The 57,671-nt window shown below is 71.4% G+C and carries 44 protein-coding genes and 1 pseudogene (1 of these 45 cut by a window edge); 24 read left to right on the top strand and 21 right to left on the bottom strand.

The features are described from left to right. Positions 1–78: 78 nt before the first annotated feature. Positions 79–858, bottom strand: a complete 780-nt coding sequence (locus tag ACZ49J_RS17825; protein ID WP_467449064.1) for a GntR family transcriptional regulator — start codon at positions 856–858, stop codon at positions 79–81. A gap of 18 nt (positions 859–876) precedes the next feature. Between ACZ49J_RS17825 and ACZ49J_RS17820 the strand changes: the two genes are divergently transcribed. Continuing rightward, positions 877–1,341 (top strand): NUDIX hydrolase, encoded by a 465-nt coding sequence (locus tag ACZ49J_RS17820; RefSeq protein ID WP_467449063.1) that lies wholly within the window; start codon positions 877–879, stop codon positions 1,339–1,341. 11 nt (positions 1,342–1,352) lie between these two features. On the opposite strand, the gene ACZ49J_RS17815 is transcribed toward ACZ49J_RS17820, so the two are convergent. Together ACZ49J_RS17815 and ACZ49J_RS17810 are read right to left on the bottom strand one after the other, a co-directional pair. Beyond that, on the bottom strand, positions 1,353–2,204 hold the full coding sequence (locus ACZ49J_RS17815) for a nuclease-related domain-containing protein (protein WP_467449061.1): 852 nt from the start codon (positions 2,202–2,204) through the stop codon (positions 1,353–1,355). A 494-nt stretch (positions 2,205–2,698) separates the two neighbouring features. After that, positions 2,699–4,015 (bottom strand): hypothetical protein, encoded by a 1,317-nt coding sequence (locus ACZ49J_RS17810; protein ID WP_467449060.1) that lies wholly within the window; start codon positions 4,013–4,015, stop codon positions 2,699–2,701. A 258-nt stretch (positions 4,016–4,273) separates the two neighbouring features. On the opposite strand from ACZ49J_RS17810, the gene rlmN reads away from it, so the two are divergent. From rlmN to ACZ49J_RS17785, 5 genes are all read left to right on the top strand, one after another. Next, positions 4,274–5,380, top strand: a complete 1,107-nt coding sequence (gene rlmN / locus ACZ49J_RS17805) for a dual-specificity RNA methyltransferase RlmN (protein ID WP_467449058.1) — start codon at positions 4,274–4,276, stop codon at positions 5,378–5,380. Positions 5,381–5,627: 247 nt separating this feature from the next. After that, positions 5,628–6,686 carry a thiamine ABC transporter substrate-binding protein gene (locus tag ACZ49J_RS17800; protein ID WP_467449319.1) on the top strand — a complete coding sequence of 353 codons (1,059 nt, stop codon included), beginning with the start codon at positions 5,628–5,630 and terminating at the stop codon, positions 6,684–6,686. 62 nt (positions 6,687–6,748) lie between these two features. Continuing rightward, the gene (locus ACZ49J_RS17795) at positions 6,749–8,350 is read left to right on the top strand and encodes an ABC transporter permease (RefSeq protein WP_467449057.1); all 1,602 of its coding nucleotides are present in this window, start codon (positions 6,749–6,751) and stop codon (positions 8,348–8,350) included. 42 nt (positions 8,351–8,392) lie between these two features. Beyond that, the gene (locus tag ACZ49J_RS17790) at positions 8,393–9,427 is read left to right on the top strand and encodes an ABC transporter ATP-binding protein (protein ID WP_467449318.1); all 1,035 of its coding nucleotides are present in this window, start codon (positions 8,393–8,395) and stop codon (positions 9,425–9,427) included. 10 nt (positions 9,428–9,437) lie between these two features. After that, positions 9,438–10,235 carry a maleylpyruvate isomerase family mycothiol-dependent enzyme gene (locus ACZ49J_RS17785; RefSeq protein WP_467449056.1) on the top strand — a complete coding sequence of 266 codons (798 nt, stop codon included), beginning with the start codon at positions 9,438–9,440 and terminating at the stop codon, positions 10,233–10,235. A gap of 128 nt (positions 10,236–10,363) precedes the next feature. Here ACZ49J_RS17785 and ACZ49J_RS17780 read toward each other — a convergent pair whose 3' ends face one another. The 8 genes from ACZ49J_RS17780 to ACZ49J_RS17745 form a co-directional block, all read right to left on the bottom strand. After that, a complete protein-coding gene (locus ACZ49J_RS17780; protein ID WP_467449054.1) occupies positions 10,364–11,032 on the bottom strand; it encodes an LAETG motif-containing sortase-dependent surface protein in 669 nt (222 codons plus the stop codon). A 185-nt stretch (positions 11,033–11,217) separates the two neighbouring features. Then, a complete protein-coding gene (locus ACZ49J_RS17775; RefSeq protein WP_467449051.1) occupies positions 11,218–12,339 on the bottom strand; it encodes an LOG family protein in 1,122 nt (373 codons plus the stop codon). A 187-nt stretch (positions 12,340–12,526) separates the two neighbouring features. Beyond that, the gene (locus ACZ49J_RS17770; RefSeq protein WP_467449049.1) at positions 12,527–12,934 is read right to left on the bottom strand and encodes a VOC family protein; all 408 of its coding nucleotides are present in this window, start codon (positions 12,932–12,934) and stop codon (positions 12,527–12,529) included. A gap of 164 nt (positions 12,935–13,098) precedes the next feature. Further along, positions 13,099–14,589 (bottom strand): hypothetical protein, encoded by a 1,491-nt coding sequence (locus ACZ49J_RS17765; protein ID WP_467449048.1) that lies wholly within the window; start codon positions 14,587–14,589, stop codon positions 13,099–13,101. Next, positions 14,571–15,308 carry an ABC transporter ATP-binding protein gene (locus ACZ49J_RS17760; protein ID WP_467449047.1) on the bottom strand — a complete coding sequence of 246 codons (738 nt, stop codon included), beginning with the start codon at positions 15,306–15,308 and terminating at the stop codon, positions 14,571–14,573. Before ACZ49J_RS17760 ends, ACZ49J_RS17765 begins: the two co-directional genes overlap by 19 nt. Before the next feature lie 184 nt (positions 15,309–15,492). Continuing rightward, on the bottom strand, positions 15,493–15,627 hold the full coding sequence (locus ACZ49J_RS17755) for a hypothetical protein (RefSeq protein ID WP_467449046.1): 135 nt from the start codon (positions 15,625–15,627) through the stop codon (positions 15,493–15,495). Then, a complete protein-coding gene (locus ACZ49J_RS17750; protein ID WP_467449044.1) occupies positions 15,624–17,006 on the bottom strand; it encodes an aspartate aminotransferase family protein in 1,383 nt (460 codons plus the stop codon). The genes ACZ49J_RS17755 and ACZ49J_RS17750 overlap by 4 nt, the downstream gene beginning before the upstream one ends. A gap of 19 nt (positions 17,007–17,025) precedes the next feature. Then, positions 17,026–17,565: an Lrp/AsnC family transcriptional regulator gene (locus ACZ49J_RS17745; protein ID WP_467449042.1), complete on the bottom strand. Its 540-nt coding sequence runs from the start codon at positions 17,563–17,565 to the stop codon at positions 17,026–17,028. Between the two features lie 191 nt (positions 17,566–17,756). Between ACZ49J_RS17745 and ACZ49J_RS17740 the strand changes: the two genes are divergently transcribed. After that, positions 17,757–19,193 carry a gamma-aminobutyraldehyde dehydrogenase gene (locus ACZ49J_RS17740; RefSeq protein WP_467449041.1) on the top strand — a complete coding sequence of 479 codons (1,437 nt, stop codon included), beginning with the start codon at positions 17,757–17,759 and terminating at the stop codon, positions 19,191–19,193. A gap of 109 nt (positions 19,194–19,302) precedes the next feature. Here the strand turns inward: ACZ49J_RS17740 and ACZ49J_RS17735 are convergent, their stop codons facing one another. Both ACZ49J_RS17735 and ACZ49J_RS17730 read right to left on the bottom strand, forming a co-directional pair. Then, complete coding sequence (locus ACZ49J_RS17735; RefSeq protein ID WP_467449039.1) at positions 19,303–20,367, bottom strand: hypothetical protein; 1,065 nt, start codon at positions 20,365–20,367, stop codon at positions 19,303–19,305. Then, the gene (locus tag ACZ49J_RS17730) at positions 20,364–20,957 is read right to left on the bottom strand and encodes an RNA polymerase sigma factor (protein WP_467449036.1); all 594 of its coding nucleotides are present in this window, start codon (positions 20,955–20,957) and stop codon (positions 20,364–20,366) included. The genes ACZ49J_RS17735 and ACZ49J_RS17730 overlap by 4 nt, the downstream gene beginning before the upstream one ends. Positions 20,958–21,183: 226 nt before the next feature. Between ACZ49J_RS17730 and ACZ49J_RS17725 the strand changes: the two genes are divergently transcribed. The 4 genes from ACZ49J_RS17725 to ACZ49J_RS17710 all read left to right on the top strand — a co-directional run bounded on the left by ACZ49J_RS17725 (position 21,184) and on the right by ACZ49J_RS17710 (position 24,414). Next, positions 21,184–21,678, top strand: a complete 495-nt coding sequence (locus ACZ49J_RS17725) for a hypothetical protein (protein WP_467449034.1) — start codon at positions 21,184–21,186, stop codon at positions 21,676–21,678. A 167-nt stretch (positions 21,679–21,845) separates the two neighbouring features. After that, complete coding sequence (locus ACZ49J_RS17720) at positions 21,846–22,811, top strand: hypothetical protein (protein ID WP_467449032.1); 966 nt, start codon at positions 21,846–21,848, stop codon at positions 22,809–22,811. Positions 22,812–22,862: 51 nt separating this feature from the next. Continuing rightward, positions 22,863–23,552 (top strand): hypothetical protein, encoded by a 690-nt coding sequence (locus ACZ49J_RS17715; protein WP_467449029.1) that lies wholly within the window; start codon positions 22,863–22,865, stop codon positions 23,550–23,552. Further along, positions 23,515–24,414: an inositol monophosphatase family protein gene (locus ACZ49J_RS17710; protein WP_467449028.1), complete on the top strand. Its 900-nt coding sequence runs from the start codon at positions 23,515–23,517 to the stop codon at positions 24,412–24,414. Before ACZ49J_RS17715 ends, ACZ49J_RS17710 begins: the two co-directional genes overlap by 38 nt. Positions 24,415–24,420: 6 nt before the next feature. Here the strand turns inward: ACZ49J_RS17710 and ACZ49J_RS17705 are convergent, their stop codons facing one another. Beyond that, positions 24,421–25,776: an SLC13 family permease gene (locus ACZ49J_RS17705; RefSeq protein WP_467449027.1), complete on the bottom strand. Its 1,356-nt coding sequence runs from the start codon at positions 25,774–25,776 to the stop codon at positions 24,421–24,423. 137 nt (positions 25,777–25,913) lie between these two features. On the opposite strand from ACZ49J_RS17705, the gene ACZ49J_RS17700 reads away from it, so the two are divergent. Further along, positions 25,914–31,928, top strand: coding sequence for a WD40 domain-containing protein (locus ACZ49J_RS17700; protein WP_467449026.1), 6,015 nt, complete (start codon positions 25,914–25,916; stop codon positions 31,926–31,928). On the opposite strand, the gene ACZ49J_RS17695 is transcribed toward ACZ49J_RS17700, so the two are convergent. Further along, positions 31,925–33,091: a serine hydrolase domain-containing protein gene (locus ACZ49J_RS17695; protein ID WP_467449024.1), complete on the bottom strand. Its 1,167-nt coding sequence runs from the start codon at positions 33,089–33,091 to the stop codon at positions 31,925–31,927. The genes ACZ49J_RS17700 and ACZ49J_RS17695 overlap by 4 nt on opposite strands. A gap of 472 nt (positions 33,092–33,563) precedes the next feature. Between ACZ49J_RS17695 and ACZ49J_RS17690 the strand changes: the two genes are divergently transcribed. Then, positions 33,564–35,264 carry a sigma-70 family RNA polymerase sigma factor gene (locus ACZ49J_RS17690; protein ID WP_467449023.1) on the top strand — a complete coding sequence of 567 codons (1,701 nt, stop codon included), beginning with the start codon at positions 33,564–33,566 and terminating at the stop codon, positions 35,262–35,264. 31 nt (positions 35,265–35,295) lie between these two features. On the opposite strand, the gene ACZ49J_RS17685 is transcribed toward ACZ49J_RS17690, so the two are convergent. Together ACZ49J_RS17685 and ACZ49J_RS17680 are read right to left on the bottom strand one after the other, a co-directional pair. Then, positions 35,296–35,979, bottom strand: coding sequence for a glycerophosphodiester phosphodiesterase (locus tag ACZ49J_RS17685; RefSeq protein ID WP_467449021.1), 684 nt, complete (start codon positions 35,977–35,979; stop codon positions 35,296–35,298). 61 nt (positions 35,980–36,040) lie between these two features. Further along, positions 36,041–37,191: pseudogene (locus tag ACZ49J_RS17680) on the bottom strand (adenosine deaminase). Between the two features lie 591 nt (positions 37,192–37,782). Between ACZ49J_RS17680 and ACZ49J_RS17675 the strand changes: the two are divergent. Continuing rightward, the gene (locus ACZ49J_RS17675) at positions 37,783–38,517 is read left to right on the top strand and encodes a DUF4190 domain-containing protein (protein ID WP_467449020.1); all 735 of its coding nucleotides are present in this window, start codon (positions 37,783–37,785) and stop codon (positions 38,515–38,517) included. Here ACZ49J_RS17675 and ACZ49J_RS17670 read toward each other — a convergent pair. Further along, the gene (locus ACZ49J_RS17670) at positions 38,514–39,065 is read right to left on the bottom strand and encodes an NADAR family protein (RefSeq protein WP_467449019.1); all 552 of its coding nucleotides are present in this window, start codon (positions 39,063–39,065) and stop codon (positions 38,514–38,516) included. The genes ACZ49J_RS17675 and ACZ49J_RS17670 overlap by 4 nt on opposite strands. A gap of 200 nt (positions 39,066–39,265) precedes the next feature. On the opposite strand from ACZ49J_RS17670, the gene ACZ49J_RS17665 reads away from it, so the two are divergent. From ACZ49J_RS17665 to ACZ49J_RS17635, 7 genes are all read left to right on the top strand, one after another. Further along, positions 39,266–40,804 carry a gamma-aminobutyraldehyde dehydrogenase gene (locus ACZ49J_RS17665; protein WP_467449015.1) on the top strand — a complete coding sequence of 513 codons (1,539 nt, stop codon included), beginning with the start codon at positions 39,266–39,268 and terminating at the stop codon, positions 40,802–40,804. 91 nt (positions 40,805–40,895) lie between these two features. Continuing rightward, a complete protein-coding gene (locus ACZ49J_RS17660; protein ID WP_467449014.1) occupies positions 40,896–42,143 on the top strand; it encodes a polyamine ABC transporter substrate-binding protein in 1,248 nt (415 codons plus the stop codon). Between the two features lie 507 nt (positions 42,144–42,650). After that, the gene (locus tag ACZ49J_RS17655) at positions 42,651–43,805 is read left to right on the top strand and encodes an ABC transporter ATP-binding protein (RefSeq protein WP_467449011.1); all 1,155 of its coding nucleotides are present in this window, start codon (positions 42,651–42,653) and stop codon (positions 43,803–43,805) included. Beyond that, the gene (locus ACZ49J_RS17650) at positions 43,805–44,740 is read left to right on the top strand and encodes an ABC transporter permease (RefSeq protein WP_467449010.1); all 936 of its coding nucleotides are present in this window, start codon (positions 43,805–43,807) and stop codon (positions 44,738–44,740) included. The genes ACZ49J_RS17655 and ACZ49J_RS17650 overlap by 1 nt, the downstream gene beginning before the upstream one ends. Next, the gene (locus ACZ49J_RS17645; protein WP_467449008.1) at positions 44,741–45,550 is read left to right on the top strand and encodes an ABC transporter permease; all 810 of its coding nucleotides are present in this window, start codon (positions 44,741–44,743) and stop codon (positions 45,548–45,550) included. It begins immediately after the preceding gene. 30 nt (positions 45,551–45,580) lie between these two features. Further along, a complete protein-coding gene (locus ACZ49J_RS17640; protein ID WP_467449007.1) occupies positions 45,581–47,008 on the top strand; it encodes an NAD(P)/FAD-dependent oxidoreductase in 1,428 nt (475 codons plus the stop codon). A 233-nt stretch (positions 47,009–47,241) separates the two neighbouring features. After that, positions 47,242–47,703 carry a hypothetical protein gene (locus ACZ49J_RS17635; protein ID WP_467449006.1) on the top strand — a complete coding sequence of 154 codons (462 nt, stop codon included), beginning with the start codon at positions 47,242–47,244 and terminating at the stop codon, positions 47,701–47,703. A 35-nt stretch (positions 47,704–47,738) separates the two neighbouring features. On the opposite strand, the gene ACZ49J_RS17630 is transcribed toward ACZ49J_RS17635, so the two are convergent. Next, on the bottom strand, positions 47,739–48,551 hold the full coding sequence (locus tag ACZ49J_RS17630) for a phosphatase PAP2 family protein (RefSeq protein ID WP_467449003.1): 813 nt from the start codon (positions 48,549–48,551) through the stop codon (positions 47,739–47,741). 303 nt (positions 48,552–48,854) lie between these two features. Further along, complete coding sequence (gabT, locus tag ACZ49J_RS17625) at positions 48,855–50,189, bottom strand: 4-aminobutyrate--2-oxoglutarate transaminase (protein ID WP_467449002.1); 1,335 nt, start codon at positions 50,187–50,189, stop codon at positions 48,855–48,857. Positions 50,190–50,460: 271 nt separating this feature from the next. On the opposite strand from gabT, the gene ACZ49J_RS17620 reads away from it, so the two are divergent. The 3 genes from ACZ49J_RS17620 (at position 50,461) to ACZ49J_RS17610 (ending at position 56,753) form a co-directional block, all read left to right on the top strand. After that, positions 50,461–52,593 (top strand): ATP-binding protein, encoded by a 2,133-nt coding sequence (locus ACZ49J_RS17620; RefSeq protein ID WP_467449000.1) that lies wholly within the window; start codon positions 50,461–50,463, stop codon positions 52,591–52,593. A 295-nt stretch (positions 52,594–52,888) separates the two neighbouring features. Further along, complete coding sequence (locus ACZ49J_RS17615; RefSeq protein WP_467448999.1) at positions 52,889–54,604, top strand: PucR family transcriptional regulator; 1,716 nt, start codon at positions 52,889–52,891, stop codon at positions 54,602–54,604. Between the two features lie 703 nt (positions 54,605–55,307). Next, entirely contained in the window at positions 55,308–56,753 is a 1,446-nt protein-coding gene (locus tag ACZ49J_RS17610; RefSeq protein WP_467448996.1) for an aldehyde dehydrogenase family protein, read from the top strand. Positions 56,754–56,956: 203 nt separating this feature from the next. On the opposite strand, the gene ACZ49J_RS17605 is transcribed toward ACZ49J_RS17610, so the two are convergent. Continuing rightward, on the bottom strand, positions 56,957–57,671 hold the final stretch of the coding sequence (locus ACZ49J_RS17605) for a glycoside hydrolase family 3 C-terminal domain-containing protein (protein ID WP_467448994.1). Its footprint extends 2,132 nt past the window's final position; the window shows 715 of its 2,847 coding nt (coding positions 2,133–2,847); its start codon lies off the right edge, out of view; its stop codon occupies positions 56,957–56,959.

The raw sequence follows: 57,671 nt of genomic DNA, 5'->3' as shown, positions 1-57,671 counted from the left end.
AGAGTGCATGACTCCTATACATGAGTCAACCCGTCGCGAAGAAGAACTCACGACGGGTTGAGGGGAGTTGAGCGGGGGTCAGTCTGCGGCGGGGATCCTGTACTCGAAAACGAACTGGTCAGCGGCCATGAGAGTGTCGCAGACCTCGACCACGCGCCCCTCGGCCGTACGGGCCTCACGGACCAGGTGCACCACGGGAGCTCCGGGGCTGAGTGCCAGCTCCGATGCCTCGGCTTTGGAGGCCGTACGTGCTTGCAGGGTCTCGACGAACTCGGCGAACTCGTGCCCGTGGTCCTCGAGTCGGGCGTAGATGCCACCTCCGCCGGGGTTCTCGGCGAAGAGTTCGGGGATGTCCTTGACGACGTCCCATGGGAGGTACGAGGTCGCCGTTTCGACGGGGGTGCCGTTGCGGAAGTAGAGGCGACGCCGGGCGAGCACCTGAGTGCCGGCGGGGACGCCCAAACGCTGGGCGGCATCCTCGGGGGCCTCCAAGGGGCCGATGTAGAGGACGCTCACCTTGGCTGTGGCGCCGGACTGCGCGGACTCCGCAAGGTACGCGGCCTTGCCGCCTCGGCGGTGCGAGCGCCGGAAGCGGTCGGAGGACCGCTGCCGTACCGGGGGGCGATCCTTCACGATCGAGCCCTTGCCGTGCCGAGTCTCGACGAGCCCGCTCGCGCGTACCTCGACCATGGCCTTTCGGATCGTGCCGCCCGAGACGCTGTAGCGTTCGACCAGCTCCGACTCGCTGGGCACCATGTCACCGGGCTTGAGGACACCAGCCCGGATCTGCTGCACGATCTCGTCGGCGATCTGTACGTACCTGGGTACGGACCTCTCACCTCCTACCACTGTTCCCATAGTCCTTCTCTTCCTCCTATGCTCCTGTACATGAGTAACAGTGCCCAGGAAGGCCAGTCAACGCCGAAGCACTCCGTCTCTGTGGCCGGGGTGGTGGTGCGCGAGGACGGGCGCCTGCTGGCAATCCGTCGCGCCGACAACGGCACGTGGGAGCTCCCCGGCGGCGTGCTCGAACTCGACGAGTCCCCTGAGACCGGGGTAGCCCGCGAGGTCCTGGAAGAAACAGGCATCCACGTCGAGGTGGACGAGCTCACCGGGGTCTACAAGAACACGACGCGAGGCATCGTTGCCCTGGTCTTCCGCTGCAAGCCCTCGGGCGGCACCGAGCGCACGTCGAGCGAGTCAACCGCGGTCGACTGGCTCACACCCGAAGAGGTCAGCGAGCGCATGGCCGAGGTCTTCGCGATTCGTCTCCTGGACGCCTTGGACGGCAACGGGCCGCACGTACGGAGCCATGACGGCCGCAGGCTCATCAAGGCCTGACGACTCGCGACTCAGGCCGCATGCCATGCCTGACGGTGCCGGGCAACGTTGTAAATCTGCTCAACCTGCTCTGTGGTCAGCGCCCCCGTGAGAGGTGCCAGGGCTGAGATCTCGCGCTCGCGGTACACCCTCACCGTCAGCTGGGTAGCCACCACCTTCAAGTCCGTGACTCCGACGAAGACCAGCACTGGCTCCACGGGCACAGCGAAGCCGCAGTAGCGCTCAAGCACTCGCTGTACCCGTCGGGCTTCAGCCCGGCTCTTGCGGGCGTAGGGCTCGGGAGTGCCATGGTTGACCTTGACGGCATCATCGCCGACCCACACGGCCTTGTTGGAATGGTTCTTGGTGTTGATGCTGAACACGCCACCTGGCCCGATCAGGAGGTGATCAAGATCCACGTCCCTCGGCAACGGTATGGAGTGCAGCACCCGCCACCCATGGCGCCGCAACCGTTCGAGCTCGGCTCCGACGCGTTGTTCTCCTGCCAGGCCCTTGCGCCAGGAGTCCCCTTCGACCGGGCGCCGCAGTAACCAAGCGACCAGCCGGGCGAAGGGGCTGACCCCGGCTGCGGCGACCTGCGGACGCAGAGCATCACCGGGCGTGTTCGAGGCGAGGTCATCAGCGGGAGTAAGCGGCGGTAACGGCGGCCGGTCAGACTCCGCCAAAGCAGAGGCGGACACCGAAACGATGCCGGATAAGCGCTGGGTCAGGATGACGGTCACCGGATCGCGATACTCGGCCCGCAAGACTGTGATCGCGCCCGTCTTGCAGTCGGCCCAGCCCACTGCCGTCCCGTCCGGAAGATTGGCGTAGAGGCGATCGTGCCCGTACCGCTTCCAGCGCACGACTACCAGCTCGTTCATGGCTCCCCCTGTCCCGTGAGCGGCGATGCCGCCATGGCAACAGCAGGAGCGACACGGCACAAGACCGCGAGCGCGGTACAACTTTCCCTACGTCCATCAAGGCCCGCGCACGGCGCGGGCGCGCGCCGCCTCTGCGGCGCGGCCTGCCTCCTGTCTGCGCCCCGGCTGGCCGCGCCCGGCGGCGCGCTACGTGCTGCGGGCAGAAGCGAGGGAGTCACCCGCGGGTCAGAGACATGCCTCCGGCGGGGGCGCTCAGGCTCCGAGATGGCGGGGGCGCCGCTCGCGAGTGAGGCCGTGAGTGGCTGGTGCGGGGGCTCCCATCCCGTCTGCCGTCGACCCAGGCAGAGCCGAGCAGACGCGGCCCATGGCGTCCAGGTCGTTCGTACAGTGGCGCGCTCCACCTGGACGCCATGAACCACGCCCGCTCCACGGTGTGTGGGTCGACGGCAGACGGGATGGGAGCTGGGGGAGTCGTCGGCGGGCCGCCGTAAGCATTATTCGGCGGACAACTCCCGGGGAGGTTTGTCATCAGCATTCGATTCCGTATCCCTTCGTTCGTCAACGAGATCCAGGACTCCTTCGTACAACGGATTATGCGCAAGTTCGAAGGTCGTAAGTTCGCCGCTGTTGAGGAGCTCTTCGACTTCACTCGCTGCAGATTCGGGATCCAGAAGAATCTTCTTCCGAAGAGTAAGATTTGGCGCAAGCCCACTTACATCCCAGGCCTCAATCTCTTCCTCGATCGACTCCTTCCCATGCACTGCCCGGCGCGCCAGCCAGTTGAAGGTCTGGACCTCGATGCGTTGCCTTCTGGTTGCTGGACAGGTGAGCGCATGACTAGAGATCCAGAGCGAAGCGTTCCAGTGGCCCCGTCGAGCGCATTCCTCCGCTTCCTCTATAAGCATATTCACTACAGAGTCGGAGTCTTTCTTGTGTAGCTTACGCACGACCTCTGAAGTGAGAATTACTCCCAGCGCCGTGATTCTTTCTGCAGACTCCAGGAGATACTCTGACGAAACGGTCAACTTTTCACCAATGTCCGGCAATTCGGCGCGAGGGATCTTAAGGGTGGCAATTGTGTCCAGGTAGATCTGATTTACTTGCGATTCGGCATGCACAATCAAATTTCTTCTGGCGAATAGCTCCCGAATGCCAGTCCAGTCGACAGGGAGATCGGTCATGGTCAGTCCGCCACATGCTCGCGTCAGCCACTTACTCCAGCCGTCGATGCTGTCGCGGAGTAGAGCGGAAAGGCGACGGTCAATTAGGAAATCTCTGGCATCTTGGATTGATTCAAATTCCCCCAATTGCTGGAGTGTAAAGGAGTAATCTGATTCGTTGAGCGCCGCCCTGTTTTTTTCGTAAATAGCTCTAGCGAGTCTCCCGAAAAGGACCTCGAAGTGTGAAACTAGTGAGACAGTAAGGGCTCGCCTTGTCATATCCTCGTGTGATCCTATATGGGCGTATCTTGTAGCGGATCGCACGAAGTGAGCCAGGGCTAGGCCAGCAGCTGGTGGCATGTCGAGCGTTAGAGAACTACTCGACCTTTCTTTCTTTAGTAGTTCGTCAATAAACTTTTTGGCCCCCTCTGAGAATGATTCCCGCTCTCCTTCCTTCAGGTCTCTATAGATTTTTTCGCGCAGATTTTCCATATGCTTGAGTCCTTTCCTCTCAAGCTCCGGTATCACCGTTTCGCTAATATCCACAATTGCGGACACTTGCGCCGCGAACCGTGACGCAAGTGTGTTGAGGTTATGCGGAGAGCTTCCGGCCCAGCTGGCTATTACGATGTGTTTATCGCGTTCGGTCACTGTCTCCCCTTCAGCTCCGGTTGCTACAGACTGCCACGACCTTTCCCCGCCCGTCTGTGCTTTCAGAGAATTCTCAGGGCGGTACTGCCGGTCACTGTGAGGGTGTACCGATCGATACTCCTGCAGAGGCACCGACCTCCCGGGCCGTCCCTGGGCCGTCCGAGGCCGACCAACGCTGACAGTCGGCACCCATGGGTGACCACTCCCACCCCGCTCTGGCCTGGGCCCCCGGAGTTGATCTGCCACACTGGGACAGTTATGCCTGCACCCGGAGAACTCACTTTCGTCGCGCCGCGCGGAGCCAAGAAGCCGCCGCGGCATCTCGCTGATCTCACGCCCGCCGAGCGCAAGGAGGCGGTGGCCGCGGTCGGGGAGAAGCCGTTTCGTGCGAAGCAGCTGTCGCAGCACTACTTCGCGCGGTACGCGCACGACCCGGAGCAGTGGACCGACATCCCGGCCGGTTCGCGCGCAAAGCTGCGGGAGGCGCTGCTTCCTGAGTTGATGACGGTCGTGCGGCATCTGTCGACGGACCAGGACACGACCCGCAAGACCCTGTGGCGGCTCTTCGACGGCACGCTCGTCGAGTCCGTGCTGATGCGTTATCCGGACCGGGTGACCATGTGCATCAGTTCGCAGGCCGGGTGCGGGATGAACTGTCCCTTCTGTGCCACCGGGCAGGCCGGGCTCGACCGGAACCTGTCCACCGCGGAGATCGTGCACCAGATCGTGGACGGGATGCGGGCGCTCAGGGACGGGGAGATCCCCGGGGGCCCCGCGCGGCTGTCCAACATCGTGTTCATGGGGATGGGGGAGCCGCTCGCCAACTACAAGCGGGTGGTGGGGGCGATCCGCGCGCTCACCGACCCCGAGCCGGACGGGCTCGGGCTGTCCCAGCGCGGCATCACCGTGTCCACCGTCGGGCTCGTGCCGGCCATTCACCGGTTCGCCGACGAGGGATTCAAGTGCCGGCTCGCCATCTCGCTGCACGCCCCGGACGACGAGCTGCGCGACACCCTCGTACCGGTCAACACGCGGTGGAAGGTGCGGGAGGTGCTGGACGCCGGGTGGGAGTACGCGGCGAAGTCCGGGCGGCGGCTGTCCATCGAGTACGCGCTGATCCGGGACATCAACGACCAGGCGTGGCGCGGTGACCGTCTCGGGCGGCTGCTCAAGGGCAAGCCCGTACATGTCAATCTCATTCCGTTGAATCCGACGCCCGGGTCGAAGTGGACCGCCTCGCGGCCCGAGGACGAGAAGGCGTTCGTCGAGGCGATCGCCGCGCACGGTGTACCGGTGACCATCCGGGACACCCGTGGTCAGGAGATCGACGGGGCCTGCGGTCAGCTGGCGGCCACCGAGCGGTAGTCTGAGCCCGTAAAGCGTCGTACTTGTACATCTTCATATTCCGACAGGGGAGCGCCACAGCGCTGAGAGTGCGGCACGGGCCGCAGACCCTCTGAACCTCGCCCAGGTCATTCTGGGTAGGGAGATCGGTCACCACTCGAGCTGTTGCGCCCTGCCCGGGACTCCCAGGGAAAGTCCCGGGCAGGGCCGCGTCTCTTCCTGGTCACCCCCAGGAGGAATCCAAGTGAGCACCACCAAGAAGAAGGCCATGGCCGTCGCTCTCGGGCTCGGGCTGGCCACGTTGTCCGCGTGCGGGTCGTCCGGTTCCGGGGGAGACAGCGGCGGCTCCAGGACCGTCACCCTCGTCAGCCACGACTCGTTCGCCGCCTCCAAGGACGTCCTGAAGGCGTTCGAGAAGGAGTCCGGGTACCAGGTGAAGGTCCTCAAGGACGGCGACGCCGGTCAGGCCGTCAACAAGGCCATCCTGACCAAGGGCAACCCGCAGGGCGACGTCTTCTTCGGCGTCGACAACACGCTGCTGTCCCGTGCGCTGGACAACGGGCTGTTCCAGCCGTACGAGGCGAAGGGCGCCGACCAGATCCTGGCGCGGTACCGGGCCGACCAGCACCAGCACCGGGTCACCCCCATCGACTCCGGTGACATCTGCGTCAACTACGACAAGGCGTACTTCAGCGAGAACAGGCTGAAGCCGCCGACCTCCTTCGAGGACCTCGTCGAGCCGGAGTACAAGAACCTCCTCGTCACCGAGAACGCCTCCACCTCCTCGCCCGGCCTCGGCTTCCTGCTCGGGACCGCCGCCAGGTACGGCGACGGGGGCTGGCAGGACTACTGGAAGAAGCTGAAGGCGAACGGCGTGAAGGTCGTCGACGGCTGGGAGCAGGCCTACAACGAGGAGTTCTCCGGGTCCGCCGGCGGCAAGAAGGCGAAGGCGGACCGGCCGCTCGTCGTCTCCTACGCCTCCTCGCCGCCCGCCGAGGTCGTCTTCGCCGACCCGAAGCCGAAGACCGCGCCGACCGGTGTCGCGACCGGCACCTGCTTCCGGCAGGTCGAGTACGCGGGGCTGCTGAGCAACGCGAGGAACACCGAGGGCGGCAAGGCGCTCATCGACTTCCTGGTCGGCAAGCGGTTCCAGGAGGACATGCCGCTCAACATGTTCGTGTACCCGGTGCGAAAGGGCGCGCAGGTGCCCGAGGAGTTCGTGAAGTACGGTCCGCAGGCGGAGGACCCGGAGACCATGGCGCCCCAGAAGATCGCCGACAACCGTGACCAGTGGGTCAAGTCGTGGACGTCACTCGTACTGAAGTAGGAGCTGAGGCCGGCGAGGTGGCGCGTCCTGGCCTGCGCGGGAGTGCGGCGCGGCTCGGGCTCATGGCCGTGCCCGTCGCGTTCTTCGCCCTGTTCTTCGCCTACCCCGTCGCCGCGATCGTCGCGCGCGGTCTGAAGGTCGACGGGGCCTGGCGGTTCGGGCGGATCTGGGACGTGCTGGCCCAGTCCGACATCCGGCACGTCCTGTGGTTCACCACCTGGCAGGCGCTCGCCTCCACCGCGCTCACGCTGCTGATCGCGCTCCCCGGCGCGTACGTCTTCGCACGCTTCGATTTCAGGGGAAAGCAGGTGCTGCGGGCGGTCGTGACCGTCCCCTTCGTGCTGCCCACCGTCGTCGTCGGGACCGCCTTCCTGGCGCTGGTCGGGCGGGGTGGGCTGCTGGACGAGCTGTGGGGCGTACGGCTCGACACCACCGTCTGGGCCATCCTGCTCGCCCATGTGTTCTTCAACTACGCGGTGGTCGTACGGACCGTGGGCGGGCTCTGGGCGCAGCTCGATCCCCGGCAGGAGGAGGCCGCGCGGATGCTCGGCGCCTCGCCGCTGAAGGCCTGGCGGAAGGTCACCCTGCCCGCCCTCGCGCCCGCGGTGGCGGCGGCCGCGCTGATGGTCTTCCTGTTCACCTTCACCTCCTTCGGTGTGGTGCAGATCCTCGGCGGGCCCACCTTCTCCACCCTCGAAGTCGAGATCTACCGGCAGACCTCGGAGATCTTCGACCTCTCCACGGCCGCCGTGCTGACGCTCCTGCAGTTCGCCGCGGTGGGCGCGATCCTCGCCGTGCACGCGTGGACCGTGCGGCGGCGGGAGAGCGCGCTGCGGCTGGTGGACCCGGCCGTGACCGCACGCCGGCCGCGCGGGGCGGGACAGTGGGCCCTGCTCGCGGGCGTCCTCGGGACCGCCCTCCTCCTGCTCGTGCTGCCGCTCGCCGTGCTCGTCGAGCGGTCGTTCGACGCGCCCCGGTTCACGTACTACGAGGAGCTGACCCGCGGCGACAGCGGGATCTTCCTCGTCGCGCCGATCGAGGCCGTGGGGAACTCGCTGGAGTACGCGGTCACGGCCACCGCCATCGCCGTGGTGGTCGGCGGCCTGGCCGCGGCGGCCCTCGCCCGGCGTGACGCCGGGCGGCTCGTGCGCGGCTTCGACGCGCTGCTCATGCTGCCGCTGGGCGTGTCCGCGGTGACCGTCGGCTTCGGGTTCCTGATCGCGCTGGACGAGCCGCCGCTGGACCTCAGGGCGTCCTGGATCCTGGTGCCGCTCGCGCAGGCGCTGGTGGGCGTCCCCTTCGTCGTACGGACCATGCTGCCCGTGCTGCGGGCCGTGGACGTACGGCTCAGGGAGGCGGCGGCCGTGCTCGGGGCGTCGCCGTGGCGGGTGTGGCGGGAGGTCGACCTGCCGATGGTGCGGCGGGCGCTGCTGATCGCGGCCGGGTTCGCCTTCGCCGTGTCGCTCGGGGAGTTCGGGGCGACCGTGTTCATCGCCCGGCCCGACAACCCGACGCTGCCGGTCGCCGTGGCACGGCTGCTCGGGCATCCGGGCGCCCTCAACTACGGGCAGGCGATGGCCCTGTCGACGATTCTCATGGTGGTGTGCGCGGTGGCGCTGCTGGTGCTGGAGCGGCTTCGCACCGACCGGAGCGGGGAGTTCTAGATGACGACCGCGGAGTCCAGGACGGCAACGGGGGAGTTCGGGATGCTGCTGAGCCTTGAGGGCGCGACCGTGCGGTTCGGTGGGAGGGCCGTGCTCGACGCCGTGGACCTGGGCGTTGCCGAGCACGAGATCGTGTGCGTCCTCGGCCCCAGCGGCAGCGGCAAGTCGACGTTGCTGCGGACGGTCGCGGGGCTCCAACCCCTGGACTCCGGGCGGGTGTTGCTCGACGGGCGGGACCAGAGGGGTGTGCCCGCGCACAAGCGGGGCGTCGGCCTGATGTTCCAGGACCACCAGCTGTTCCCGCAGCGGGACGTGGGCGGGAACGTGGCGTTCGGGCCGCGGATGCACGGTGAGTCGAAGGGCGAACGGGCCGCACGGGTCCGGGAGTTGCTGGAGCTCGTCGGGCTGCCGGAGGCCGAACGCCGGGCCGTGGCCTCCCTCTCCGGCGGCGAGCAGCAACGCGTCGCGCTGGCCCGCGCCCTCGCTCCGAGGCCGCGGCTGCTGATGCTCGACGAGCCCCTCGGTCAGCTGGACCGGTCGCTGCGCGAGCGGCTCGTGGTGGAACTCCGCGAGCTTTTCGGCGAGTTGGGCACCACCGTGCTGGCCGTGACACACGACCAGGGTGAGGCGTTCGCGCTCGCCGACCGGGTCGTGGTGATGCGGGACGGGCGGATCGCCCAGTCGGGCACGCCCCTTGAGGTGTGGCAGCGGCCGGCGGACGAGTTCGTGGCGCGCTTCCTCGGCTTCGACAACGTGGTGGCGGCGACCGTGAGCGGCCAGGCCGCGGACACCCCGTGGGGCAAGGTGCCCGTCCCGGAGGACACGCCCCCGGGGTCGGTCGCGCTGCTGGTCAGGCCCGCCGGCGTACGGCTCGTGGAGCCCGCGGAGGGGCTGCGCTGCACGGTGGCGGCACGGGCCTTCCGGGGCACCCACGTCACCGTCCACCTGCAGCCGGAGGACGCGCCGCGACTGGAGGCCGCGTGTGCCCTGCGGGAGGCGCCGGAGCCGGGGGACGAGGTCGGGGTGGCGTTCGACGCAGCCGAAATTGTCGTGCTCGGAGCGACGTCCGCACCCTAGGGTCAGGACCATGACGCTGCTTGGACATGACCGCTACTGCGACGAGATCGACACCCAGGTACGGCAGTTGAGAGCCGTGGTGACCTCCGGCGCCGACCTCTCGGCGGCCGTGCCGACCTGCCCCGACTGGTCCCTGGAGCAGCTGGTGCGGCACACCGGGGGCGCGCTGCGCTGGGTGGACCACATCGTCCGCTCAGGGGCGCGGGAGGAGGTGCCCGAGGAGGACGTACCGCACGCGGACGGCCCCAAGGAGCAGGGTGATCCGGCGGCACTGGACGCGTGGCTCGCCGAGACCGGAGCTTCGGTCGTCGAGGCGGTGCGCGCGGCGGGGCCCGACACACCGGTGTGGACCTGGGCCTGGGAGCAGAACACCGGCTTCTGGGCCCGGCGGATGGCCCACGAGATCACCATCCACCGCGCGGACGCGACGCTCGCGGCCGGGCTGCCGTACGAGGTGGCGCCGGAGATCGCCGCCGACGCGATCGACGAGTGGCTGCAGATCGTCGAGTACGCGCAGCGGGCGATGCCGGACGATCCGGCGAGGGAACTGCGCGGTCCGTACCGCAGCATCCATCTCCACGCGACCGACGCGCCGGACGGGGTGAACGCCGAGTGGCTCGTCGAGCTCACCGAGGAGGGCGTCGTCTGGCGCCGGGGTCACGAGAAGGCGACGGTCGCGCTGCGCGGGCCGCTCACCGAGGTGCTGCTGGCCTTCTACCGCCGGCTCCCGCTCGACGACGGGCGGCTGGAGGTGCTGGGGGAGCGGGAACTGCTGGAGTTCTGGCTGGAGCGGGCGACCTTCGGCTGAGCGCCTCGCACCTCCACGGCGCCGGGACTCGTGCGTGCCGGGCGTGCGAAGGCCCGCCCCCTGGTCGAGAGGGCGGGCCAACAGAGCCGTACACGGCGGCCGTACGCGGCGTACGACCCGGCGAGGCGTCAGCGGGACGAGGTCCCGCGGCGGCGTGTGCCGTAGTAGATGGCGCCACCGCCCACCGCCAGGAACGCGGCGGCGACCCCGGTGATCACCGGGGTGTTGGAGTCGGCACCGGTCTCGGCGAGGTTCGATTCGCCCTCGGGTGCCGGGGCGTTGCCGTCCCCGGCGGGAGCCGGGCTGGTGCTCTCCGATTCCGGCTCCGACGGCGCCGGCGTGTCGGTGTCGGTGTCCGCGGGGGTGGACGGCTCGTCCGACGGCTTCGGGGTCTCCGACGCCGGCGGAGGGGTGTCCGAGTCCTTCTTGCACGTCTCGGACGGCGTCACCAGGTTCGGCGTGATGTCCTCGTCGACATAGCCCTCGGCCTTGACGTGGATGCGGTACTCGGCGTTCGGCTTCCAGTTCTCCGAGAACGTGACGGTGACGCCCTTGGCGGTCGAGTCCTTGATCGTCTGGGTTCCTACCAGCCGCTCGTCCGCCCCGTTGTTCTCCAGGTAGACGGAGACCTCGGCGGTGACGCCCTTCGGGTCCACGTCGGTGACGCTGATGACGCCCTTGCCCTTGGCGTCGCACTCGGCCTTGGCCGAGAAGTCACGGATGGTGCAGGCCATTGCGTTGCTCGCGACGCCGAGCACGAGGGCTGCGGACGCGGAGACAACACCCAGGAATCGCACCGATCGTGCGGTGCGCGGAGATATGGACACGGTTGCCCTTCACGGGAATTGCGGGGGGTGTGGGCTACGTGTGTGACAGCTGTAACCCATGTGGCACACAGGTTTATAAGCGCGGCATAAGTACTGTCAATCCGGAGGTTCGTCTCCCCAGTTGGCTTTGCCGCTTCGTTAACCACGTCGATGTTTCAGGCGCCCAGACGTTCGAGGGCCTCCGGGGCCTCCTCGATGCGGTCGACCAGCGCGATCCGTGACTCCATCGAACGCTCACGGGCCAGGGCCTGCAGCAGGGGCCAGGTGGGGAGGCGGTCCGTCCAGTGCTCGCGGTTCACGAGGACCATGGGGGTGGGCTCGCCACGGGACTCGTAGTAGTTCGGGGTCGCGTTGTCGAAGATCTCCTGGACCGTGCCGGCGGCGCCGGGCAGGAAGACGACACCCGCGTTCGAGCGGGCCAGCAGACCGTCCTCACGGGTGGCGTTGGCGAAGTACTTGGCGATGTGGGAGGCGAACGCGTTAGGCGGTTCGTGGCCGTAGAACCAGGTGGGGATGCCGACCGAGGTGTTGCCCTTGGGCCAGCGGGCGCGCACCTCGAAGGCGTACCGCGCCCACTCGGTGATCGAGGGAGTGAACGAGGGCGCCCCGGCGAGGAGTTCGCACGCCTCCTTCAGCATGGCGTCGTCGTACGGCGCCGCGTACGCGCCGAGGTTCGCGGCCTCCATCGCGCCCGGGCCACCGCCGGTCGCCACCGTGAAACCGGCGCGGGTCAGGGCGCGGCCGAGGCGGGCCGCGCCCTGGTAGTCCTCGGTGCCGCGGGCCATCGCGTGGCCGCCCATCACGCCCACCACCCGCGCCCCCCGCAGGAGTTCGTCCAAGGCGTCGGAGACGGAGTCGTCGTGGACGGCGCGCAGCATCGACGCGTAGACGTCGCCGTCGGCCTTCGTGCGCTGGAACCAGGCGTACGCGAGAGCGTCCGGTGTCTCCTCGTAGCCCTTGCCGAGCGAGGAGAACAGCTCGTCGGGCGTGTAGACATGACCGCGGTAGGGGTCGAAGGGCAGGCCCGGGACGGGCGGGAAGACCAGGGCGCCGTCGGTGCGTATCTTCGCCGCCGCGTTCTCCCGCATCGGGCAGCCGAGGAAGACGGCGCCCGCGGTGTCCGTGGCCAGCAACTCCTTCGTACGGTTCGTCAGGTCGACGGCCTGGACGCGGTACCCGGCGAGCGTGTCGCGGGCCGCGACGGTCGCGTCGAACTCCTCCAGCGTCTCGATCTCACGGTCGTTGTGGTGGGCCGCGTGGGCGGGGCTCGTCTGCACCCACCCATGCTAGGACCCCTCTGATGCGGTGGCAGGCAGCGTTCGCCCCCTCGCGGGACGCCCGGCACGCCCTCTCGCGGCACCGGCCGAAAGCCCGAGTACATGGAGTACGAGGGCTTCCGGCAGGCGAGGTCCCCCAGTCTCCGGCCGGGGGGCCTCGCCTGCCGCGGCACCGGGCACGGCCGGGTCAGCCCTGGATGGCTTCCGGGTTCATCCACATGACTTCCCAGGTGTGGCCGTCGAGGTCGTCGAAGGCGCGGCCGTACATGAAGTCCATGTCCTGGACCTTGTCCGACGCCGTGCCGCCGGCGGCCACGGCCCTGTCGACCAGCTCGTCCACCTTCTCGCGGCTCTCGGCGCTCAGACAGAGCAGGACCTCGCTGGTCGTCGTGGCGTCCGCGATCTCCTTCTTGGTGAACGTCGCGTAGAACGGCTTGGTCAGCAGCATCGCGACGATCGTGTCGCTGATCACCACGGAGGCCGCGTTCTCGTCGCTGAACTGCGGGTTGATCGTGTAGCCGAGCTCCGTGAAGAACTTCTTCGAGGCGTCCAGGTCGTTCACGGGCAGGTTCACGAAGATCATCTGCTGGTACATGCGCGGTCTCTCCCGTCGGTGTCGGTCCGTTCGGTGGGGTAGACCGGGGTGCCGCGCGGAACTCATCGCCGGGCGCGGACTTTTTCGCGAAAATATTGTCCGCGACAGCCGAGGGGGCTTGAGGACGGCTTCCCCGGAGCCTCCGGCAGGCATCCGAGGGGCCCTCAGGGAACCAGCGGCGTGGCCGCCAGCTCCGCGACCGCCCAGGTCAGCGGGCCGAACACGACGAGCAGGGCGCCCGCGCGGAGCAGGGCCGCGGAGCGCAGCACAGTCGCGGGCGCACCCAGCCGAAGGAGCGCCGCGACCGTCTCCGCGCGTGCGTCGCGTGCCTCGACCGCGGCCGTCGCCAGCGTGAGGAGCGTGCAGCCGACGACCAGGAGCGCGCCCAGCGTGGTGAGCGGACCGATGCCGGGGCGCGCTCCGGAGTGCAGCGTGGCCAGGGCGTACGCGCCGGAGGCCACCGCGCACACCACGCCGAGGGGGCGCCCGATCCTGCGCGCCTCCTCCTGGAGGACGCGCCCGGCGAGCAGCCGCAGCACTCCCGGCCGTGCGGCCTGCAACAGATGCCCGCACAGATGCGTCAGCCCCGGCCCGATGAGGACCAGCCCGAGTGCCGTCAGCATCCAGCCGCCGAGCACGCCGGCCGGGCTGTCGGCGGAACCGCCGGGGAGCGCGAGGCCGGGGGCGGGGCCGGAGCGGCTGGCGTACATCTCGATGGCGAGACCGGCGGCGAGCACGGCGACCCCCCAGGGGAGGCCGGCGGGGGCGGGCCGGGGAGCGGTGGAGCGGTAGGGGTCCGACTGGTCGGCCGTCCCGGGTGCCGGGGTGTACAAGCCGCCGGGTGCGGCGGTGTCGAAGCTGCTCGGCGCCTCCGGCCCCGGCGCCTCGGACAGGGCGTGCGAACCGGTGCCGCCACGCCAGGCGCGGGCGTGCGCGGAGGCGTGGCCGCGGGTGCGCATGTCGGCGCGAGTGCTGTCGTGGGCGCCGGGCCGCGTGTCCTGGTACTCGGGGCCCTGGTGCTGAGGGCCGGCCCGGTGTTCCGCGTCCGTGTCCGCGTCCGCGGGCCGGGCCACGGCCGGGGTGTTCCTCTTCGGCTGCCGGTTGACGGCCGCGGTGTGGCGCGCCTTCCCCCGCTCCGGGGCGCCGCCCCGGGGGCGCAGCGCCAGCGCGGTGGTCAGGGAGGCCGTCGCCGGGACCAGCGACAGCAGGGTCAGGGCGGCCGGGAGGGGCAGCGGGTGGTCCGCGGCCAGGGCGTCCGGTGCGGGCCCGTCGAAGGGGGCGCCCGTCAGGTCGCCGCGCAGGTGGAGGTAGCACAGCAGGGCGAGCAGTGAGCCGAGCGCGGTGGACAGGGCCGTCGTCAGCGCGGAGACGGCCATGAGACGGGCGGGGCCGAGGCCGATGGCCGCGAGGCCCGGGCGGGGACGCGTTCCGGGGTCCGTATGGGCGACCGTCACCGCGAAGTACACGGTGGCCGCCAGCGGTGCCCCGCACCACGCGAGCCGCAGCATGGACCCGGCGGGTGCGTCCGGGTGGGTCAGCGCGTGCCCCAGCGCGCACAGCAGCAGGAAGCCCGTGCCCGCCGACGCCGCGGTGACCAGCAGGCGGCGCAGGTGGACGGCCGGCTGGGCGCCGCGGGCTAGACGGAGAGCGAGCACGCGGCCCGGCCTTCCGCCTCGGGGGGCTGGGGGAGGCTGACGTTGTGCACGCGTCGCCCGTCGAGCAGGGACACCGTACGGTCGGCCAGCGCGGCGGTGTCGGCGCACGTCGTGGCGAGGACGACCGTGATGCCGTGCGAACGGGCAGCCGCGGCGAGGGTCCGCAGCACGTGGGAGCACTCGGCGCGGTGCAGCGGCGCGGTCGGCTCGTCCGCGAAGAGCACCGTGGGGGAGCCGACCAGCGCGCGGGCGACGACCACGCGCTGGCGCTCGGAGTACAGCAGGGCGTGCGGGCGCTTGCGGGCGCAGCCGCCGATGTCCAGGCGCTCCAGCCACTCCAGCGCGGCCGTCTTGGCGGCCCGGCGGCCGGTCCCCCGCAGCATCAGCGGCAGGGCCGTGTTCTCCCAGGCCGTCAGCTCGGGGACGAGGGCCGGCTCGGGGTCGATCCAGCCGAAGCGGTCCCGGCGCAGCCGCTCGCGGGTGAGCGGCCGCATGGTGTGCACGGGCATGCTGTTAAACCACACCTCGCCCTGCTGCGGCAGGATCTGTCCCGACAGGCACCGCAGGAGCGTGGTCTTGCCGCTGCCGCGCGGACCGCTGACCGCGAGGATCTCGCCCTCGCGAACGCCGAGTGACACACCGTGAAGCGCGGGCGAGCCGTCGTGGGCGTGGGTCAGGCCGCGTGCCCAGAGCACGTCGTTGTCAGGCGGGGCCACCATGGGCGTACACCTCGGTTCAGATCAGTATTGCCGTGGGGAGTCCCCCGTCCGGGGGAACGAAGGCAGAGCCGATCGGTCACTGCGCACGCTAGGCAGCGGGTGGAGCGGGGCCGGACAGCACAGGGCCCCGGGCCGCCGTTTCTCACTCGAACGGGCGGCGCCGGGGCCGGTGTTGATCACACATTCAGCTCATCGGAACTATGACGACCGCAGCCTCGATCACCGTATCGACCGCAGCCGCGACCATCGTTTCGACCGCAGCCACGATCACAGCTTCGATCGCGGTGTCGATGACAGCATGCGTCACAGCTTTGGTCACAGCTTGGTCCACGCCTCCGTCAGCGTCGCCCGCAGGATCTGCTCGATCTCGTCGAACGTTCCCTGGTCCGAGATCAGCGGCGGCGCGAGCTGGACGACCGGGTCGCCGCGGTCGTCGGCGCGGCAGTACAGCCCGTTGTCGAAGAGTGCCTTGGAGAGGAAGCCGTAGAGGACCCGCTCGGTCTCCTCGTCGTCGAACGTCTCCTTCGTGGCCTTGTCCTTGACGAGTTCGATGCCGTAGAAGAAGCCGTTGCCGCGGACGTCGCCGACGATCGGCAGGTCGTGGAGCTTCTCCAGCGTGGACCGGAAGGCAGCCTCGTTGTCGAGCACGTGCTGGTTCAGGCCCTCGCGTTCGAACAGGTCGAGGTTCGCGACACCGACCGCCGCCGACACGGGGTGGCCGCCGAAGGTGTAGCCGTGCAGGAAGGTGTTGTCGCCCTTGTAGAAGGGCTCGGCTATGCGGTCGGAGACGATGCACGCGCCTATGGGGGAGTAGCCCGAGGTCATGCCCTTGGCGCAGGTGATCATGTCCGGGACGTAGCCGAACTTGTCGCAGGCGAACATCGTGCCCAGCCGGCCGAAGGCGCAGATGACCTCGTCGGAGACCAGCAGCACGTCGTACCGGTCGCAGATCTCGCGCACCCGCTGGAAGTAGCCGGGCGGGGGCGGGAAGCAGCCGCCCGCGTTCTGCACGGGCTCCAGGAAGACGGCCGCGACCGTCTCCGGGCCCTCGAAGAGGATCTGCTGCTCGATCTGGTCGGCGGCCCAGCGGCCGAAGGCCTCGGGGTCGTCGCCGAAGATCGGGGCCCGGTAGATGTTGGTGTTGGGGACCTTGTGCGCGCCCGGGACGAGCGGCTCGAAGGGCGCCTTGAGGCCCGGCAGGCCGGTGATGGACAGGGCGCCCTGCGGGGTGCCGTGGTAGGCGACCGCGCGGGAGATGACCTTGTACTTGGTCGGCTTGCCCACGAGCTTGAAGTACTGCTTGGCGAGCTTCCAGGCGGTCTCGACCGCCTCGCCGCCGCCGGTGGTGAAGAAGACCTTGTTCAGGTCGCCGGGCGCGTAGGTGGCCAGACGTTCCGCCAGCTCCACCGCCTTCGGGTGGGCGTACGACCAGACGGGGAAGAAGGCCAGCTCCTGCGCCTGCTTGGAGGCGGTCTCCGCGAGCTCGGTGCGGCCGTGACCCGCCTGGACCACGAACAGACCGGCGAGGCCGTCGAGGTAGCGCTTGCCCTTGTCGTCGTAGATGTGGGTGCCCTCGCCGCGGACGATGGTGGGGACGGGGGACTTCTCGTACGAGGACATGCGGGTGAAGTGCATCCACAGGTGGTCGTACGCGGTCCTGCTGAGGTCCTTGGGCTCGTTGGGACTGTCGGTGCTCACGGTTATCGGGTCCTCACGGTCATCGGGTTCCCCACATGTAGGTCTGCTTCTTGAGCTTCAGGTAGACGAAGCTCTCGGTGGAGCGCACTCCGGGGACGGCCCGGATGCGCTTGTTGATGACCTCCAGGAGGTGGTCGTCGTCCTCGCAGACGACCTCCACCATCAGATCGAAGGAGCCGGCGGTCATCACCACGTACTCGCACTCGCCCATGGCGCTCAGCGCGTCGGCCACGGACTCCACGTCGCCCTCGACGTTGACACCGACCATCGCCTGGCGGCGGAAGCCCACGGTGAGCGGGTCCGTGACGGCGACGATCTGCATCACGCCCTGGTCGAGCAGCTTCTGGACGCGCTGGCGCACGGCCGCCTCGGAGAGGCCCACCGCCTTGCCGATCGCGGCGTAGGGCCGGCGGCCGTCCTCCTGGAGCTGCTCGATGATGGCGAGGGAGACGGCATCCAGGTGCGGAGTGCCGCCGCCCCGGGAGTCGGTCCTGGACTCCCGGGTGTCCCGGGGTTCCCTGGGGTCTGCGCTTCGACTGGCCACGGGCTCACTGTGCACGAGGAGTCAACAGTTTCGCAAGGCTCGATCAATGAAATCCGTTGTTTACCTACCTCGAACATGCGGATTCCGTAGCCTTGTCGGGATCGCCGCTGTTGAAAACGTGGCTCGGCGGACTAGTGTGGGTGTCTCAGAGATTGGACACCCGGGCGCGCCAGGGCTCGGGGACACCACGACTTGGAGGGCCGGCAGTGAGCACCCAGCTGCGTCGTCTGCGCAACTACATCGACGGTGAATTCCGCGACGCCGCCGACGGGCGGACCACCGAGGTCGTCAATCCCGCGACCGGCGAGGCCTACGCGACGGCGCCGCTGTCCGGGCAGGCGGACGTCGACGCCGCGATGGAGGCCGCGGCCAGGGCCTTCCCGGGCTGGCGCGACACGACCCCCGCCGAGCGCCAGAAGGCCCTGCTGAAGATCGCGGACGCCTTCGAGGAGCGCGCCGAGGAACTCATCGCGGCCGAGGTGGAGAACACGGGCAAGCCCATCGGGCTGACCCGCACCGAGGAGATCCCGCCGATGGTCGACCAGATCCGCTTCTTCGCGGGCGCCGCCCGGATGCTCGAGGGCCGCGCGGCCGGCGAGTACATGGACGGCATGACGTCGATCGTCCGCCGGGAGCCGGTCGGCGTCTGCGCCCAGGTGGCCCCCTGGAACTACCCGATGATGATGGCCGTGTGGAAGTTCGCCCCGGCGCTCGCCGCGGGCAACACGGTGGTCCTCAAGCCGTCGGACACCACCCCGGCCTCCACGGTCCTGATGGCCGAGATCATCGGCTCGATCGTGCCCAAGGGCGTCTTCAACGTCATCACCGGCGACCGCGACACCGGCCGCCTGATGGTGGAGCACGACATTCCGGCCATGGCGTCCATCACGGGCTCCGTACGCGCCGGCATGCAGGTCGCCGAGTCCGCGGCCAAGGACCTGAAGCGCGTCCACCTGGAGCTGGGCGGCAAGGCGCCGGTCGTCGTCTTCGAGGACACCGACATCCCCAAGGCCGTCGAGGACATCTCGGTCGCGGGCTTCTTCAACGCAGGCCAGGACTGTACTGCCGCCACCCGCGTCCTCGTCCAGGAGTCGATCCACGACGAGTTCGTGGCCGCGCTGGCGAAGGCGGCCGCCGAGACGAAGACGGGCCAGCCGGACGACGAGGACGTGCTCTACGGCCCGCTGAACAACCCGAACCAGCTCAAGCAGGTCTCCGGCTTCATCGAGCGGCTGCCCGCCCACGCCAAGGTCGAGGCAGGCGGTCACCAGGTGGGCGAGAAGGGCTACTTCTACGCGCCGACCGTCGTCTCCGGTCTGAAGCAGGACGACGAGATCATCCAGAAGGAGGTCTTCGGGCCCGTCATCACCGTCCAGTCCTTCTCCGACGAGAACCAGGCGATCGAGTGGGCGAACGGCGTCGAGTACGCCCTCGCCTCGTCCGTCTGGACCAAGGACCACGGGCGCGCGATGCGCCTGTCCAAGGCGCTCGACTTCGGCTGTGTGTGGATCAACACGCACATCCCGCTGGTCGCGGAGATGCCCCACGGCGGCTTCAAGAAGTCCGGGTACGGCAAGGACCTGTCGGCGTACGGGTTCGACGACTACACCCGGATCAAGCACGTGATGACGTCGCTGGACTGAGGTGCGGGCGGGGCCCGGGGCCCGGCGGTCTTCGACGCCGTCCGGGCCCCGCCGGTCGCTCACGGGAGCGGCCCCGCAGACAGCTCGCGCGCTCGGCGTCCCGGTCGGACTAGCAGTTCCGGCCGCACGCATCCAGCACGACCATGGTGTAGACCCCTCCGTTCTGCCGGGCGGTGTGAACGGTCTTGCGGTTGGCCTGCCAGCGTCCGTCGACCCACCGCAGCGGGAACGAGCTTTGGTGTGTGTTTCCCAGACGCAGCAGTATTTCGACGGAGGTCTCGTCGTTGTTCACCTTTCCGATGGACGAGCTGACCTGGAGAACCGCACGGCGGGCAGGCTCCCGCGCTTCGAAGCTTCGTTGCATGGCGGTCGCGCAGTCCCTCGAAGCGGGATCGACGAGAACACACCACGTCCTGCCCGCACCTTGATACTCGGCGAACTGAATCCGCATGGCTGTCTCGTAGGCGCCGACGGCACCGGGGCGCCGAACTGCCGCGTGGTATTCGGTGAAACCGTCGCGCTCGGAATAGTCGTTCTCCGGAACAAGGCTCTCCCGCCGGTAACTTCGCAGCGCCTTGTCCAGGTCATCTGCGTCTGCGTATTCGGCTGTGCCCGGCACGACGGAGGCCTGCGGTGGAGGGGCCGGGGGCTCCAGGAAGGACAGGAAAATGCCGGCGAGGACCACCGCGACGGTCACGACGAGCATCCAGTGGCCGTGCTTCACGGCATGCGTTTCGAGCGGTGTCCGCGCTTCTTCGGTGTCGTCGGAAGAGTCCTGGTCGAGGACACCCACGTTCGACCGCGTATCGCTGGAGGGAAGCGAGCCGGCGGCCGCCTCCTGCCTGCCCGAGACCGAACTCCTCTGCCTGCCGGCGGCTTGAACGCTCGAACCCCCCTGTGCCGTCGTGGGCTCGAGCGATGTCATGAGGTCGACCATCAGATTCACTTCGGCGCGTTTCCGCTCGAGTTGCTCGGGGCCCCACTGCCTGAGCGAGGACCCGAGCGCCTCCGACAGTTGCCGGTCCCGCTGCCGACGACACTCCGCCCGGGCCGCCGCGTGCTTCTTCTCCGCTGCCCGCAGCGCCCGTCCCAGCGGGGAGAAGCGGCGCCACCCCCAGCCCGAAGCGACGCTGATGAAGGTCCTCAGCACGGATACGATCCGGGCGGGCATCATCGGACCTCCTTCGTGATCTTCTGCGTCAGAGTCCGCCGCAGCTCGCCGTCACAGGTGTGATGGAACCTGTCCCGGGCATCGTGCAGGCGCTTGCGAATGGTGCCGGGATTCTCGTCCAGCAAGTCGGCGATCTCTGCCGGCGTGTGTCCCGCGTAGGCCAAGGTCAGCACCTCCTTGTCTCTGGGAGGCAGTTGGTGCACCACCTCCAGGACTCGCCTGAGCAGGTCGCCACTGGTCGTCGACTCTTCGGGGGTGGGGGCGGAGTCGGGAAGGTCGACGGAGAACACCTCGCCGTCCCGCGAGGTCTGCTGGAGCGGAATCATGTACGGGCGATTCTTGCGCGTGTGTGAGGCAAGGGCGTTCCTCAGCGCGCAACGGGCGTAGGCGAACGCCTTGGCATGGTCGATGGTGTCCCAGCTGATCTTCATCTTGGCGAGGATCATGTTCATTTCGCCCTCGCCGTCGAAATCGGGAACGCCGAAGGACAGACAGTCCGCGATTCGGTACAACTTTTCGGCACAGTCGGTGAAGAACTCGTCCCACGTCTCAAATCGCTTACCTCGCACTCTTTTACGGGGCAGTGGAGTCATGGGCGCGCTGCTCCTCGGTCGACAGGTGCCGGCTGACCTCACCCATGACGCGCCCGTCGCGAGGGGCGTTACCTGTTTTTCTGGCTATCACCCATTCGGGTGAGGTGATCGGTGGGGGAGGGCTCCGCGGAAGCAGCGGCGGTAACGCGCGCCACCGCTGCCGCGTCTACGGCGTCGGGACATCCCCTGATTCCGAATTCCGAGGACGCGAAGGAAGTGGAGCACCGTGGAAAGGCGCACCGGCGGTTGCCGTACCGTGTCGACCCAGACCCTGCAACGAGTGGCCCTGCGCACCGGAGTTCCCGGAGCGCCGGGGACGGCCCTCCTGGCCGTGGGCGTGGAAGGCGCCGGCCGGGCCGGCCCGGATCCGCTGGCCGTTCTGTGCGTGACCGTGGGCGCCCTCTGCGTGGGGTGCGCAGCGGTGAGCCTCCTCAGCTGGGGGCTTCCGGCGCTGGCCCGCTCGGCGCGCTGCCTTCTCGGCCGGGCCGTGGGGCACACCGCTTCCTGGGTGGTCGCCGCGTGGCGCCGCCCACCCGCGGTCGCGGGGGCGCCCCTCCGGCCGGACGGCGTGGTCGCTCACTGGTGGCGGGAGTCGAAGGCCGCGGTGTTCTACGCGCTGCTGGCTGCCGTGGCGATCGAGCCGGTCTGGCACGTGCTGACGTACGTACTCCACGACCTGGGCCTGGTGTGGCCGTGGGAGTTGTACTTCCCCCTGCACTGAAGCGAGCGGGTCCCACGGTACGGACGCGGCCCACCGGACATCGTCCCGACGCCGCGGTCATGCGCAGGCCTCCGCCGCACACCCGCGGTGGAGGCCGGTTCACGCACCGTGGCCGTCGCCTGCCGTTGCTCCTACCATGGGAGGTCGCCGTCGGGGGAGGGTGGGACGTGACGCGGAACGCACCGCAGCCGTCAGGGCGCCGGCTCGAGGACCGGATCGCGTGGGCGGTCAGGAACGCGGACGGTGTCGTGGCCATCGGTGTCGCGCTGGTCATCGGCGTACTGGACGTCCTGGACGAGAGCTTCGACAACAACATCGTCTCCGGCGCCACCCTGCTGGTCCTGGCGGCGCTGGTCTACGGATCGCTGACCGAGCGACGGCGGCGGCTGACGGACATCCGGAGCGCGACCGAGGGGACGAGCCGGGCGATCGAGGACCTGGCCATGGTGCGGACCCTGTCCGGACCGGAGGTGGCCGTGGCGCACGAGAAGGCCCGCCGGAACACCGCCCGCTGGGTGTTCAAGGGGGGCACCGGCACCTATCTGCGCGCCGTCACGCTGCCCGAGTGCGTCGAGGAGGCGAAGCGGCAGCGGCGCCACCTCAGCATGAAGATCGACATCATCGACCCGGCCGACGACCGCGTGTGCGCCGCGTACGCGCGGTTCCGCCGGACCTTCGGCCACCGCGGCGACGGCGGGGCGTTCCCCGAGTGGACCGCCGAGCGCACCAGCAAGGAGTCGTACGCCACCGTGCTCGCCGCCGCCTGGCACCGGCAGCGGCTGGACACCCTGGAGATCGACGTGCACCTGTCGTCGGTGGCACCGACCCTGCGCTTCGACCTGTCCGACACCTGCCTGATCATCACCCAGGACGACCCGCGCCGAGTGAGCCTGTACGTCGAGCGGGGCCGGCCGCTCTACGACTACTACGTCACCGAGTTGCACCAGAGCCGTGAGCAGGCCGTCAAACTCGACCTGCGGGAAGCCACGCCGCTCAGTGACGAGCCGACCGTGGACGAGGCCAGACGGCTGCTCGACCGGCTCGGTCTTCCGCTGCCGGCGAGTCTCACCGACCGGGACGTCGGCGACATCATCGACAGGGCGCTGCGGGCGGAGGACCCCTATCGGAGATGAGCGGCGCGTCGACGGCGACACTCGGCCCACTGGTGGCCGGAAGGGGGAGCGATGGACTACCCGGCCCTGGAACGGGCCGCCCGGCGGGAGGCCGCCGCCGAGCTGATGCGGCACGCCGTGTCGGAGCTGGAGCAGGTCGCCTCAGGACGCCTTGCCCTGCGCGCGGTGCACCATCCCCTCGGATTCATCTGCCTGCCGATCCTCCGCGACGGTCCCCGGGGGGTCTGCGTCCACGTGTTCGGCGGAGCCGGGCCCGCCGGGCGGACCGGCCCACCGGAGGCCGCGCACCAAGTGCACTCCCACAGCTGGGACCTGACGAGTACGGTGCTCTACGGGCGGCTCGGCAACCGGCACATAGGGGTCCACGAGGAGACCGAGAAGCCCACCCACCGGGTGTTCGAGGTGCACAGCGACCCGTCCGGCGTGGACGAACTGCGGCCGACCGAGCGGCTGGTGCGCTGTCTGCCCGGAGTGGAACGGACCAGCGTACGAGGCCAGACCTACGCCCTTCCCGCGGGTGAGTTCCACACCACGGTGCTGCCGGACGACCGCCCCACCGCCACGCTGGTGCTGGGACGGACGCTGCCCGGCCGGGCGGACCTCTCGCTGGGCCCGTTACGGGCGCCGGGGCACCGGATGGTCCGCAGGACCTGTGACGCGACCCAGACGGCCCGGATCGCTGAGGCCGCCGTCAGGAGGATCCATGAGCCCGAGCCCCCCGCTGCCGACCCACCCGCCTGACCCTTCGTCCCGCTTCACCTCCGAGCGCCGTACGGCGGTGGCCGCCGCAGAGGAGGCCGGGGCGCTGCTGCGGTCCCGGTTCCCGGACGGGTTCGCCGCCCGTCCCAAGGGCGAGCACGGCGACGTCGTCACCGATCTGGACGTGATGGCCGAACGCATCGTCGTGGACCGCATCCGGGAGCGCTTCCCGCACGACCGGATCCTCGCCGAGGAGTCCGGGGAGCTGTGCGGCGACGGTGGCGACGGCCGCGGCCGCACCTGGCTCGTGGACCCGCTCGACGGCAGCAACAACGTGGTGATCGGGCTGCCCGCCTACGTCGTGGGCATCGCCCTGTGCGTCGACGGGGCACCGGTGGTCGGCGTGGTCCACGACCCGGTGACCCGGCGCACCTGGTCGGCGCTGCGCGGCGGCGGCGCGCACGGGCCGCGCGGGCGGCTCACCCGCGCCGCCGGTGGCCGTCCGCTGTCGCCGGCCGGTCCGCTGCTCGCCTGGACGCAGGGCCACGCGGTCGGGCGCGGCGACCCCGCGGCCCGCGCCCTGAAGCACACCCTGGAGATGCGGTCCCGGCGGCTGCTCCAGCTGTGGGCGCCGCTGCTGACCTGGGCCATGCTGGCCCGCGGGGACATCGACGGGTTCGTGGGATACCGCGCGGAGGCGATCGATCTGCCGGCCGGGGCCCTGCTGGCGCGTGAGGCGGGAGTGGCCCTCCGGCACCTGGACGGACGGGAGTTCCGCGGCGGCTTCACCGGGCCGGACACCGAGCGTTCCTTCGTTGCGGGGCGGCCGGAGCTGCTGCCGCGTCTGCTGGAGCTGGTCGCGGAGTCCGCCGCCGTGGCAGCGCCGCGTGGCCCCGTACCGTGACGCCGCCTACCCGGTCAGGGTCAGCGCCAGCACCGACGCCACCACGGCGGCCACGGCCAGCACCGCGCCCGTGCCCATCAGCCGCGCGACCGGCACGCGCACCCCGTACGCGTGGCACCGCTCGTACCACAGCAGCGTCGCCAGTGAGGCCCACGGCGTCACGACCGGGCCCACGTTGGTGCCGATGAGCAGTGCGAGCAGCTGGTCGTGGTTGCCGACGGGGACGGCCGCCTCGCCGGCCAGGTAGACGGGGAGGTTGTTCAGTACGTTCGACAGGCCACCGCCGACCGCCGCCGCCCGGAACAGGCCCCAGAGGCCGCCGTCATCGCCGACCGCGGCAGCCAGCAGGTCGTGCAGCCCGTTGGCGTTCACCGTCTCCACGACGAGGAACATCCCGGGCACCATCACCACCAGCCGCCACGGGACCAGCGACAGCCGCAGCGCCGAGCGGCGGCGCACCGCGAAGGCCGCCACGGCGACGGCCGCGGCGGTCGCCGACGCCACCCACAGCTCCACGTCGGCGACCAGGATGGCCAGCAGGAAGCCGGCGCAGGCGAGCCCGCAGGCCCGGAACAGCACCGGGTCGGCGGGCCGGTGCACCTCGGGCGTCCGGTAGCGGCCGGAGTTCCCCGGCCCCGCGTCACCCACCGCTCCCGCGTCGCCGGCGTCCCCCGAGCCGCCCGCTCGTACGTCGTCCGCGCGGGCGGCGCCGGGCCCGGCGGACGGGACGCGGGTACGGGCGGGCACGTCCGCCTCCGGGGCCTCGGGCGCAGGGGACCCAGCGGACTTCGCCCGCCTTCCGGGCCGCCAGTAGAACAGCCACAGGCAGACCATGGTCACCGCGATCGCCGCCAGTTGCGGTGCCCACATCCGGCCGGCCAGGCCCAGCGGGGAGAGCGCGACCCGGTCCGCCGCCAGCAGGTTCGTCAGGTTGGAGACCGGCAGCAGCAGGCTCGCCGTGTTGGCCAGCCACACCGTCGTCATCGCCAGCGGCACCGGCGCGATGCCGACCCGCGAGGCGAGCGCCAGCATCACCGGCGTCAGCAGCACGGCGGTGGTGTCCAGGTTCAGGGCGATGGTCGTGACGGAGGCGAACGCCACGCACAGCAGGAACAGGGCCGCGTAGCTGCCCCGTCCGGCCCGTGCCACCCGCGCCGCCACCACGTCGAAGACCTCGGCCTTGCTGGTCAGTTCGGCCAGCACGATCACCGTGCCGAGGAACGCCAGCAGCGGTGCGACGCGTGTCATCGCGTCGCCCGCCGACCCGGTGGGCAGCAACCCCGTCGCCACGCACAGCAGCCCGACCACCAGCAGGCCGATCGCCACCCTGTCCAGCACATGCAGACGCAGAAAGACACGCACGGACGGAAGCGTCGCACATCTGTGCCCGGCTGTGACCAGGGGCTGTTCACGACCGCCGGTCCCGGCCGGGCCTTTCAGCCACAGGCGGCGTCGCGAAAACGGTTCATACCGAGGCTCTCTCATTGCATCATGAATATATGGTGGCTCGTCAGATCACCCCGGGGGAAACCGGGCCATTGGACTTCTTCGTCAGCTACTCACCGGCCGACGAACGCTGGGCGTCATGGATCGCCTGGACCCTGGAGGAGGCCGGGTACCGAACGGTCCTCCAGGCATGGGACTTCGTGCCCGGCACCAACTTCGTCGACTTCATGGACCGCGGGGTCAGCGAGTCCGCCGCCGTGATCGCCGTACTGTCCCGCAACTACGAGCGCTCCCGCTACGGCCGGATGGAATGGCAGGCCGCGTTACGCGCCGACCCCGACGCCCCGGAGCGAAGACTCCTCACCGTCCGCATCGAGGACATCCCGGTGGAGGGCCTGCTGGCCACCATCACCTACGTCGACCTGGTCCCCGTCACCGACGCCTCGGCCGCCCGGGAGCTGCTCCTCACCCGGGTCCGCCAGGCCCTCGACGGCCGCGCCCGGCCCAGCCTGAGCCCCGGCTACCCGGGCGGGAACGGCAGCCACCCGGCCCACCCCGCGCCGGCGGCGCCGACCGCCCCGCCGCCCGGGAGACCACTCGGCCGTCCCGGCTGGGCCGGGCGGCGCAGGCCCGCGGCACCGCCGGTGTACCCGCGCACGCAGGAGGACGCCCGGGTGCGCGAGGCCGTCACCGTGCTCCACCTGGCCGGGCCCGCATTCGGCCGCGGCCAGGACCCCGCCGAGTTACAGGCGGCGATCTGGGGCGACCTCGTCGAACTCACCGACGCCGGAGCTCCCGCCCCCGACCTGCTGGTGGTCACCGGCGACCTGACCGCCTCCGGCAGTCCGCGGGAGTTCGAACAGGCGCTGGCCTTCCTCACCGGTCTGCGCGCGCTGCTCGGCCTCGAACCGCACCGGGTCGCCCTCGTCCCCGGCGGCCGGGACGTCAACCAGGCCGCCTGCCGGGCCTACTTCAGCACCTGTGAGGCCGACGAGATGCCGCCCCGGCCGCCGTACTGGCCCAAGTGGCGCCACTTCGCCCGGCTCTTCCAGGAGCTCTACCAGGGCCTCGACGCGGTCTTCGACAGCGACCAGCCGTGGACCCTCTTCCCCGTGCCCGAACTGCACACCGTCGTCGCGGGACTGAACTCCTCGATGGCCTACAGCCACCGCCTCGACGACCAGTACGGCATGGTCGGCCCCGAGCAGGCCGCCTGGTTCGCGCAGGCGTTGCGCCCGTACGAGGACGAGGGGTGGCTGCGGATCGGCGTGCTGCGCCATCCACCCGGGACGGCCACCCGTACCGGTGCCGCCCGTTCCGGTGCCTCCCGCGCCGGTTCCCCGGACGGCGCCGGCCCGTTGCGCGACACCGACGTACTGACCCGGCTGACCGCGCCCCGCCTGCACCTGCTGCTGCACGGCCCGGCGGGCCCCGGGGCCCAACCGGTCCTGACCACCGCCTCCAGTGAGGTGCGGGTGCTCGGTGCCGACGGGCCCGGCCGGCACCAGTTGCTCCGCATCAGCCGCGACGGCCTGACCAGTTGGCAGGGGCAGGGAGACACGCAGCAAGAGGCACACCAACTGGCACACCAACAGGCACAGCCGCAGCGGATACAGACCGGGTGGCGGCGGGCCCAGCGCGCCTTCGGCCCCGACCCGCACGGACCGGCCGTCGACGGGGAGCCGGCAAGCGCCACGACGCACACCGCCGAAGGCCCGGCCGCCCCGGGGGAGCCCGAGCCGCGTGCCGTGCAGTCCCCGGCCGAGGCGCTGCTCGCCCGCGTCGCCGAGGTCTGCCGCACCCGCCACGAGGGCGCCCAGATCCGCCCGGTGGCCGGACCGGTGCCCCAACTCCTGGTCACCTGGACCCAGTCGGGCTTCGTACGGCAGCAGAGGGTCGCCGTGCACACCGGCACCCCCACCGCGCAGGACGTCGAGCGTTTCGTCGCCCTCGTGCACGCCGCGGACTCCGAGACCGAGGCCGAACTCGTCCACGACGGCCCGCCGCCCGCCCGCGAACTGCGCGACCTGGCCCGCCGCAGGGGTGTACGGGTGCGCAGCTTCACCGAGTTCCAGGGCCTGCTCGACCTGCGGGGATACGTGGGTGCGCAGAGCGAGCGGCTGCGCACCGACCCCCGCTACCCGCCGGACATGTACCTTCCGCAGCGGTACCGGGAGGTGGAGCGCCTCGGCGCCGAGGAGCGCGACGGGCTGGTCGACGACATGCTCCGGCTGCTCGACTCCGACCAGGGCCGCTTCCTGCTGCTGCTCGGCGACTTCGGCCACGGCAAGACCTTCGCGCTGCGCGAGCTGGCCCGCCGCATCCCGGCCGAACTGCCGCACCTGGTCCCGCTGTTGGTCGAACTGCACGCGCTGGACCGCGCCTACTCCTTCGAGGGGCTGGTCGCCGCCCACCTCGCCGCCCACGGCGTCGACAACATCGACCTGCGCGCCTTCCGCTACATGCTCCAGCAGGGCCGGATCGTGCTGCTCTTCGACGGCTTCGACGAACTCGTCACCCAGGTCAGCTACGACCGCGCCGCCGAACGCCTCCAGGTGCTGCTGGACTCCGCCGTGGACAGCGCCAAGATCGTGGTCAGCAGCCGCACCCAGCACTTCCGCTCCCAGGGACAGGTGCTGACCGCGCTCGGCGAACGCGTCGGACTGCTCCCGCAGCGCCGGGTGCTGGCGGTGCAGGAGTTCACGCCCCAGCAGATCCGCGCCTACCTGGTCAACCGCTACGACGGCGACGAGCGCGCCGCCGACCGCCGGGTGCGGCTCCTGGACGCCATCCCCGATCTGCTCGACCTGTGCCGCAACCCCCGGCTGCTCGGCTTCGTCGCCGACCTCGACGACGACCAGCTGCGCGCGGTCGCCGGAGCGGGCCGTGCCCTCAGCCCCGCCGGGCTCTACCAGGAAGTGCTCACCGCCTGGCTGCGCTTCGAGGCCCAGCGCGGCACCGGCGGCCCCGGCCGGGCACCCGGACTCGACCTGGACCAGCTGTGGAACGCGGTCACCGCGCTCGCCCTGCGCCTGTGGGAGAGCGGCCGGGACTCGCTGCGGCTCGACGAGCTCACCGACGTCGCCGAGACCCTGACCGGGCTCGCCGACAGCCGCCTCTCGGTGCCGCAGGCCGCGCACGCCGTCGGCTCCGGGAGCCTGCTGGTCCGCAGCGACGACGGTGTGTTCCGTTTCATCCACGGCTCGGTGGTGGAGTGGCTGATCGCCCGCGAGTGCGCCCTCAGGCTGGCCGCAGGCGACAGCACCCTGCTGACACAACGGCAACTGAGCCGTCTCGCGGTGGAGTTCCTGTGCGACCTCGCCGACCACCGCGTCTGCCAGGAATGGGCCGAGGGCGCGCTGAGCGGCACCGCCGGGGACGAGCCGCAGCCGACCGTACGCGGCGGGGAGACCGCCCGCGCCAACGCCGTGAAGATCCTCACCCGGCTCCGGGTCCCCGCCCACACCGACCTGCGCGGCGCCGCCCTCGCGGGGGAGGACCTGTCGTACCGCGACTTCTCCGGCGTCGACCTCACCCGCGCCGACCTCACCGACGCCCGGCTCGTGGGCGCCAACCTCTCCGGCGCCGTGCTGCGCCACGCCCGGCTGACCGGGGCGTGGCTCGACGGCGCCGACCTGACCGGTGCCGATCTGCGGGGCGCGGATCTGCGACGGGCGCGGCTGATCCGCACCGACCTGACCGGCGCCCGCGTCGAGGGCGGTCGGTGGCGGCGGGCGGCACTCGTGGCGGCCACCACCGGGCCCGGCCTGACCGGCTCCCCCGAACTGGCCACCGCCGCCGTCGCCCCCGGCATGGCCGTAGACGCCGGCTTCCGGCCCTCCGCGGTCGGCGTGCCGTACGGCTACGACATGCGCACCAGCCGGCTGCCCGAACCCGTCTCGTACAGCCCCGACGGCGAACTCCTCGCCGTCGGCAGCGAGGACGGCGGCGTGCTCGTCTGCGACGCCGTCACCGGCACCGCCCTGCGCACCCTCCAGGGCCACACCGGCCGGGTCTACGGGGTCAAGTTCCGCGACCGGGTGCTGGCCACGGGGAGCGCCGACGGCACCGTACGCCTGTGGGACCCGGTCTCCGGACGGTGCCGGCACGTGCTGCGTATTCACCCGAAGGGGGTCTGGCCGGTCGCCCTCGACGCGGACGGCTCCCTGCTGGCCACCGGCGACGCCGAGGGCGTGGTCACCCTGTGGGACACCGACTCCGGCACGCCGCTGCGGCGGCTGCCCGGCCACGTCGCCCCCGTCTACACCGTGGCCTTCGGGCCGGACGGCACCACTCTCGTCACCGGGGACGCCTCCGCCGCCGTACGGCTGTGGGACATCGCCACCGGACGGCGGCTCGGTGAACTGCCGGGCCACCGGGGCGCGGTGTTCCGGGCCCGGTTCAGCCCCGACGGGACGCTGCTCGCCACCGGCGACATGGGCGACGGGCAGGGCGCGGGCACGGTCCGGGTGTGGGACGTCACCGGGCGGCGGGTGCTGCACGAGTTCACCGGCCACCCGGGCCGCGTCTACACCCTGGACTTCCACCCCCGCGGCAGGTTCCTGGTGAGCGGGGACACCGAAGGGGACGTACGGCTGTGGGACCTGGCCGCGGGCGGCCCGGCCGGGCTGCTCGGCGGCTGCCGCGGCGCCGTGTACCAGGTGCTCTTCGACCCCGACGGGACGCTGCTCGCCGCGGGGGACAGTGCCGGGGTGGTCCGGCTGTGGCGGATCGACCCCGATGCCGGCCCGGCCTCCGGCGGCGGGCCCGTCGCCGTACCGCTGACCCGGCAGCCCTCGGAGCACCGCGGCTCGGTCTGGGTGTGCAAGTTCCGTCCGCACGGCGACACGCCCGCCCTGGAGACCGGCTCCCTGCTGGTGACCGGCGGCAACGACGGCGTCGTACGGATCTGGGACCCGGCCACCGGTCAGGGCCGGCGCATCCTGCGCGGCCACGGACGGCGCGTCGGCACCCTCTCCTTCAGCGCCGACGGCTCGATGCTGGCGGCCGGCGGCAACGACGGAGTCGTCGGTGTGTGGCACTCCGCGACCGCGCGGCGGCTGCGCGAACTCACCGGCCAGGGCGACCGCCTGGTCTCGGCGGTGTTCAGCCCGGGCGGCACCCTGCTGGCCACCGCGAGCAGTGACGGCGACATGTACCTGTGGAACGCCGCCACCGGCGAGTACCAGCGTGAGATGGACGTCGAGACGGACCACGTGTGGGCCGAGGCCTTCAGCCCCGACGGCGAACTGCTCGCCACGGCCAACGACGACGACACCGTACGGCTCTGGTACCGGGCCACCGGCGCGCACGTCACCACCATCGGCGAGCACTTCGGCCGGGTCCGCGCGATCGCCTTCCGCTCCGACGGCGCCGTTCTGGCCACCGGCTGCGACGACCGCAAGGTGCGCGTGTGGGACATGGCCGGCCAACGGATCAGCGCCGTCCTGGACGGACACACCGACCGGGTCTACGCCGTGGCGTTCGCGCCCGACGGCTCCTGGCTGGCCAGCGCCTCCTGGGACGGGCAGGCCGTGATCTGGGAGGACGGCACGCCCGCGCACCGGCTGACCGGCCACACCGGCAAGCTGTGGACGGCCGCGGCCCACCCCCGGCGTCCCCTTCTGGCCACGGCCGGCGACGACCGGACGGTACGCCTGTGGGACGCCCGCACCGGCCGCGCAACCGCCACCCTGACGGGCCACACCGGCCGCGTGCTGGCCGTCGCCTTCAGCCCCGACGGTTCCCTGCTGGCCAGCGGCGGCGAGGACGGCACGGTCCGGCTGTGGAACGTCCCCGCCGAGGCTCCCGGCGATGCCTCCGACACCGCCTCCGGCGACGCCCCGGTCACCCTGCGGGCCACCCTCGTCGCGATGCCGGGCGGCTGGGCCGCGCTGGCGCCGTCCGGCGGCTACAAGTACGAGGGTGACGTCACGGGCGAGTTCTGGCACGTGGTCGGCATGTGCCGTTTCGAGCCCGGCGAACTCGACGGCAACCTGCCAGGGGTGCGGCACGTGCCGCTGGAGGAGCCGCTGGGTGAGGCGGGTCCGGCTGCTCGTCGAGGCTAGCCGAGCGCCGCCTGGATGATCCGGTCGACCACCGGGTTCCCTCCCGAGGACTTCGCGTCGGTCGCGTTGACCGAGTACACCAGGGTGAAGGACAGGTTCTCGGTTGCGCCGATGCCCGTGCTGTAGCCCGGGCGGGCGCCTGTCTTGAACCACACCTCGCGGCCGTCGGGGAGCTTCTGCAGCGTCAGTCCCGCGCTCATCGTCGCGCCGGGGGCGTCCGCCACCGTGAGCATCTCCTCCTTCAGCAGCGGTTGCGGCACGACCTCTCCGCGGAACAGGGCGACCAGGAACTTCTCCAGGTCCGCCGTGGTCGAGATCATGTCGCCCACGGCCCACCGGTCGGACATGTTCCACTCGGTGGCGTCGACCAGGCGCCCGTCCGCGAGGAGCTGGTAGCCGCGGTTGTGCGGCCCGTGGATACGGGGGTCCGGGCCGCCGGGGAAGGACGTGTCGTGCATGCCGACCGGCTCCAGCACGCGCACGGACGCCTGGTGCTCGTAGGAGTCGCCCGTCACCCGCTCGATCAGCATGGCGAGCACGGTGTAGTCGATGTTCTGGTACTTCTGCCGCTCACCCGGGTCGAAGGCGGGGCCCTGGGCGACCGACGAGGCCACCACCTCCTCGGGAGTCAGGGTCACGTAGCGGTTGTCGTAGCCCTCGCCGTTGACCGGGCCGAGGTCCTTGCCCCGCTGCAGCCCGCTCGTGCAGGTCAGCAGGTGCCGCACCGTGACGGGTAACTCGAAGGTGTCGGGGAGGAGGCCCGGGAGGTACGTCTCCACGTCCTCGTCCAGGTCCACGTCCCCCTCGGCGGCCAGCTGCAGCACCATCGCGGCCGTCACCACCTTCGTCGTGGAGCCGGCGCGGAAGCGCCCGTTCTCCAGGGCCGGGCGGTTCGTCCTCAGGTCGCGGGCCCCGGCGGTGCCCCGCCAGGTGCCGGCGGTGCCGCCGACCCGGACGAGCGCGGCCGTCGCGTCGCTGTCCGGCAGCCCGGAGATCGCCTCGCAGAGCGCGGTGGGGTGCGGGCCCGTGGTGTCGCAGCGGGTGGGCGGCGGAGGCGCGGGGGAGGCGGTGGCCACCGCGGGGCCGGCCGCCGTGCCCAGGGCGAGGACGGAGGCGAGGGTGGAGGCGAGGGCGGCGAGGGCTGAGCGGGTACGAGTGGGCATCGGCGACTCCTCGGTGACAGACGGGCGTTGACCGTGATCATGCTGCGGGGGCGCCGCTCATGGATCATCACTGAGGAGGGCGCCGTCCCCCGAGCCGGCCCTCGGGGAGCCCCTAGGGGAATCGCGGCCGGTGGCGGACGGGGCCGGTGGCGGACCGGGCCGGGCGATCCAGGGTGGGCGGTCCGGGTGCGGGCGGTCCGGGGGCGGGCGGTCCGGGGGCGGTGAAAAAACTGTTATCCCCGCCGCCTCCACCCCGTCTCCACACACGTCACCTGTCCCCCACGCGCAGGAGCGAGACTGTGATCTCCGTCGCGGGCCGGCGTCGGCTTCGCCCGGATTGGGATGTCCTGTGGCGGTGTCGCGGCCGCCGTCCAGGACTTCCGTGCCCGTCCCTCCCCGGACTGGCTGAGAAACTCGCCGCACTGGCTGAGAAACACGCCGGAATGGCTGAGAAAGTACGTCCGGAGGGCGCGTGACGGCGGAGAGGACGCACGTGGACGGGCGACAGTGGCGCGCCACCATCGCGGCCGCACAGGCCGGCGACCGGCGTGCCCTGGACGAGCTCGTCGAAGGCTGGCTGCCGCTGGTCTACAACATCGTCGGCCGCGCCCTCAACGGCCACGCGGACGTCGACGACGTCGTGCAGGAGACCATGCTGCGGGCCGTCGGCAACCTCGGCGCGCTGCGTGATCCCGACAGCTTCCGGTCCTGGCTCGTCGCGATCGCCATGCGGCAGATACGGGACCGGGCACGCCGCAGGCCGGCCGACCGGCTGACCGAGGACGTGGCCCGCGACGCCGCCGACTTCGCCGAGCTCACGGTGTTGCGCCTGCAACTGGAGGGACAGCGGCGCGAGGTCGCCGAGGCGGTGCGCTGGCTCGACGGCGACGACCGGCAGTTGCTGTCCCTGTGGTGGCTGGAAGTCGCCGGTGAGCTGACCCGGCGCGAACTCGCCGCCGCGGTCGGCATCAGCCGGCAGCACGCCGCCGTGCGCGTCCAGCGCATGAAGGCACGCCTGGAGACCGCGCGCGGCATCGTCCGGGCCCTCGACGGGGCCTGCCCCGAACTGCGCGAGCTGACCGGCCGCTGGAACGGCCGGCCCGACTCGGTGTGGCGCAAGCGCTTCGCCCGTCACATCAGGGGCTGCGCCTACTGCGCCGCACCCGGCCGGGCGGTGGTGCCGGCCGAGCGGCTCCTCGTCGGGATCGCGCTCGTCCCGGTCCCCGTCGGGTTCACCCTGTCACTGGCGCTCGGCGGCAAGACCGCGGTGGCCGCCACGGCCACCGCCACCACCGTCGGCTGGTCCGCCAAGCTCCTGGGCGCGCTCACCCAGCCCGCCGTGGCGGTGACGGCGGGAGCGACGATCGTCGCGGGCGGCGCGTACGTCGTCACGCAGCCCCCGGACGCCCCGCCGCCGCGCGCGGTCGCCCCCACGGCCGCGAGTACGGCCCGCCCGCCGGCGCGCACCCCGTCGGCGTCCCCCACCCCGTCCGTCTCCCCCTCTCCCTCCCCTTCACCCTCGCCGAAGCGCCCGAAGAAGGCCGACCTGTACGGCACGGTCGTCGACGCCGTCGACCGGGCCCCCGCTCCCGACATCGAGCCCGCGGCCCTGCCGCACCGCCCCGAGTCCGGCGTCACCAGCACCGGCGGCGCCCACGCCACCATGAACCACCGCGGGGACAGTGTGACGCTTCAGGGCCAGGGCTACGTCCTCGTCCGCTGGCAGATCTCGCCGCAGTACCGGGCGGGCAGCCTGGTCATGCCGGCCTGGACCGGTCTGAAGGGCAGGCTCTTCCACGTGGCCTCGGGCGGCGGGCGCCGCATGGACGACCCCGTCAGCAGCACCGACCCCTCCGCCACCGGCATGGGCAACTCGACCACGGGCTACGCCGTCCTGCCGCCCGGCACCCAGCAGATGTGGCAGAACGAGTACTTCTACGTCGACGGCAGCGTCACCCTCACCGTGAACGAGCGGGGCGCCGACTACGGCCTGAACGTCTTCCCGACCACCTGGGACGAGGTGGAGAAGGACGTGCTGACCGGGCCCCCCGACGGCGCGAAGCGCTACGGCCTCGTCCGCGACACCGGCAAGGACGACGCCCCCGTGCCGCAGTACCTCACCCGCCAGACCCCGGCCGACCCGGCGACCGTCCCTCAGCGGTCCCGCGTGTAGCGGTCCGGTGCCGCGTGCGGCAGTCGGTCGGCTACACCTTCCGCAAGGCGCACAGCGTCTCGATCCGGTTCGTGGTGATCGAGTCGACTCCCGCGTCCAGCAGCCGCCGCATCGAGCGACGGGTGTCGGGCGTCCACACCGACAGCAGGTAGCCGTCGCGGTGGACGCGGGCGGCGAGTTCCCGGGTCACCAGGCCGAAGCGGTAGTTGAGCCAGCGCGGGCGCACGGCGGCGAGGAGCGCCGGGCGGGGCGGGGCGAGCGTCGTCCAGGTCAGGGCGATCTCGGCGGACGGGGCGGCGGCGCGCACGGCGAGCATCGTGTCGGCGCCCGCGCAGTAGTAGACCCGCTCCTCGGCCCCGCACTCCCGGACGACGTCCACGACCCGCCGTACCGCCCGGGGGTCGGCCGCGCCCGGAAGGTCGATCATCAGGCGGCTGTCGCCGGCGGCGAGCAGCGCGTCCGCCAGCGTCGGCACCCCGCCGCCGGTGAGTCCGCGGACCTCGTCCGAGGACAGCGTGGCCAGCGGCCGGTCCTGCTCCCACAGCCGCTTCAGGGTCGCGTCGTGCAGCAGGACGGGCACGCCGTCCCGGGTCAGCCGTACGTCGATCTCCACCGCGTCCGCGCCCGCCCGGAGCGCGGAGCGCAGGGAGTCGATCGTGTTCTCGCGGACACGGTAGGGGTGGCCGCGATGGGCCACGGCTGTCACGGTGCGCATGGGCCCCATTGTGCTGTCCCCCGGGCGGGGCCGGAGGGCGGGATCCCGGTGGTCCCGGATCTCAGGGGGCCAGCCAGGCGGAGGTGTACGTGTCGATCTCGTCCGTGATCCGCGCCTTGCCCGCCGCGTCCAGGAAGGACGCCTCCACCGCGTTCTTGGCGAGTGCGGCCAGGCCCTGTTCGTCGAGGTCGAGGAGGCGGGCGGCGACGGCGTACTCGTTGTTGAGGTCCGTGCCGAACATGGGCGGGTCGTCGGAGTTGATGGTGACGAGGATTCCGGCCCGCACGAACTCCCTGAGCGGGTGCTCGTCGAGCGTGCGCACCGCGCGGGTGGCGATGTTGGAGGTCGGGCAGACCTCCAGGGCGATGCGGTGCTCGGCGAGGTGGGCGAGGAGTTCGGGGTCCTTCGCAGAGCTGGTGCCGTGCCCGATGCGCTCCGCGCGCAGCTCCTTCAGGGCGTCCCAGACCGTCTCAGGACCGGTGGTCTCACCGGCGTGCGGCACGGAGTGCAGCCCGGCGGCGATGGCCTGGTCGAAGTACGGCTTGAACTGCGGACGCGGTACGCCGATCTCGGGCCCGCCGAGCCCGAACGACACCAGGCCCTCCGGGCGCAGACCGTCGGTCGTGGCCAGCCGGGTCGTCTCCTCGGCGGAGGCCAGGCCCGCCTCGCCGGGGATGTCGAAGCACCAGCGCAGCACGGTCCCGAAGTCGGCCTCGGCCGCCTTGCGGGCGTCCTCGATCGCGTCCATGAAGGCGCGCTCGTCGATGCGACGCCTGGTGGACGAGTACGGCGTGATGGTCAGCTCGGCGTAGCGCACCTGTTGCCGGGCCATGTCCCGGGCGACCTCGTAGGTGAGCAGCCGTACGTCCTCGGGGGTGCGGATGAGGTCCACCACGGACAGGTACACGTCGATGAAGTGGGCGAAGTCGGTGAAGGTGAAGTAGTCGACGAGGGCCTCGGGATCGGTGGGCACCTTGGAGTCGGGGTGCCGGGCGGCCAGTTCCGAGACGATGCGGGGGGAGGCGGAGCCGACGTGGTGCACGTGCAGTTCGGCCTTCGGGAGGCCGGCGATGAAGGCGTGCAGGTCGCGGGCGGCCGCGCCGGTGGCGCTGGTCGGGCCCTCGGGCACGGAGACGTGGTCGGTCAAGGTTCCTCCCCGGGAACGGCGTCCCCCGGGCCGTGGCCGGGGACGCGGGTGATCGGCTGATCGATGACTCGGGGATCATCGTAGGCGGCGGCCCGTGCGGGGGAGGCATGGGCCGTAGCATGACGGAACGTACGACGAAGGGGGTCCCGCGCATGTCCGACGAGGCACAGACGCCGCAGCCGCCGGACAGCCCCGGTCAGAGCCCCTGGGCGCCCACGGAGAAGGGCGCCCCGACCACGCCCGCTCCTTCGGAGGACACGCCGACTGGCGCCGGTGACGGGGCCGGAGCCGGCCCCGAACCGGAGGACACAGCGCCTGCACCTCCCGTCGGCCCAGGCGCCGATACTGGCACCGAACCGCAGGATGCGGTCGCGGCCCCCGGGATCCACCTGGACAAGCCGGCAACCGCACCGACGCCACACCTCGACAAGCCGCCCCCGCCTGTCGCCGCACAGCCCCCGCCTGTCGCCGCACACCCCCCGCCGGTCTCCGGACCGACCGCGCCGGTCTCCGGGCCGACTCCTCCGGCTGCCGCGGCGACCCCGTCCGCTGCCGGGCAGCCCGCGCCCAACCCGCCCGCCACTGCGCAGCCACCGTCGAGCCCCTCCGCCCCCATGTCCAACCCGTGGGCGCCGCCCGCGGACACCGTGTCGTCTGTGAACACGCCACCGGGGCCGTCCTCCGCGCACCACCAGCAGACGGTGGCGTACGGGTATCCGGTGGCCGCCCCCGGATTCCCGGCCCCCGGCACGTGGGCGGGCCCGCAGGCACAACCCCAGCAGTGGGCCCATCCCTCTGCCCCCTCTCCGTCCCACGCCTCCTTCCCGCCGCCCACGGCCCAGGCGCCCGTCGTGCCGGGCGCCCCCCACGCGCCCTCGGGTCACAGCGAGCCCGTCCCCCCGCCGCCCATCAGCCCCGACGGCCCGGGGCCCGTGCACGTGCCGTACGGATACCCCCAGTACTCCCAGTCCCCGGGGTACCCGGGCTATCCGGCCCACGGTGACCAGGGCACCCCGTACCACGGCACCCCGTACCACGGCGCCCCGGGCTACGGCTGGCCCGGGATGCCGCCCGCGCCGAGCAACGGGATGGGGGTCGCCTCGCTCGTCCTGGGGATCATCGCCGCCGCCGGGTTCTGTCTGTGGCCGCTGGCCATCGTGCTCGGCGTACTGGCGGTGATCTTCGGTGTGATCGGCCGTGCCAAGGCGCGCCGGGGCGAGGCCACGAACCCGGGGCAGGCCCTCGCCGGGATCATCTGCGGAGCGGCCGGCCTGGTCCTGGCAGGGGTCGCGTTCGCCTTCCTGGTCGCGGTCTCGGACGACGGCGAAGGCCTGGGCGGCGACTACCCTGCCTCGGTGGCTTCCACGTCACTCGTGGTGGGCGCCCCCTAGGCGAGCCGCTCCCGCGCCTCCATGAGGGCGAACCCCAGCAGGTTCAGCCCTCGCCAGCGCTCGGGATCCGCGGCCCGCTCGTCGTCCGCGGCCAGGCCGATGCCCCACACCCGGTCCAGCGGGCTGGCCTCCACCAGTATTCGGTCTCCCGTGCCGAGCAGGAACTCCCTGAGGTCCGCGTGCGCCGCGAACTTGTGGACGCTGCCCTCGACGACGATCCCGAACCGCTCCCGCTCCCATACGGAGTCGTCGAAGCCGCGCACCAGCCGTCCGGCCTTCTTGGCGGCCCCGGGACTCGCGGCCGTGACCGCCTTCTTCTCCGCCTCCGCGTCGCCGAACAGCCGGGCCTTCGACGCCATCATCCAGTGCTCGGCCGTCGCGTACTCCACCCCGTCCACCGTGAACGGCGACGGCCACCACTGGCTCAGACAGCTCGCGCCGACCCGCCCGTCGGGCCGCGGCCGATGCCCCCAGAAGTGCAGGTACTTGACCCTCGCCCCCGCGCGGACCTCCCCGACCAGGGCGTCCCAAGAATCGATCTTCACCATGCCGACGAGTCTGGCACGCACCACTGACAGTCCGTCCCCCGTTTTCCATGCCGACTGAGCACCTGGTCGACAGATTCCGTCGCGTAACCAAAAGGAAACAACGGAATCCCTTGTTGAGGCGCCGGTGCTCTGTCAGGATCGGCACTCAAATCGGGCTTGAGCTGCGCCGGCCCTCAGCCAGGGACACCGAGGAGAGCCACATGCACGACCCGGGTACCGCCACCCCGATCCGCTTCCCGGCCCAGGACCGTTTCGCGGACGGCGCGCAGTTCGTCGCGGGCCGCACGCGGAAGGGGACCTCGGGCCGTACCCACACCGTGGTCGACCCGGCCACCGGCGCCGAGGTGTACACCTACGAGCTCGCCGGCACCGAGGACGTGGACGCCGCCGTCGCCGCGGCCCGCGCGGCCTTCCCGGGCTGGGCCGCCACCACCCCCGGCGAGCGTTCCGACGCGCTGCACCGCTTCGCCGCAGTGCTGGCAGACCGTGCCGACGATTTCGCCCGCGCCGAGTCGCTCCAGTGCGGCAAGCCGCTGAAGCTGACCCGTGAGTTCGACGTCCCGGGCACCATCGACAACACCGCCTTCTTCGCGGGGGCCGCCCGGCTCCTGCAGGGGCAGTCCGCGGGCGAGTACTCCGGTGACCACACCTCGTACATACGCCGTGAACCCATCGGTGTGGTCGGCTCGATCGCGCCCTGGAACTACCCGCTGCAGATGGCCGCCTGGAAGATCCTCCCGGCGATCGCCGCGGGCAACACGATCGTCCTGAAGCCCGCCGAGCTCACCCCTCTCACCTCGCTCCTCTTCGCCGAGGCCGCCATCGAGGCGGGCATCCCGGACGGCGTCGTCAACATCGTCACCGGCACCGGCAAGGAGGCCGGCGAGCACCTCGTGGCGCACCCGGACGTGGCCATGACCTCGTTCACCGGGTCCACCGCCGTCGGCAAGCGTGTCGCCGAGCTCGCCACCGCCACCGTCAAGCGGATCCACCTGGAACTGGGCGGAAAGGCGCCCTTCGTCGTCTTCGACGACGCCGATCCCGAAGCCGCCGCGCACGGCGCGGTCGCGGGCGCGCTCATCAACACCGGGCAGGACTGCACGGCGGCCACGCGCGCGTACGTCCAACGCCCCCTGTACGACGAGTTCGTCGCGCGGACGGCCGCCCTCATGGAGACCGTCCGGCTCGGCGATCCCTTCGCGCCGGGTACGGACCTCGGGCCGCTCGTCTCGCACGCCCATCGCGACCGGGTGGCCGGTTTCGTCGACCGGGCGCGTGCCCACGCGCGCGTGGTGACCGGCGGCGAGGCTCCCCAGGGGGACCTCAAGGACGGCGCCTACTACCGGCCCACGCTCATCGCGGACGCCGCCCAGGACAGCGAGATCGTCCAGTCCGAGATCTTCGGTCCGGTCCTCGTCGTCCTGCCCTTCGACAGCGACGACGAGGGCATCCGGCTCGCCAACGACACCCCGTACGGCCTCGCCGCCTCCGCCTGGAGCCGTGACGTCTACCGGGCGAACCGCGCCACCCGCGAGATCAGGGCGGGCTGCGTCTGGGTGAACGACCACATTCCGATCATCAGCGAGATGCCCCACGGCGGGTACAAGGCGTCCGGCTTCGGCAAGGACATGTCCGCGTACTCGTTCGAGGAGTACACACAGATCAAGCACGTCATGTTCGACAACACCGCGGTCGCCGCGAAGGACTGGCACCGCACGGTCTTCGGGGACCGGCCGTAGCCGCCGCCCCGCTGTGGCCGGACGTCCACAGCGGGGCGGCACACCGCCTGCCGCCGATCACGGCCACACCTCCCGGAAGGGCACCACGCGCATGGAGCAGTACGAGCCAGACCCCCTGTCCCCGGCCCAACTTGCCGCGATGCGACGCAGTCTCCGCAACGGCCGGGCGTCCCTGACCCGCCGGTCGCTGCTGCGTGCCTCCGCGGGAGGCGCGCTCGCGATCGGCGGCGCCGGCGCGCTGAGCGCCTGCGGCATCCCCGCGGCGGGCAAGAGCCAGGGAGGCGTCTCCGCGGAGGACCACTCGGCCAAGGAGAAGGTCGTCAACTTCTCCAACTGGACCGAGTACATGGACGTGGACGACAGCGAGAAGCACCACCCCACGCTCGACCAGTTCACCCGGCGGACCGGTATCAAGGTCAAGTACACCGAGGACATCAACGACAACAACGAGTTCTTCGGCAAGATCAAGCCCCAGCTCGCCGCGGGCCAGGACACCGGCCGCGACATCATCGTCCTCACCGACTGGCTGGCCGGCCGGCTGATCCGTCTGGGGTGGGTCCAGAAACTGGACCCGGAGAACCTGCCCCACGCCTACGCCAACCTGTCCTCCCAGTTCCGCAGTCCCGACTGGGATCCGGGCCGCGCCTACTCGTACCCCTGGCAGGGCATCTCGACCGTCATCGCGTACAACAAGAAGGCGCTCGACGGCGTCGAGGTGACGTCCGTCTCCGACATGCTCGACAACCCCCGGCTCAAGGGACGCGTCGGCTTCCTGTCGGAGATGCGCGACAGCGTCGGCATGACCCTGCTCGACATGGGCAAGGACCCGGCCAGGTTCACGGACGACGACTACGACGCCGCGATCGCCCGCCTCCAGAAGGCCGTCGACAAGGGCCAGATACGGCGCTTCACCGGCAACGACTACACCTCCGACCTCACCAGCGGCGACTTCGCGGCCTGCATCGCCTGGGCGGGTGACGTCGTGCAACTCAGGGCGGACAGCCCCGACGTCGACTTCGTCATCCCCGACAGCGGCTATCTGACGTCCACCGACAACATGCTGATCCCCAACAAGGCACGTCACAAGACGAACGCCGAGCGGCTCATGGACTACTACTACGAGCCCCGGCCGGCCGCCGAACTCGCCGCGTACATCAACTACGTCTGCCCGGTCGACGGGGTGAAGGCCGAGTTGGAGAAGATCGACAAGGGTGCGGCGGACAACCCGCTGATCATTCCCGACAAGGCCATGGCCGCGAAGTCCCATGCCTTCCGGCTGCTGAGTGGGAAGGAAGAGACGGCGTACGAGGAGAAGTTCGCGAAGCTGACGGGGGCGTAGGCCTCCGGCGGGTGCGGCGCGGGGTGCTCGCCCCCGCCGCCCCTACCCGTCCCATCCCCAGGGGCTCCGCCCCTTCGACCCCGCCAAGGGGGCTGCGCCCCCTGGACCCCCGTTCGTTTCGGGGCTCCGCCCCAAACCCCGTTTCGGGGGCCGGCCCCCGGACCCCCGCTCCTCAAACGCCGGAGGGGCTGGAATATGCGGGCGGGCGGCGCTGGATCGTGCGGGCCGGGCTGGATCGTTCGAGGCAGCGCTGGGACTTTCCCGGCCGCGGCTTGGATCTTCAGCCGAGGCCAGGCACATCCAGCCCGTCCGGCGGCTGAGGACGAGGCCGAAGGCCGGCAGGCGAGGGTCCGGCTGCTGGCCCTGCCGTTGGTCCGGGTCGCGGCAGCGCTCGCGGTGGAGCTGCCGGGGCGCAGCCCCCAGGGATGGGACGGGCAGGGGCGGCGGGGGCGGCAAACCCGGGTGCAGGACCACAGACGACGACCCCCGACACACAGGGACCACACCATGACGAAAGACCACGGCGGAGACGTCCGCCTGACAGGGATCAGCAAGACCTACGGCTCCTTCACCGCCGTCCACCCCCTCGACCTCACCGTGCCGAAAGGTTCCTTCTTCGCCCTGCTCGGCGCCTCCGGCTGCGGCAAGACCACCACCCTGCGCATGATCGCCGGCCTGGAGGAGCCCACGAGCGGCACCGTCCACCTGGGCGACCAGGACGTGACGGCGCTTCCGCCGTACAAGCGGCCGGTGAACACGGTCTTCCAGTCGTACGCGCTCTTCCCGCACCTCGACATCTTCGAGAACGTCGCCTTCGGGCTGCGCCGGCGCGGCATCAGGTCGGTGAGGAAGCAGGTCGAGGAGATGCTGGAGCTCGTGCAGCTCGGCGAACAGGCCCGCAAGAAGCCGCACCAGCTCTCCGGCGGCCAGCAGCAACGCGTCGCCGTGGCCCGCGCGCTGATCAACCACCCCAGGGTCCTCCTCCTCGACGAACCCCTCGGCGCCCTCGACCTCAAGCTGCGCCGCCAGATGCAGCTGGAGCTCAAGCGCATCCAGACCGAGGTCGGCATCACCTTCATCCACGTCACGCACGACCAGGAGGAGGCCATGACGATGGCCGACACGGTCGCCGTGATGAGCGCGGGCCGCGTCGAACAGCTCGGCTCGCCCAGCGACCTGTACGAGAACCCGCGGACCACGTTCGTCGCCAACTTCCTCGGGACCTCGAACCTCATCGAGGCCGAGGTCGACTCCACGAGCGGCGACGACATCGTCCTCAAGGCGGGCGACGGCAAGCTCGCGCTGCCCAGGGCGCGGTGTTCGGCGGCCACGACAACCGGCGGCAAGGTGCTGGTCGGCGTACGGCCCGAGAAGATATCCCTCACGCACGCGGACGACGCCGGCGACATCCCCGTGGGCCGCAACCGCGTCACCGGGAAGATCACCGCGTCGAGCTTCATCGGCGTCTCCACGCAGTACGTCGTCGACAGCTCGGTCTGCCCCGAGTTCGAGGTCTACGTCCAGAACATCGACCGCGACCCCCGGTTCGTTCCCGGAGCGGACGTCGTCCTGCACTGGAGTCCGGTCCACACCTTCGGCCTGGACGCGGGTCAGGACATCGACGCGGGTGTGGAGACGGTCGGGGAAGAGGCGGCTGTCTGATGGCGACCGTCACCGAAACCGAGGCGCCACCGCCCCTCTCGCCGGCCGCCCCCACGCGCAGAGCCCCGCGCGCACGCGGCCGTCTCGTCCCGTACTGGCTGCTCCTGCCCGGCGTCCTGTGGCTGCTGGTCTTCTTCGCGCTGCCGATGGTCTACCAGGCCTCCACGTCCGTGCAGACGGGCTCCCTGGAGGAGGGCTACAAGGTCACCTGGCACTTCGCGACCTACTGGGACGCCCTGTCGGAGTACTGGCCGCAGTTCCTGCGCTCGGTGGCGTACGCGGGCTCCGCGACGGTCCTGTGCCTGCTGCTGGGCTACCCGCTGGCGTACCTGATCGCGTTCCGCGCGGGCCGCTGGCGCAATCTGATCCTGATCCTGGTGATCGCGCCCTTCTTCACCAGCTTCCTGATCCGCACCCTCGCCTGGAAGACGATCCTCGCGGACGGCGGCCCCGTCGTCGGCGCCCTGGGCTCGCTGCACGTCCTGGACGTCACCAACTGGCTCGGTGTCACCGCCGGCGACCGTGTCCTCGCCACGCCACTGGCCGTGGTCTGCGGCCTGACGTACAACTTCCTGCCGTTCATGATCCTGCCGCTCTACACCTCGCTGGAGCGCATCGACGGGCGGCTGCACGAGGCGGCGGGCGACCTGTACGCGACACCGTTCACGACGTTCCGCAAGGTCACCTTCCCCCTGTCCATGCCCGGTGTCGTCTCGGGCACCCTGCTCACCTTCATCCCCGCGAGCGGCGACTACGTGAACGCCGACCTGCTCGGGTCCACGGACACCCGCATGGTCGGCAACGTCATCCAGACGCAGTTCCTGCGGATTCTCGACTATCCGACAGCCGCGGCCCTTTCGTTCCTTCTCATGGCCGCGATCCTCATCATGGTCACGCTCTACATCCGGAAGTCCGGGACGGAGGATCTGGTCTAAATGGCCTTCGTACGCTGGATCAAGCGCCATCTCGTCGTCGCCGCGGGTCTGCTGACGCTCGGATATCTGCTGCTGCCGAACGTCGTCGTCACGGTCTTCTCCTTCAACGACCCCAAGGGCCGCTTCAACTACGCATGGCAGAAGTTCTCCACGGACGCCTGGACCGATCCGTGCGGTGTCGCCGACCTGTGCGGCTCGCTCGGCCTCAGCCTGCAGCTCGCGGCCTGGGCGACCCTCGGGGCGACGGTCCTCGGCACGATGATCGCCTTCGCGCTCGTGCGCTACCGCTTCCGGGCGCGGGGCGCGGTCAACTCGCTGATCTTCCTGCCGATGGCGATGCCCGAGGTCGTGATGGCGGCGTCCCTGCTGACGCTGTTCCTCAACCTGGGCGCGCAGTTGGGTTTCTGGACGATCCTGATCGCCCACATCATGTTCTGCCTCAGCTTCGTCGTGGTCGCCGTCAAGGCGCGCGTCATGTCGATGGACCCGAGGCTGGAGGAGGCGGCGCGGGACCTGTACGCCGGTCCCGTCCAGACCTTCGTCCGGGTCACCCTGCCCATCGCGGCCCCCGGAATCGCCGCGGGCGCGCTGCTCGCCTTCGCGCTCTCCTTCGACGACTTCATCATCACCAACTTCACCGCGGGCTCGACCGTCACGTTCCCCATGTTCGTCTGGGGCTCGGCACAGCGCGGAACGCCCGTTCAGATCAACGTCATCGGCACGGCCATGTTCGTCGTCGCCGTGCTGTTCGTCCTGGCCGGAATGGTCATCGGGAACCGCCGAAGCAGCCGTAACAGACAGAAGGCATGATCACCCTTTCCCCTGTAGGGAGTTGACATCATGGCCCCAGGCGCCATGACCCGTGGAAACCGCTGGACCACATCCCTCTCCGAGGCCCAGCCGGTCCCGTTCTGGCTGGACGACCCCGGCAGGCCCCGCCCCGAGCCCGCGCTCACCGGCGCCGAGACGTGTGACCTGCTCGTCGTCGGCGGCGGCTACAGCGGACTGTGGACCGCGCTTCTCGCGAAGGAGCGCGACCCGGGCCGGGACGTCGTCCTCGTCGAGGGCCGTGAGGCGGGCTGGGCCGCCTCCGGCCGCAACGGAGGCTTCTGCGCCGCCTCGCTCACCCACGGCCTGGCCAACGGTCTCACCCGCTGGCCGGACGAGATCCACACCCTTGAGGAACTCGGCGCCCGCAACCTCGACGAGATCGAGGCGGCCGTCGCCCGCTACTCCCTGGACTGCGACTTCGAGCGCACCGGCGAGATCGACGTCGCCACCGCGCCCCACCAGGCCGCCGAACTGAGCGCCTGGCACGCCGAGACGCGGCGCCGCGGTCTCGCGGACGGCGTCGAGTTCCTGGACACCGAGGCCGTGCGGCAACAAGTCGACTCACCGACATTCCTGGCCGGTCTGTACGACCGCCGGGGCGTGGCCATGCTCCACCCGGCCAAGCTCGCCTGGGGACTGAAGCGCGCCTGTATCGGCCTCGGTGTCCGCGTCTACGAGCACACCCCCGCGCTCACCCTGAAGCCGTACGGCGCCGGCATGGCCGTCGGCACCCCGTACGGCACGATCCGCGCCCGCCAGGTCGCCCTCGGCACGAACGTCTTCCCGAACCTCGTCCGACGCGTTCGCGCCTACACCGTCCCGGTCTACGACTACGCGCTGATGACCGAGCCGCTGACCGCCGACCAGCTGGCCTCCGTCGGCTGGCGGAACCGGCAGGGACTCGGCGACAGCGCCAACCAGTTCCACTACTTCCGGCTCAGCGCCGACAACCGCGTCCTGTGGGGCGGTTACGACGCCATCCACCACTACGGCGGCCGGGTGCGCGCCGAGTACGACGACCGGCCGGAGACGTACGCCAAGCTCGCCGGGCACTTCTTCACCTGCTTCCCGCAACTGGAGGGCGTCCGCTTCACCCACGCCTGGGGCGGTGCGATCGACACCTGCTCACGCTTCTCCGCCTTCTTCGGCACGGCCCACCAGGGCCGGGTGGCGTACGCGGCGGGCTACACGGGGCTGGGCGTGGGCGCGACCCGGTTCGGCGCGGACGTGATGCTGGACCTGCTGGCGGGGGAGCGCACGGAACGCACCGAGCTGGAGATGGTCCGCAAGAAGCCCCTGCCCTTCCCGCCGGAGCCCTTCGCCTGGACCGGCATCGCCCTCACCAAGTGGTCACTGGCCCGTGCGGACGCCCACGGCGGACGGCGCAACCTGTGGCTGAAGGCGATGGACCGGCTGGGACTGGGCTTCGACAGCTGATCAGCTCCGCCGTGCCGGCCGCCCCGACCGGTCCGGTCGGCAGGCGGGCACGGCGGGTGGACCGGCGTGCGATGGCGTCCGTGAGCCATCGCCGCACGCCCCGCGCCCCCGCGATGCTCCGTTCACCTCCAACAGTCGGCCGGAAACCGCGTAACAACCCCCTGGAAACCCTCTCTCTGCTGATGGACGCGACAGGCGTCCCTCAGCGGAACCACAGAGAGGAAGTCCCCGCCATGACTGGGGCCAAGACGGCGGCGGAATGGCTGGCATCCGTAGCTCCGGATCCCGACGCCTGCCGCTGGGAGTGGGAGCGCGGCCCCCTCGGGGTCGCGCTGCTCCCGGCCGGCAAGGCCTGGGACGTACTGATTCTGCCGGGCGAACTCGGCCATCCCACGCTCGACGTGCTCACCCGCTGCCTCGACCGGCCCGGGCCGGTGCTCGCCGACTTCGGTGACGACCGCATGGGCTTCTTCGTGCCCCCGGGCACGGCGAGCCGGTGGCTCGGCACGGGCGTGCGCTCCGCGGGCCGCGGCACATGGATCGTGGTGCCGTACCCGTGCCCCGGACAGCAGACCGCCGGCGTCCGCTGGCTGGTCCCGCCGGACGGCACCGGCACCCTCACCGATCCGGCGCTGCTGGAACTGGCCATGCACGAGGCGGCCGCCGGCCTGGCGCTGAAGGACGAGGATCGGTGACTCCGGTGCGACCGGATCGTGCAGGGGCGCACGGCTCACGGGGAGCGGCGGCCGCTGCGCCCGAGGAACACCCGGAGGAACAGCCGGAGGGACAGCAGCAGCACCGCGCACAGACACCAACTGGCCACCACGTCGAGTGGCCAGTGGTAGCCCATGCGCACCAGACCGAGGGCGACCCCGAGATTCAGTGCGACCGCGACGAGGACGACGAGGACACGCGGGCGGGTGCCGCGCAGCCAGGGCCACAGCACGAGGGCCGCGCCGCCGTACGCGATGGAGGCGGTGGCCGTGTGGCCCGAGGGGTAGTAGCCGGTCCCGGGTCCCATGACCGGTGGGCCCGGGCGGTCGATCAGCTCCTTGAGGGGGACGACCAGCGCCGGTACGAGGGCCATCAGGACGCCCGCCGCCACGGAGGGCAGCCACCAGTGGTCCCTGCCGGTTCGACGGGCGCGCAGAGCGACGTACACGAGCACCACGGCCAGGACCGGGACGGCGACTGTGATGTTGCCGAGGTCTGCCAGGAAGTCCCAGAAGCCGTCGCGGTGGACCAGGCGGCCGCTGAGGCGTTCGTCCGCGCGGGCGAGAGGGCCGTGGACGCCGACCTGCCAGGTGATCAGCGCGAAGAGGAGGGCCGGAAGGCCCAGGAGGAGAAGGAGGAAGGTCGGCGACCCCGGAACAGGGGGGGTGGTTCCGAGGCCGCCGTCCAGACCGGTGTGCCGCGCGCCCCGGGGGGTTTGGGGCGAGCGGCCATCCGATCGGTGAGGAGATCCGGAGCCGGAAGCTCCGTGTGTGTGCGCGAGGGCACGACCAGGGCGAAGCTGGGGAGGCCCCGACCCGGTGTCACCCACAGTCCCCTGTGGGCGGGGTGTATCTCTCATCTGGCTAAGAACCTACGACAGGAGAAAGGGCCGCGACAGACGGAATCGTGTCCTCACGGCCACCTTGCACACGTTCTTCACCCTCTCTGAACCTTGTCGCCGCGCACCGGAATCCGGCGCGGATTCCGGTTGCGGTGGGCGTGGGACGCCAGAGGCGAATGAGGGGTGGACGCCAGGGCCGAACGAGGGGCGAGCGAAGCAGTTCCGGATGCGGAAACCGGCGAAAGCGTGCTCACCGGTCGGCGAACGCCTGCCCGGATGCGGTCCGCCGGCTCACATGCTGGTGAACGCCTGCTCGATGATGTCGAGACCCTCGCTGAGCAGGTCCTCGCCGATGACCAGGGGTGGCAGGAAGCGGAGCACGTTCCCGTAGGTGCCACAGGTCAGGACCAGCAGGCCCTCCTGGTGGCAGGCCTTCGCGAGCGCGGCGGTCGCCTCCGGGTTCGGCTCCTTGGTGGTCCGGTCCTTGACCAGCTCGATCGCGATCATGGCGCCCCGGCCGCGGACGTCCCCGATGACCTCGAACTTCTCGGCCATGGCGGTCAGGCGGGCCTTCATGGTCGCCTCGATCGCCTTGGCGCGGGCGTTGAGGTCCAGTTCCTTCATCGTCTCGATCGAGCCCAGCGCACCCGCGCAGGCGACCGGGTTGCCGCCGTACGTGCCGCCGAGGCCGCCCGCGTGCGCGGCGTCCATGATCTCGGCGCGGCCCGTCACGGCGGCGAGCGGCAGACCGCCCGCGATGCCCTTCGCCGTGGTGATCAGGTCCGGGACGATGCCCTCGTCCTCACACGCGAACCACTGGCCCGTACGGCAGAACCCGGACTGGATCTCGTCCGCCACGAACACGATGCCGTGGTCGGTGGCGAACTGCCGGAGCGCGGGCAGGAAGCCCTTCGCCGGCTCGATGAAGCCGCCCTCACCGAGCACCGGCTCGATGACGATCGCGGCCACGTTCTCGGGGCCGACCTGCTTGGTGATCTGGTCGATCGCCTGCGCGGCGGCCTCCGGGCCCGCGTTCTCCGGGCCGGTCGGCCAGCGGTAGCCGTACGCCAGCGGCATGCGGTACACCTCGGGCGCGAACGGGCCGAAACCGTGCTTGTACGGCATGTTCTTCGAGGTCAGCGCCATGGTGAGGTTCGTCCGGCCGTGGTAGCCGTGGTCGAAGACGACGACCGCCTGGCGCCTGGTGTACGAGCGCGCGATCTTGACGGCGTTCTCCACGGCCTCCGCGCCGCTGTTGAACAGGGCCGACTTCTTGGCGTGGTCGCCCGGGGTGAGCTCGGCGAGGGCCTCGGCGACCTCCACGTACCCCTCGTACGGCGTGACCATGAAACAGGTGTGGGTGAAGTCCTGGAGCTGGGCGGTGGCCCGGCGGACGACGGCCTCGGCGGAGGCGCCGACACTCGTCACCGCGATGCCGGAGCCGAAGTCGATGAGCCGGTTGCCGTCGACGTCCTCGACGATGCCGCCGCCCGCCCGCGCGGTGAACACGGGCAGCACGGAGCCCACGCCCTGCGCCACCGCGGCGGTGCGACGGGCCTGCAACTCCTGCGACTTCGGGCCGGGGATGGCGGTGACGACGCGGCGCTCCTGCGGAACTGCGGTCATGAGGGGCTCCCTGATGAACTTGCTTACGGGGTGTCGGCGGTCGGTTGTCGCTGGTCCGCTTGCCTTCCTTTCTCGCAGGCTAGGACGGGGGAGCGGGGCTGGGCATGCTCCATGTGGGCGTTGTCGGGGCGCCCGGTTGTCCGTGGTGGACTAAGAGGCGCAGGGGGGCACGGATGCGCACCCCGGCCGCGTAAACGGTGAACTCCCCAGGCGGGGGAGTTAGATTGACTCGCTGATGGTGGACGGAACGGCTGGTCAGGGGGCAAGGGCGATGGACAGCGACGGGACGCAGGACGCCCGGGGTACGCACGCGCACCCCGTACCGCGTCCGGCGGGGCCTGCGGAGGTGCCCGCGATGCCTCCCCGGCCGCCGCGGGCACCGGGAACACCTCCGCTGCCGGACGGATCGGCCTTCCTCGCCTGGCTGCGCGCACCGCGACCGGAGGCGGCACCGGGCGTGTGGCGGTTCGGACACCGGCCGCGGCCGGCCGAGGAGCCCGAGGAGATCCCCACGCGCCAGCTGCTGAGCGGGGCGCTGATCGCGTTCCTGGTGGGATGGCTGATCTGGTCGCTGCTGCAGAACGGTTACCTCGGTGGCTGGTGGTGGGTGCCCCTCGAACTGGTCACCCCCGACTCCTGGCGCGGCGGCGACAGCGACCTCGGCGAGACCGGCACGTTCCTCCTGTACCGGGGGTACGAGGTGCTCGTCGCCCTGGCCATCATGGTCGGCGTGGGCCGGCTGGGCCGCTGGGGCGAGGTGTGGCGCCGCTTCGTCGCCCCCCGCTTCCGCCGGCCGGAGCCCCAGGAGGCCCTTCCCGCCCCCCAGGACGATCCCGCCCAGTGGAACCAGCTGCGCGCCGCCGGAGCCGTCGACGCCGCCGAGCGGCTCGCCGCCGACGCCAGCACCGGCCTCATGCGGGACGTCGACCACGCCCGCATCCTCCGCGCCTGGCAGAGCGTGCGCAACGGACGGCACAGCCTGGCCACCTTCACCTCCGCCGTGCTGCGGGACGGCGCCGCCGCCTGCCTCCACCCCTCCGGAGAGCGCGACCTGCCGGCCCGGCTCGCCCGGCACGACCTGGTCACCGGGCAGGTACGGCTGGGAACCACCGTGGACGACGCCCGCAACCCGTACGCCTACCGCGGGGCCGGGCTCGCCCTCGGACCCGACCTGCTCGGCACCTCGCTCGTCGCTGTCGGACCGGCCGGCTCCGGCAAGACCGGCTCCGTCGTGTGGCCCGTCGCCGAGTCGCTGTGCCTGCACGCCCTCGCCGGACGCGCCGCGGTCGTCGTGGTCGGCGCCGCGGGGGCGGGGCTCGGACCCGCGGACGCCTACGACGTCGTCGTACGGATCGGAAACCCCGAATCCGTGTACGACCTGGACCTGTACGGCGGCACCACCGACCCCGACGAGGCGGCCGCCATACTCGCCGAGGCGCTCGTCGGGGACCTCGCCGACCCGCACCCCGGAGGCGACAGCCGTCGCTCCACCACGGTGCTCGCCCAGCTCCTCGGGCCGTACCGCGCCGTCCACGGACGTTTCCCGTCCGTGCCCGAGCTGCGCCAGCTCCTCGACGGCGCGCCCGGCCCCCTCGGCGCGCTCCGCAAGGCCCTCCAGGAAGCGGGAGAGGAGTCGTTGCTCCGCGAACTCGACGCCCGGGAGCGGCAGTCGGGCCACCCCGGGGACGTGGGATCGGTGCTCGCGGACCGGGTGGCGCTGCTGGACAGGCCCGCGTTCTCCACCTTCTTCGACACCTCCGGGCAGTCCCGGCCCTTCTCCCTGAGGGCGCTCGACCATCCCGTCCGCGTGCGCATCGACCTGCCCGAGCGCGGGCACGCGGACGCCTCACGGATCCTGGCCCGGCTGGTGCTCGCGCAGTTCACCGCGAGCGTGGCGGTCAGGGAGGACCGGTCGCTGTTCGCCTGCCTCGTCCTGGACGACGCCACGGGCGTGGTGACCCCCGAGGCGGTACGCGGCGTGCAGCGGCTGCGGTCCGCGCACGCCGGGGTCGTCCTGACGCTGCGCACGCTCGACGACGTGCCGCGACCGTTGCGCGGGCCGCTGCTCGGGGCGACCGGCTGCCGCATGGCGCTGTCCGGGCTCACCCCCTGGGACGGGCAGGACTTCGCCGAGGTGTGGGGCAAGGAGTGGACCGAGGCCCGGGACGTCACCGACCGGCAGATCATCGCCGAGACGCCGGCCGGCAAGGCCCTGCACGTACTGCGGCGCGTGATCACCGGGCACGCGCCGACCGCGCGGGCCGTGACGGTGCGGCAGGTCGAGCGGGAGCGGTGGTCCGCGTCCGAGCTGGCGCACGGGGTGCCGCCGGGGCACGCGGTGCTGTCGCTGACGAACGTGAAGGGGGAGCACGCCCCGCCGCTGCTGGTGGATCTGCGCAGCTGACGGCCACGCAGCCGCGCCGGTCCCGGGGCCGGCCGCTGCCGGAACCGGCGCCGAGGCCGCTCCTGGGACCGGCCCTGAGGCCAGTCGCGAGGGCTGGCCATGAGGCGTCCTGAGGCTGGCCCTGAGGCCCGTCCTGAGGCCAGTGCTGAGAGGGACAGGTACGTACGGACCGGCGGAGTCGGCATAGTGTGTTCATACGCAGCGGACAAAAGATCCCGGTGAAGAACTCGGCGTTTGTGATCATTGAAGGACCTGTCCGTGTCCGACGCAGATTCTGTGAACACCTGAAGGCCTCATGCCCCCAACCCTCGCCTCGCTCGTCCACCACTCCGCACTCAAGCTGACCGTGCGCGCCGGCGCGGACCGGCTGGACGTGCCCGTCCGCTGGGCGCATGTGAGCGAGCTCGCCGACCCCGTGCCGTACATGGAGGGCGGGGAACTGCTGCTGATCACCGCGCTCAAGCTGGACGCGGAGGACCCCGAGGCGATGCGGCGGTATGTGAAGCGGCTGGTGGAGGCAGGGGTCGTCGGACTCGGGTTCGCCGTCGGCGTGAACTACGAGGACGTACCGAAAGCGCTCGTCGACGCGGCCGGGGAGGAGGGGCTGCCGCTGCTGGAGGTGCCGCGGCGCACGCCGTTCCTCGCCATCAGCAAGGCGGTCTCCGCCGCCATGGCCGCCGACCAGTACCGGGCCGTGACCGAGGGGTTCGCGGCACAGCGCGAGCTCACCAGACAGGCGCTCAACGACGGGCCCGAGGGACTGCTCGCCGCGCTCGCCGCGCAGGTCGACGGGTGGGCCGCGCTCTACGACGCCTCGGGCGCCATGGTGGCCACCGCCCCCGAGTGGGCGGGGCGCAGGGCCGCCCGGCTCACTGCGGAGGTCGAGCGGCTGCGGGAGCGGCCCGCGCCCGCGAGCGCGGTGGTCGGGGGTGAGGGCGGTGACGGCGACGGGGGCGGGGGCGACCGGGTCGAACTGCACTCTCTCGGGACCGGGCGGCGCCCACGCGCCGCACTCGCCGTGGGGACGGCCGCGGCGCTGGGCACCGCCGAGCGGTACGCCGTCCACTCGGCCATCGCCTTGCTGACGCTGACGACGGAGAGGTCGCGGTCGTTGCACGCGGCCGAGCAGCGGCTCGGGGCGGCCGTGCTGCGCATGCTGCTGGCCGGGGAGCCGGACCACGCGCGGGCCGTGGCGGGGGACCTGTACGGGGAGCTGCTGGACGCCCCGTTCCGGATGATCCTGGCGGAGTCGTCCTCGGTGTCGCAGCCCTTCGGCGCCGACGCGTCCCTGGTGTCCGGGAAGCCTCTGCCGGCCGACACCGACGGTGACCCGCTCGGGCAGCTCGCCGAGGTGGTGGAGGGCGCCGCGGCCCGGGCGGGGGAGTCCGTGCTGGTCGTGCCGGACGGGGAGCGGCTGGTCGTGCTGGCCGGGGACGGGGGCGCGGCGGTCGCGGCGTGCGGGGAGTTCGTGCTGGGGCTGGAGGCGGCGCGGGCCGCTGCCGCGGTGTCGGACGCGGGGCTCGCGGGGGTCTCCGGGGGCCCGGGTACCGCCGGGGTCTCCGGCTCCGGCCATGAGGACGACGAGCTCGTCGTCGGACTGTCGGCGCCTGCCGGGCCGATCGCCGCAGCGGCCGCGTACAAGCAGGCCGAGCAGGCGCTGTCGGTGGCTCGGCGCCGGGGGCGGTCGTTCGTGGAGCACGAGGAGCTGGCGGCCGGGTCCGTGGTGCCGTTGCTGGCGGACGACGCGGTGCGGGCGTTCGCGGACGGGCTGCTGCGGGCGCTGCGCGAGCATGACGCGACCGGGCGGGGGGACCTTGTGGCGTCGCTCCGGGCCTGGCTGTCACGGCACGGGCAGTGGGACGCGGCGGCGGCGGATCTCGGGGTGCATCGGCACACGTTGCGGTACCGGATGCGGAGGGTCGAGGAGATCCTGGGGCGCTCGCTGGACGACCCGGATGTGCGGATGGAGCTGTGGCTGGCGCTGAAGGCGACGGCGGGGGTGGGGGAGTAAGGGGTTGGTTGGTTTCGCCCCCGCCGCCCCTACCCGTCCCATTCCCAGGGGCACTGCCCCTTCGACCCCGCCAAGGGGGCTGCGCCCCCTGGACCCCCGGATTCAGGTGCCCCCGGCCGCGTCCGTCCTGGCTCAGCCCCGGCCCTGCCCTTCCCGGGCTCCCCCCCGGCCCCGCCCTCGGGGCTCCGCCCCGGCCCCGCCCTCGGGGCTCCGCCCCGGACCCGCCCTCGGGGCTCCGCCCCGGCCCCGCCCTTTCCGGGCTCCGCCCCGGACCCGCCCTTTCCGGGCTCCGCCCCGGACCCCGTTTTTCGTGGGCCGGCCCCCGGACCCCCGCTCCTCAAACGCCGGAGGGGCTGGATTGTGCGGGCGGCGCTGGATTGTGCAGGCGGTGCTGGATTGTGCGGGCAGCGCTGGATGGCGCGGGCGGTGCTGGATTCTCGCGGCCGGGCTTGGGTTTTCAGCCCGTCCGGCGTTTGAGGACGAGGCCGCAAGGCCGACAGCGGAGGTCCGGGGGCGCAGCCCCCGGGGATGGGACGGGTAGGGGCGGCGGGGGCGAGAACCTCCGGGCCCGCACCCGGCACGGCGACCGCGCCAAAGCGGCACATCCCCGCAGCGGAGTTTTACGACTCGGACAAGCGACCAGCGCCAACCCCGGCCCTACCGTGGTCGGGAACGCACGTGCCGAACGCGGAAGGGCCGGACCATGACTGCCACCCACGCCTTCTGGCTCGCCGGTCGCCAGGCGACCGGCGGGACCGAACTCGATGTCACCTCGCCGTGGGACGGCCGGCTCGTCGGCCGGGTCGCCGTCCCCACGGACGCCCAGGTGGAAGAGGCCGTGGCCGCCGCCCACGCCGTACGGGACGAGTTCGCCGCCACCCCCGCCCACGTACGCGCCGCCGCTCTCGACCACGTGAGCCGCAGGCTGGCCGAGCGCACCGAGGAGATCGCGCAGCTGATCTCCGCCGAGAACGGCAAGCCGGTCAAGTGGGCCCGCGGCGAGGTCGGACGCGCCGTGTCCGTGTTCCGGTTCGCGGCCGAGGAGGCGCGGCGGTTCAACGGAGGCGAGGCCCAGCGGCTGGACACCGACGCCGGCGGCCAGGGACGGCTCGCCTTCACGCGGCGGTTCCCGAAGGGCGTCGTCCTGGGCATCGCGCCCTTCAACTTCCCGCTCAACCTGTGCGCCCACAAGGTCGCCCCGGCCATCGCGGTCGGTACGCCGATCATTCTGAAGCCCGCGCCCGCGACCCCGCTGTCCGCGCTCGTCATCGGGGAACTGCTCGCCGAGACCGAGCTGCCGTCGGGTGCCTGGAGCGTGCTGCCCGTGGCGAACGAGCGGATGCCCTCCCTCGTCCAGGACGAGCGGCTGCCGGTCATCTCGTTCACCGGGTCCGAGAAGGTCGGTTACGCGATCATGGACTCGGTCCCGCGCAAGCACTGCACGCTGGAGCTGGGCGGCAACGGCGCGGCCGTCGTACTCGCCGACTACGCGAGCGACGAGGACCTGGACTGGGCGGCCTCGCGCATCGCCACCTTCTCCAACTACCAGGGCGGGCAGTCCTGCATCTCCGTGCAGCGGGTGATCGCGGACGCGGAGGTGTACGACCGGCTGGTGCCGCGGATCGTCGCCGCCGTCGAGGCCCAGGTGACCGGGGACCCGTCCGACGGCGCGACCGACGTCGGGCCGCTGGTGAGCGAGGCCGCCGCCGAGCGGGTGGAGGCCTGGGTCGACGAGGCGGTCGGGGCCGGGGCCAGGCTGCTCACCGGGGGCAAGCGGGACGGGGCCTCGTACGCGCCGACCGTGCTCGCCGAGGTGCCTGCGGACGTCACGATCTCCTGCGAGGAGGTCTTCGGGCCCGTTCTCACTCTGCAGCGGGTGGAGGGGGAGGCGAGCGCCTTCGCCGCCGTCAACGAGTCCAAGTACGGGCTCCAGGCGGGTGTTTTCACGCACGACCTGCAGACCGCGTTCCGGGCGCACCGGGCCCTCGAGGTGGGCGGCGTCGTGATCGGGGACGTGCCGTCCTACCGTGCCGACCAGATGCCGTACGGCGGGGTGAAGCAGTCCGGTGTCGGGCGTGAGGGCGTGAAGTTCGCGATGGAGGACTACACGTACGAGCGGGTCATGGTGCTGACCGGGATCCAGCTCTGACCGGCGTTCAGCTCTGACCGGTCACGGCTCGCGGCTCCGGCGTCGACAGCTCCGACGCCGACAACCAGGAGCCGGACTCTGGCTTGTGACAATCATTTTCATGTAGAGTTCCGGGTGTGTCCCGGGTGTGCCCGGGATGAAGGGGTCCGGCACCGATGCCTTCCGGTGCCGGGCCCCTTCGTGCGTCGGCCTGGTCCGGACCCTCAACCGGAGAAGCCGACGCGCGCGAGCCGCAACGGGCCGCGCAGCCTCAGGTGGACGTCGTGCACGCCGGCCGCCACGATCCCGGCGCTCAGGGTGGTGTAGTCGTACGGGCCCGCGGTGGCGGAGAGGTTCAGGACCGCGAGGACGGGGCCGCCGTTCAGGGAACACTCGACGGAGCCCTCGCCCGCCACCTCCACGGTCACCTCGGTGACGCCGTCCCCGAAGTCGCAGTCGTGGAAGAGGAGTTCACCCTTCCCGCCGCCGACGGGCGTGACCGCGTCACCTGATGTCCTCGCGCGGTCGACGATCTCCGTGCCGCGCTGGTCGTCGAAGCCGGCCGCGTCGAGGCCGCGTTCGACGACCGGGCGGGGCACGGCCGGGTCGCCGTCGAGGCCGATGGCCGCCCTCAGCCGGATGTCCTCGCTGGAGGCGCCCACGAGAAGCTCGTACGCGCCGGGCTCCAGGCGGTGGCGGTCCTGCGCCACGTCCCAGAACGCGAAGGCGGCCGACGGCACCCGGAAGGTCACGTCCGTCGAGGCGCCCGGAGCGAGCGTGACGCGGCGGTGGGCGGCCAGTTCGCGGCGGGGGCGCGGGACGGACGGGTTCACGGCCCTGACGTACAGCTGGGGTACCTCGTCCGCCGTCCGGGCGCTCGTGTTGGTGAGCGTGAACGTCACCTTCACCTCGCCGTCGGCCACCCGGTGGCTGAAATTC

The organism is Streptomyces sp. NPDC030840 (assembly GCF_055572015.1).
This window is presented reverse-complemented; position numbering and strand designations above follow the sequence as displayed.

Bases quoted from the DNA above. Each gene is read 5' to 3' on its own strand.
- ACZ49J_RS17825 (WP_467449064.1), bottom strand. From the start codon at position 858: ATGGGAACAGTGGTAGGAGGTGAGAGGTCCGTACCCAGGTACGTACAG.
- ACZ49J_RS17820 (WP_467449063.1), top strand. From the start codon at position 877: ATGCTCCTGTACATGAGTAACAGTGCCCAGGAAGGCCAGTCAACGCCG.
- ACZ49J_RS17815 (WP_467449061.1), bottom strand. From the start codon at position 2,204: ATGAACGAGCTGGTAGTCGTGCGCTGGAAGCGGTACGGGCACGATCGC.
- rlmN (WP_467449058.1), top strand. From the start codon at position 4,274: ATGCCTGCACCCGGAGAACTCACTTTCGTCGCGCCGCGCGGAGCCAAG.
- ACZ49J_RS17800 (WP_467449319.1), top strand. From the start codon at position 5,628: ATGGCCGTCGCTCTCGGGCTCGGGCTGGCCACGTTGTCCGCGTGCGGG.
- ACZ49J_RS17795 (WP_467449057.1), top strand. From the start codon at position 6,749: ATGGCCGTGCCCGTCGCGTTCTTCGCCCTGTTCTTCGCCTACCCCGTC.
- ACZ49J_RS17790 (WP_467449318.1), top strand. From the start codon at position 8,393: ATGCTGCTGAGCCTTGAGGGCGCGACCGTGCGGTTCGGTGGGAGGGCC.
- ACZ49J_RS17785 (WP_467449056.1), top strand. From the start codon at position 9,438: ATGACGCTGCTTGGACATGACCGCTACTGCGACGAGATCGACACCCAG.
- ACZ49J_RS17770 (WP_467449049.1), bottom strand. From the start codon at position 12,934: ATGTACCAGCAGATGATCTTCGTGAACCTGCCCGTGAACGACCTGGAC.
- ACZ49J_RS17760 (WP_467449047.1), bottom strand. From the start codon at position 15,308: ATGGTGGCCCCGCCTGACAACGACGTGCTCTGGGCACGCGGCCTGACC.
- ACZ49J_RS17735 (WP_467449039.1), bottom strand. From the start codon at position 20,367: ATGATGCCCGCCCGGATCGTATCCGTGCTGAGGACCTTCATCAGCGTC.
- ACZ49J_RS17730 (WP_467449036.1), bottom strand. From the start codon at position 20,957: ATGACTCCACTGCCCCGTAAAAGAGTGCGAGGTAAGCGATTTGAGACG.
- ACZ49J_RS17715 (WP_467449029.1), top strand. From the start codon at position 22,863: ATGGACTACCCGGCCCTGGAACGGGCCGCCCGGCGGGAGGCCGCCGCC.
- ACZ49J_RS17710 (WP_467449028.1), top strand. From the start codon at position 23,515: ATGAGCCCGAGCCCCCCGCTGCCGACCCACCCGCCTGACCCTTCGTCC.
- ACZ49J_RS17700 (WP_467449026.1), top strand. From the start codon at position 25,914: ATGGTGGCTCGTCAGATCACCCCGGGGGAAACCGGGCCATTGGACTTC.
- ACZ49J_RS17695 (WP_467449024.1), bottom strand. From the start codon at position 33,091: ATGCCCACTCGTACCCGCTCAGCCCTCGCCGCCCTCGCCTCCACCCTC.
- ACZ49J_RS17685 (WP_467449021.1), bottom strand. From the start codon at position 35,979: ATGCGCACCGTGACAGCCGTGGCCCATCGCGGCCACCCCTACCGTGTC.
- ACZ49J_RS17670 (WP_467449019.1), bottom strand. From the start codon at position 39,065: ATGGTGAAGATCGATTCTTGGGACGCCCTGGTCGGGGAGGTCCGCGCG.
- ACZ49J_RS17665 (WP_467449015.1), top strand. From the start codon at position 39,266: ATGCACGACCCGGGTACCGCCACCCCGATCCGCTTCCCGGCCCAGGAC.
- ACZ49J_RS17660 (WP_467449014.1), top strand. From the start codon at position 40,896: ATGGAGCAGTACGAGCCAGACCCCCTGTCCCCGGCCCAACTTGCCGCG.
- ACZ49J_RS17655 (WP_467449011.1), top strand. From the start codon at position 42,651: ATGACGAAAGACCACGGCGGAGACGTCCGCCTGACAGGGATCAGCAAG.
- ACZ49J_RS17650 (WP_467449010.1), top strand. From the start codon at position 43,805: ATGGCGACCGTCACCGAAACCGAGGCGCCACCGCCCCTCTCGCCGGCC.
- ACZ49J_RS17645 (WP_467449008.1), top strand. From the start codon at position 44,741: ATGGCCTTCGTACGCTGGATCAAGCGCCATCTCGTCGTCGCCGCGGGT.
- ACZ49J_RS17640 (WP_467449007.1), top strand. From the start codon at position 45,581: ATGGCCCCAGGCGCCATGACCCGTGGAAACCGCTGGACCACATCCCTC.
- ACZ49J_RS17635 (WP_467449006.1), top strand. From the start codon at position 47,242: ATGACTGGGGCCAAGACGGCGGCGGAATGGCTGGCATCCGTAGCTCCG.
- gabT (WP_467449002.1), bottom strand. From the start codon at position 50,189: ATGACCGCAGTTCCGCAGGAGCGCCGCGTCGTCACCGCCATCCCCGGC.
- ACZ49J_RS17620 (WP_467449000.1), top strand. From the start codon at position 50,461: ATGGACAGCGACGGGACGCAGGACGCCCGGGGTACGCACGCGCACCCC.
- ACZ49J_RS17615 (WP_467448999.1), top strand. From the start codon at position 52,889: ATGCCCCCAACCCTCGCCTCGCTCGTCCACCACTCCGCACTCAAGCTG.
- ACZ49J_RS17610 (WP_467448996.1), top strand. From the start codon at position 55,308: ATGACTGCCACCCACGCCTTCTGGCTCGCCGGTCGCCAGGCGACCGGC.